Here is a 56,431-nt window from a genome sequence, read left to right as displayed (position 1 = left end):
ACCGATCTTTTCATCGTTTAGATAAACGTAATAATTGGCAACGTCCGCATAATTCTCCGGCTTGTCCCATACCAGAGTAATTGATGTGTCGTCATAGGCCAGTGTGGGAACTCTTAAGTCAGTCACATCACAGCTCCCCTCTGACGAGCTGTAATGTTTTCCATCTGCAGGTATTTCACTGGCGTTAGAAGGCGAGGCTGTTTCCACAGACAGTGAAACTTCCGCATTGGAAGGTGTGGCAGTTAAGTCCTCCCAAACCTTTGTCTCAAAAATATCTGATACAGCTGCCTCTGACGGTGTGGCATAATCCCCTCCACCCAGGTCCTTTAAGAGTTCTGCATGGGCCAGGCCTCCACCCGGTACCCCCCACTGTGAAAGCATGGCTGCTGTTAAAAGCACAGCCAAAGCCTTCCTGCATTGTTTCCGCAAAGCATTCATACTGATTCCCTCCCGTTGTGTAGTGTAAGCGCTTACAGCAAGATTTTACAACTACCTTTAAAATTAATCAAGCATATTTAACCATCTTTGGTAAATTATTACATTATTTTTATAATTTTATTACAATTATGTCTGATGTTTTCTTATATCTTTTGTTATATTTAACCATATTTCAACCAAGATTTTTATTGGTTTTTCAATGTAAAACTATTGGTTAAGCACTTACATTATTCGACATTTATTTAATTCAGGCATGATATTACCTGCCAAGCTAAATAATCTTTAAGGATAAACATAAGTAACAGTTAAGATTAAACCTTTATCATAAATCTGACACCATATAAAAGGAGGCAGATTATGATTGAGGAAATTCTAAGATACAATGATATCTTTGTAAACAGCGGTTTTTATAAACGCTTTAATACGAACAAATATCCCCGAAAAAGGCTTGCCATACTGACCTGTATGGACACCCGGCTGGTAGAGCTTCTTCCCGCAGCTCTCGGCATTCACAATGGAGACGTAAAATTAATTAAAAATGCCGGCGGTCTGATTCTGGACCCGTGCGACAGTACCATCCGAAGCCTGCTGATTGCCATACTGGATTTTGGTGTAGAAGAGATAATGGTAATCGGTCATACTGACTGCGGTGCCGCATCCGTCAGCTCGGAATCCATTATTACCCGTTTAGTACAGCGCGGTATTACAAGAGAGACCATACAGCATCAAAAAGAGATGGGATTTGATTTTGAGAACCTGTTTCAGGGTTTTGATGATTCAAAAGCTTCTGTCAAACGCTCTGTTTCCCTGTTAAAAGAGCACCCGCTCATGCCTTCCGGTGTTACCATAAAAGGCTTTGTTATGGATATTTCCTGCGGCAGGCTGGATCCTGTCAGCGTTTCATAAAATAAAAAATGCGTTCTGACTGCCAAAGCACAGCATCTCAGAACGCATTTTTTAATACAGTAAAATCTAACGGGGCCGCAATATGCAGCCCCGTTATTCTTAGGAGATTAAAATGTAATGACACCAAGTAACAAACCGGCAACCAGGCACACAAGGCTGACGCCCCATACCCATAAGAAAGAATTCTTTATATGGTCTTTAATCTCAACACCAGCAAGACCGACACCAAGGAAAGTGGCCGGAACTACCGGGCTGATAAAGGTTGCACAGTTGCGGCATACTACCATGGCAATTGCCGTATGAACAGGATCTACTCCAAAGCTGTTTCCTACACTGATAAGAACAGGGAGCAGTCCGTAGAAATAAGAATCCGTACAGAACAGCATTGTCAGCGGCACGGATAAAACGCCGATTATGATAGGCATAAAACGACCCATGGACTGCGGAATGAAAGAGGCCAGAATATTTGCCATGTGGTTCATGATTTCACTCTGCTCCAGCACACCTAAAAATACACCGGCGGCAAGAATAGTTGAAGCCATCATAAGAGCAGGACCGGAATGAGATTTAATAATCTTATTCTGCAGTTTGGCTCCCGGATAGTTAACCAGAAGTGCAATTACACAGCCCACCATGAAAGTTAAGTAAGATGGAACCTTTAAAAATACAAGACAATAAATAATAAGCAGGGTAAGACCTATGTTAAACAATAAAAGCTTTGGTCTTGCAAGATCACCCAGTTCACTGGTAGAAGCACTTTCTTCCAGCAAATCTGTATCTTCCATTTCCAGTGTGCTGTCAATTCCTGCACCACGCTTTTTCTCCATCACACCCCAGAAGAATGCGGTAAATAACGCAATTGCAATACCAACTGCCTGCATTGGAAGGATTCTCATCCAAAGCACATTGGCTTCAATTCCAAGAACAGAAGCAGCACGCATGGTAGGTCCGCCCCATGGAAGTAAATTCATAACGCCCATAGCTGTTACGCAGATTAAAAGCAGCGTGGTAGGACGCATTTTCAGCTTTTTGTAAATTGGAAGCATAGCCGGTATGGTGATCAGGAACGTAGAAGCTCCGCCTCCGTCCAGGTGACCAATCATGGCAATAATACAGGTCATAAATGCAACACCAATTACATTATGCCCCACTTTTTTCATTAAAGCATTGATGATGCTGTCAAACATACCCGCATCCGTCATAATTCCGAAAAATAATACGGAAAATATGAACAGTGCAGCAGTGGAATGCACATCAGCAACCCCCGCCTTAATAAAATCCCCAACTTCTTTGACTGTAAAGGTTCCTGTTAATACCAGAATCAGCGCGCTGACGCAGGATACTCCGATGAATGCCAGAGCCGGAACAGTAACATTTCTCAGCAGTAAAACAATGATCATGATAATGGTTGCAAATCCTAATAATGCAAGCATTGTCTCATTCATGTTTTTCTTCCTCCTCTATATTTTGTTTATGAGGATAGTATAAAAGTCCAACCTTACAGCCTCACATCTTCTCTCTTTCATTTCTTTAAGAGAAAAATTAAAAGTTGTTAAGATTAGACTTTTGATTTAATATAAATCCCTGAAATTCTTTACTGCTTTTAAAATAGACGAATCTGAAACCGGCTTATCAATGTATTCGTCAATCATTCTCCGCTTCTTTGCCTCCACTAGCTCTTTTGTCACCCGGTCAGTCATAAGAATGCGGATCACCCCCGGATATGGTCCCTGTAAGGACATACAGAAATCCACCCCGCTTTTTCCCCTTATATACTGCTCTGTTACAACCGCGTCCACTTCCCGCTCTTTTAAAACTCTTCTTGCCTCCTCAAAATCCATACAGGAGATAAGAGGAACATTCAGCCTGCTGAAGTTTTTCTCCAAAAGCTGTAAAACTTTTGGATTATCAGCCACTATCATAATGCGAAGAGCCGGTCCCCCGTCCCCCAGCTGGATCTGTTCCTCCCGCTCCTTCTGCTCATTAACCGGAAGGTACAGATGAAAGATACTGCCTTTTCCCAGAGTACTTTCTGCAAACACATATCCTTTATGGGAGTGAATAATCTGCTCCACTAAAGACAGGCCAAGTCCTGTCCCTTTGCCGTTTTTCTTCGTGGTGAAAAACGGATCAAATATCTGTTTGAGTACCTCGTCGCTCATTCCCTCTCCATCATCTTCCACATCAATCCGGATATAATGATCCCAGCCCTCCGGCAGCGTGGAAAGCTTGTACTGCGCCAGTTCTTCCCGGTCCACCGCCTGACAGGATATGGAAATGGTCCCTTCTTTATGGCCGATCGCATGAATGGCATTGACACAGATATTTAATATCACTTGATTCAGCTGGGTTTCATTGCCCAGAAAACACTCTTCCTGAAGGGTACTCTTTTCCGTCAGATGTATATTGGTCGGACAGACAGAGCTCACCATCTTAATCGCCCGTCTTAGTACTTTTTCCCCGTGAAGATTTTTAAATGCTGTTTCCATGTTTTTTCTGCTTAATGATGAGATCTGCTGGATAATTTCCTTTGCTTTAGCAGAAGCCTCATAAATTTCCGAGGCGTTGTCATAGTTCTCTGACCGCTCAGGCAGATCCATCATCAGAAGCTCTGCATAACCCATAATGGGGGTCAGAAGATTGTTAAATTCATGGGCGATTCCTCCCGTCATGGTACCCATAATCTGAAGCCGCTGCTGGTGGGCAATGGTTTCCTCACTCTGATGGATCTCCTCCAATATCTTATTCAATTCCAGAAGATAAGCGATTTCTTCCGTATCCTTTCGTTTCTGGACCCTTAAATCTCCGATATAAACCACAAGACCCAGAACAATTGCCATGGCACAGAAAAAAACAAGTCCGAGTTTAAAAAATCCCGCTGCCACTGGAATATAGATATCATTGTAATCAATTACTGCACTGACGACCAGGAATCCGTCCCCGATATGTGCCGGTGAATAGGCACTGATTTTTTTTACTTCCGGGACCCCAGGATCCACCCACCAATAAGAATAATACTCAGAAACTCCTTCTTCCCCCCGGTTCTGTTTGTCTATCATCTGCTCCAGGCTGCTTAAATCCACGCCCGGAAACATCTCTTTTCTGCCGGAGATTACATTAATTCCCCACTGCTTCTCCTGGGGATGGGCCAGAATAATGCCCGAAGAATCTTTTATAACAACATATCCATTGGTTCCCAGACGGATATTGGAAACCAGTGACTTATAATAGCTTCTTTCATTAATGACAATGGAAATGGACCCGATGTCAGGTAAGTTGCGCTTTAACACCAGATAAAGATCACCATTTTCCAGTTTACACTGAAGAAACTGCTCCGACTTGCTAATAGCAGTGACCGAGTAGGTTTCCTCCACACCATAGCCTTTCATGCTCTTTATTAAATTCCCCGAAGTATCTTCCACAATCACATCATAGACAAACCGTTTATGATTGGAAACATATTCCCCGATAATACTCCAGTCCCTGGTTCCTGTTTTTTTGTAATTTTCCTCCACAATATCATAAATCGTACTTAAATCTGACTGATAACCTTCAATAAAGACTTTTAGATTCTCCCCCATGCTCTGGGTAGTTAACAGCATCTGCTTCTTCTGATTGTTAATAATAGCATCCTTATATTCCTTCCAGATTCCAAAAACAAGGAAGCAGAAAATAATCAGAACGGCTGCCATCGCGCAGCAGATAAATATTCCGGTATAATTTCTAATTTCCTTTATTTTCTTCATGATTTAAGCTCCTCGTTTTCTTCTTCCTCATTGACTTGTTCAATTATTAATATTATAATAAATTATAACATATTTCGATAAGATTCTACATGATTTTCATTTGGGGGAAGCTATGTCTGATAAAGTATTAATCGTAGATGATGATCCATCTATTTTAAAGCTGTTGGAAAAAGTCATGCACAGCAATGATTTGGAAACTACTCTGGCAGACAGCGGCCTTGCTGCTCTTAACTGTTTAAAAAATCATACCTATGATATGATCCTTATGGATGTCATGCTGGGAGATATGGAAGGCTTTGAAGTGATTAAGAAGCTTCGAAGCCAGGGAATACAGACGCCTGTTATGATTATCAGCGGCCGGAACGAGGACTACGATTCCTTATATGGTCTGTCTCTGGGAGCCGATGATTATATCACCAAGCCTTTCCGCCCTCTTGTATTAGGCGCCAAGGTTAAGGCGCTCATCAGGCGCTACAAGAATCAGGTACTGGACAGTTCCGATATTCTGGAATGCGGTCCCTTTTCCTATAACACTTCCACCATGCGTTTTTACAACAAGGGGGAAGAGATCATTCTCTCTTCAAAGGAAAGCAGTCTTATGCTTTTGTTTTTAAAGCATCCAGGGCAGGTCTACACAAAAGAGATGATCTATGAGCACGTATGGGGCAACAGTGTCGCAGTTGACGATAATGCCATTATGGTTTATATCAATCGTCTTCGGGGTAAAATCGAAGAGGACCGGCAGAAGCCGGCCCATATTGTAACTGTCAGAGGTCTGGGATACCGGTTTATCCCTTAGGCCTCTGGCTTTTTTTATTTATCAGATAGTTAAGAGTGGTTTCAGGCACCACATCCTTAATATGTTTAAAATCACCCTTTTCATACCAGGCTCTCACCAAAGAGGCACTGACTGGAGTTCCTTTGATCTCTTTTCTTCCAAATTCCATAACCTGGATTCCATATTGGGGCAGAATCTGTTTCATTTCTTCATTGTACTGACCTGTTATGGCACAGTTTGGCTCGGTCCCCACAAAACGCTTTGTAATTCCCAGTTCCGGAGCGATGCGGCGTGCAAATAAAGTCAGATCCAGAAGGCAGTTAGCCTTTTGAGCCTGGGCTTTCTCCTTAATGAAATAGGTGGGAAACGTAGCTGCGGAGATAACGAAATCTGATGACCGGTGAACGATAACCCGGGATAAATCCTGAACGCCTTCTTTTACCAGCTGATAACGGTCCTCTGCGTTAAAAAAGCTCCTGTCATCGGATAAAACAAGCACATGAAGATAATCACAGTGGTTCAGTGCCTGCTCCACCAGATACCGGTGTCCATTGGTAAAGGGATTGCAGTTTACTATCATACAGCCGATTACCGGGCCGGGAAACAGTGCTTCTTTCGGAGACTCCTCTTTTAAACGGCGGATAAACTGTAAAAAGCCATCTTTCCGGTTCTCCATAAAAAGAATTTCTCCGGTCTTTAAGACGCCATAGAATCCCAGATTTTCAAACATTTCCTCATTCTCCGGTTTGGTGTAAAGGAGTATATGGGACCTTCCCTTTTCAAATTCATACTGAACCAGTGCGGAAACAATGGTTGCCGCCAGTCCAAAACCTCTTGCAGCCTGATCCACAGCAATGCATTTTAACACATTGTCATGTGCAGAACCTGTTGCCGCAATCTGGTAGTTTTCATCTAAAAGGCATATGGTATACTCAATTTCCTGATCGTAATCCAGATGATTACAGGCAAGAAACTCCTTCAAACGCTCCAGCTCTTTCCCCCGAAAGGGCCTGCCTTCCAGTCTCATGAATTCCATAAAGTCCTCCCCACTCTCCGGTTAACAGTGTGAGAAATATGGTGACAGCAAGAAGATCCGCACTTCCTCCTGCACTGATATTCTTTTTCACAAACCATTTGTCCAGTTCTTTTAATAAATCTATGCTTTCTTTCCGGTAGGCACCGCCGGCTTTTAAAAACTCTGCGGCAATTTTTTTTACCTGGCTTAAAACCCCGGGATTATGCCTGGAAAGAATGTTGGAATCATCCACCTGGCTCATAAGATGGAACAAAGTTTCCAGCTTGATACGGTTCCACTCCTGACCATTATAAAGACCCATGGTCATCACAGGCAGTGAAATTTTAAATACAGAGGAATAGCCGCTTATGGCCTCTCCTCTTGCACCGGTCAGACCATACTTTTGAAGGTTCTTTTCACCTTTTGAAACAAAGGTCTCCATGTTCTGTACTTCTTTTACCAGTACATTTCTGACCATTGCCTGTTCCATCTCCATGAGCTGTTTTAAGGTAACCCTTCCGAAAGAGCGGTGGCAGGCTCCTGCTGCCCCGCATAAAATACCCAGATGAAAGACCAGCCCCTTGTGTGTATTCACTCCTCCAGTCGCCTGATACATGGCCCGTTCCGCCAGAATTCCGATCCTGCGAATGGTTTCAAATAACACAGGGGGCGCTTCCCACAACCTCTCCCCCTCCAGAGCCATTGTGACAAAATAAGGCTTCAGGGCCTTGGCGCTCCGCTCAAAAGAGGCCACATTCATATCCGTATGGGCCCCATTGGAATAAGGATCTACCAGCCCCGGCTTGGGAAGAGTATAGACCTCCTCAAGCAGCGCACGGTACGCCATAGTTCCAATACGATATGCAGCTTCTTCCTCTCTGGACGGCACATTCACACAAGACCTGCTTTGCATTGTCTATTCTCCCGAAAATTCAAATTTTTTAATCTTACGGACAACATCCATCACCGTACCATCACGGCTTTCAATGATACCCACTACTTTATCTTCAAACTGCACCCGTTCCGGCTCTCCCACGATAGAATATGCGATATCCCGCAGTTCTTCAATGGTTTTAAATGGAAGATCCACATTCTTCATGCAGTCAATTAAATCCTGTCTTCTGGGATTAATTGCAATACCGTAATCAGTAATTACCACGTCAATGGATTCTCCCGGAGTAGTGACCGTTGTTACATCGGTACAGATGGCCGGAATTCTTCCCTGAAGAAGAGGTGCAATCACGATGGTACATTTTGCACCGGCCGCTGTATCCGGATGCCCTCCCTGGGCACCGGTAATAATGCCGTCGGATCCAACCACAACGTTACAGTTAAAATTCACATCTACTTCCAATGCTGCCAGTATTACAAAATCCAGCTTATTTACGACTGCTCCTTTGTTAAATGGGTCAGCATATTCACCGGCGCTGATGCGGAAATGTCTGGGATTAATTACAGACTCAACTGCATTCAAATCAAAATCCTGGGTATCTAACAGTGCGTCTACCTGGTTGTTCTCCAAAAGATCACACATGGGCTTTGTTAAGCCTCCCACGCCGAACTTCATTCTTATATTTCTCTCCTTCATGATTCTGGAAAGAGAAATGGTAGAAGCGATGGAAGCGCCGCCAACACCCGTCTGATAAGAAAATCCGTCTTTGAAATAAGGGGTGTTTACCACAAACTGGGTACAGTAATCCGCCATCATCAGCTTTCTCATATCTGTGGTGGGTTTTGCAGCTCCTGTAGCGATTTTATCCGGGTTTCCGATCTGGTCAACCACAACCACATAGTCCACCTTTGTCATGGAAATATGGGCAGGAAAGTTTGGAAATGGAACCAGACAGTCCGTGATGGCAACTACCTTATCCGCATAATCCGCATCAACCATGGAGTAGGAAAGTACGCCGCAGTCAGACTTTCCGCCGATTCCACGGCAGTTGCCGTAATCATCGCAGGTAGGAGACCCGATAAATGCAATATCGATTCTCACTTCCCCTGTCTCTATGGCACGTACTCTTCCGCCGTGGGAACGCATGACAGCCAGTCCTTTCAGTTTTCCTTCTGAAATGGCACGTCCGATTTTTCCTCTCACGCCGGAAGACTGAATGTTTGTAATTGTTCCGTCTTCTATAAATTCCACCAGCTTATCATGGGCTTTTCCCAGAGAGCTGGCACAGATGGTAATGTCCTTAATTCCCATGTTGTGAATCTCTTCCATCACCATGTTAACTACATAATCCCCATCGCGGAAATGGTGGTGAAAGCCCAGTGTCATTCCATCCTGAATGCCACATTTTACCAGCACCTCATGAATGTTCTCCACAAGCTTGCTTCCTTCTGAATTGATGACACATCTGGTAGACGGACCATCCTTTTTATATTCATAGCCGTCAAAATAATGATTTCCCTTAAATGGTTCTTTTCCTGTTATTTTTAAGATTTCTTCCGGAATCTCTCTTCCTACTGCATTGATCATCTTATAAATCTCCTTTATATACGCCGGAAGCCTTAGCCAGTTCAATGGTTCTCCTTGCTCCGTCATAGAATGCAATATCAATCATCTTTCCATCTACTGTAAATACACCGATACCCATTTTCTTCTTCTCTTCGATCTCTTTCACCACTTTTTCCGCAAAGATAATATCCTTTCCGGAAGGAGTAAAGATTTCATGAACAACAGGGATCTGGCGTGGATTGATGATTGACTTGCCGTCAAAGCCCATGAGATGAATTGTTTCCACATCCTTTTGGAAGCCTTCCATATCATCAAGGTCGGTATATACCGTGTCAAAGCACTGTACCTTTGCCGCCCTTGCTGCAATTATTAAATTCTGTCTGGCTCCCATCAGCTCAATTCCGGTTCCCGTAATACGGGTCTGCAGGTCTTTGGTATAATCTCCTCCTGACAAAGCGATTCCAAAGAGACGTTCCGATGCTTCGCAGATATCCAGAGCCTTCATGACACCTCTTGCTGATTCGATGGCTGCCATAATAAGGACTCTGCCTTCCGGCATCCCAAAATCCTTTTCTGCCTTTATAATTTCTTCTTCCACCCTGTGAATATCGTTTGGGCATTCCGTTTTGGGAATACGAATGGCATCACACCCACCGGCTACTGCACAGCGGATATCTTCCTGCCAGTATGGCGTATCCAGTCCGTTAATCCGAACCACACGTTCACACCCTCTGTAATCAATCTCTTTCAGAGCGTGGTACAGGGAAAATCTGGCAGCATCCTTCTGGTTTTCTGCAACTGCATCCTCTAAATCCAGCATGATGCTGTCCGGTCTATAAATATAAGGATCCTTAATAAGTCCCGGTTTCTGGGCATTTAAAAACATCATGGTTCTTCTGAGCCGCTTTTTCACTAAATTGATCATTCTCTGGCACCTCCCCAATGAATATTGACAAAGTGGTCCATGGAGCGGGATACGGCCCCTTCTACTCTGGCTTTGATGGTACAGTCAAGAGCTCCTTTGTCTACTATGGAAATTTTGATATTATCCACTCCCAAATGATTCAGAGTTTCAAAAACCACGTTTCTAATCTGGTTGCCATACTGATTGATCACTGCACTCTCCAGTGTAAAATCGATCCTGCCGTCTCCTGGCTCCACAGTCACCTGACAGTCACTGGATTCCAGCGTTCCGGCCATAGCCGGTCTTTCTATCTCCATTTTGTTTAAAGCCTCCCTTTTATTTTCTATGATTTCAGTTTACACGGCGAATCTTAACTCTGGAAAAAATGTACCTTAAAAAATATTAAGAAAGGGAGACTGCAGCCGATGCAGTACTCCCTCTCTTAACAGATTAAATTATTCAGAAAAATGTTCCTTTATAAACTGGATTGCGTTCTCTCCAGCCATTCTTCCGGAGTTGACGGCAAATCCAAGAGTATTTCCTGGAAGAACGAATACGTAATCCGGGTTGCATATGGAGTTGGCATCCGTTCCTGCCGCATAAAGTCCTGGAATCACCTGATTATCTTTATCTACCACCTCCGTTTTATAATTGATCCGTATTCCGCCAAGGCTTCCGTATGCACTCGGTGCAAACTTCAGTGCATAGTATTTGGACCCATTAATTGACTTTAAGTATTTTGGATTTTTGTTAAACATGGTGTCTCTGGATTTACAACATTCATTATAATCAGCTATGGTTTTTTCAAGCCCTTCTTTATCAATTCCAGTTTTATCCGCCAGTTCCCCAATCGAATCGGCTATGAAAAGGACATCATTTCCATTTTTAACCAGTTCCTGCATTTCCTGTTTAAAATCGTCCATGCTGATATTCGAAGTAACCACATTGATCAAATCCAGTCCGTTTTTCTCATATTGATGTAAAATAGTATCATCTATGATTGAAAATGCCACCCGGTCTTTCTGTCTGGCAATAGCATTTACAGAGAAAACGGGATTTTCCACCACTGCTTCATCATAGAACCGTTCACCATCCAGATTTACAAAGAGGTTTGGCTGACGGAATGGTAATTCAACAGGAGCATAACCTCCTGTATTAGGTGCAAAAAATACTAATTCCATATCCATGCGGTCGCTGGCAGCGCCTGCATCCCATGCCATGCTGATTCCATCTCCTGTCAGTCCCGGTATTCTGTAGGAGAAAAGATCCTTTCCCCATTCATAATCAGTATATTTATTGATGAATTCAGGACTGTCCCCAAATCCTCCGGTAGCAATAATGACTGCGGAACCATAAGCACTGATTTCTCCTTCTGTGTCTTTTGCAACCACACCAATAACTTCACCATCTTCCTTCAAAATACGCTGTATGGGGGATTCCAGACAGATTTTCACGCCCAGTTCCTCTGCCCTGTCTGTCATTGCCTTAATCATGGTTGCTGCTGCTCTCAGCCCCGGAGCCCCCGTTTTTGGCTGAACAATATGCCAGGTTGCTTCTGAACCAGGAAAATATTTAGATGGCAGAGCAAATTTCACCCCCATATCCTGAAGCCAGGCAATAGTGCTTGCAGATTTATCTATATAACCCTTTACCAGTCTTGCATCAGAACGCCAGTGTGTATAATCCATAAATTTCTGAAATGCGCTTTCTCTGGTACAATCAATCAGCCTGTCCTTCTGCAATTTTGTTTCCACACCCAGAAGACCCATTGCCATGTTGGCACAGCCACCTGTTGTATTGGCTTTTTCAAATACAAGGACCTCTGCTCCCTGCTCTGCAGCTGCTATTGCAGCCGCAAGACCTGCTGCTCCTCCCCCTACAACGATTACATCCGCTTCCATCTCTCTCATGATTCCATCCTCCATTTCATTATTTTCATATATTATAATTAAAATTATAATCCTGATTTCGCTTTACCAAAACGCCTTACACTCTCCGCCTTCTGCCAAGTCCTTTTTTCATTCCATTGCTTTCAGCAGAAAAACTTCCCACTTGTGCCGGTTCATCCGGCAGTACAGGTTTCACAGTACCATACCGCTTTACAGCATTTCTTTTGCATACCTCTGTGCATCTTTCACACTTGGTGCAAAGATCCGTATCAATGATGTGAATTAAATTTTCCCCTCCTCTGACGGCATGCCGGGGACACGCCATACAGTCGCCGCATCCGTTGCAGACAGCCGGATCAATATAGAAATTTACATAAGAAATGCAGCTTAGGGACTGGCAGATCTTTCTGTCAATGTGCTTTTCAAATTCTTCTCCGAATTTCTTTATTGCTGTAGTAAGAGGGGCTGCTGCTGTTCTTCCAATATCACATAAAGTTCCGGTCTTTAGTGTGTCACAAATTTCCATCATAACGGAACAATCACCTTCCCTGCCTTTCCCTTCCGTTGCATCCTGTAAAATACGGAAAAGCTGATAAATACCTTCCCTGCAGTAAACACAGGTTCCGCAGGTTTTCCGGCTGTTTAAAAGCATCCTCTTACAAGTCCAGTCCACAATACAGGTATCATTGGAAAAAACCTCTATTTTTGCTGCTTCAAGCATGGTGCCCTCTTTTAAAAGGCTGGAATAGGTAAATGGAGTATCCAGTTCATCCGCTCCAAAAACGGCTCCCATGTTCCCGCCAGCAGATACAAATTTTACCATTTTACCAGCGGTTACTCCTTTGCCGTATTTGGCAATAATCTCTTCCAGTGTGATTCCAAAGGGTATTTCATAAATTCCAGGTTCTGCCACATCGCCTGTTACGGCTACGATTTTGTGAGGTACGTAACTTTCCTCCGTCAAACATTGGTGCAGCGCCAGCATGGTCTCCCCGTGATGTACCAGAACACCCTCTTTGAATGTTTCTTTCTGCGCTCCCTTGATGTCATCTGTCAGTACAGTCTGAATTCCTCTTAGTCTGAATCCCTCTTCATAATCACCGTAATTCTTCGACAATAACGCGCGGATGCTTCTTAATTGAAGCCGGTCTCTTAACGCTTCCATTCCACTTATTACTTCATCCAGATAATGCTCCAGCAGATATGCTGCAATCCCGCTTTCACTCTGATCTTCCAGAAAAAGACAGACAAGCTCCTTCCATTCCCCGCTGCTCCATCTCTCTGCACAGGGTTTTCCTTTGATCCCGTGTCCCAATATTCCAATTTTATCCGTTTCCATCTGTTTTTACCCTCTTTATTTATACTGATACTCTGTCCAGAATCTGGATCTGGTAAGTCTTGGACGCAAATCGCACTGTAAGCATCTTTCTGCCTCGCATTTCGCATCCATTTCCTCAAATCCTTCTGTCATAAGATTAAAGTTATCTTTCCGTTCCTCCAGTGAAATACAGCGGTATGTCCTGCGGCCTAAGTCTGCGAAACCCTCTGCCTTACCAAGAAAGCCGTTTACTTTCTCATCTTCTGACAAGCATTCTTCTATATTTCCATCCCCGCCTAAATAGCGGTCAATTTCAGAGGCAGCCTTTCTGGCTCCTGCGATTGCCTGAATGACTGAAGCTGTTCCTGTTACTGCATCACCTGCTGCAAAAACTCCCTTTATCCCCGCGTTACCGCTGCCATCCGTTTCCACCAGCCCCCTTGGATTTAAAGTCAGCTCCTCAAAGCTCTCCAGATCCGGTTTCTGCCCGGTGGAAAAGATAATCATTTCACCTGAAATCACATGATCAGAATCTTCTTTCACCGTTAAAATAAGCTTTCTGTTTTCATCAAAAGTGAAGCTCTCAACTTCACGGCAGAGAACTCCGGCTGCTTTTCCGTCTTTTTCAATAATTCTTACAAAAGTTCTTCCATTGTAGATCCGGATTCCTTCTTCTCTTGCTTCGGCAATCTCTTCTTCACCGGCAGTCATGCTGCTTTCTTCTTCCAGGCAAACGACAGAGACTTCCCTGCATCCCAGCCGCTTTGCAGTTCTTGCACAGTCGAAGGCGACATTTCCACCGCCCAGTACTACAACAGAATCTTTCAGTTCTATTGGATTACTTAGCAGGTCCCGTCTGAGGAAATCAATATTTACATGGACATTTAAAAGATCGGCTCCGGGTAACGGAATCCGGACTCCCCTGTCGGTTCCGGCAGCTATAAGAATTGCATCATAACCAAGGTCCTTTAATTCTTTTAAGGAACTGATCCTGCGGTTTGTAAAAATTTTAACTCCTGCATCCCTGATCACCGCAATTTCCTCTTCCACAATCTGTGCAGGCAGACGGTAATCCGGAATTCCGGATGAGAGCATTCCTCCTGCAACCGGAAGCTTTTCATAAACATCAACTGCATGTCCGGATTTAACCAGATAGTAAGCTGCCGTAAGTCCTGCCGGACCGGCTCCCACAATTGCTGCCCTTTTTCCGGTTTTTGGTTTGAAAACAGACTTTTCTTTCCACTGATAAGTATCATGCTCTGCTGCAAACCGTTTCAGTTCTCTGATTGAAACAGCCCCATTTATCTCTTTTCTCCTGCAGGCGGATTCACAAAATCTCATGCAGACAAGACCCAGTGACTTGGGAAATGGCGCCTTTTCACGAACAACAGCAGCAGCTTCCCCGTAATTTCCCTCTTTAATGAGACGGACATACCTGGGAATATTGATCCCTGCAGGACATTCCTGCTTACAGGGTATGAGAACCTCTTCTCTGCTTCCCTCTTTAAAAGTCCCTTTCTTGTCCTGAAGGGCTCCAGTCGGGCATACTTCCACACAGGAACCGCAGAACCGGCAATCTGCTTTTGCCAAAGCAAGTCCTCCGTTTACACCGACTGTTATTCTTTCCTCTTCATTCTTATGAAATCCAAGGATTCCAACCCCTCTCACATCACGGCAGACCCGGACACAGCGTCCGCAGGCGACACAGCGGTTGGGATCTCTGATAATTAAAGGATTGCCAGTTTCCACATTTACCGCATTTAAGGTCCTTCTTAACCTGGAAGTGCTGACTCCCAGATACTGGATCAGAGACTGAAGCTCGCATTTTAAATATTTAGGACATGTGGTACAGTCATCTACATGATTGGCCAGCATGAGTTCCATGGAAAGTCTTCTCATCCGGTCAAGGTCCTCTGACTTTGTTTTCACTGACATGCCTTCCTCTGCCAGTGTGGTACAGGCAGTCTGAGGCTCTTTGATACCGTTTATCTCGACCACGCACAGCCTGCAGCCTCCCTCAGCATGCAGATCCGGATGATGACACAGATGAGGAATGTAAATATCCGCATGCTCCGCCGCCTCCATGACCGTCTCTCCTTTTTCCGCATAAACCTCCATGCCGTCGATCTCAAATTTAACCTGATTCATTTCAACCTCCAATTTTCTTGACTCCTTTATTGGAATTCATTTATACTAGTACTATAAACTTTGCCACAGAGGCAAAGTCAATAGCGGAGTGTGAAAAAAATGACAAACTTATATACCATTGGGGAAGTTGCACGGTTTCTTAAAATTTCAACGAAGGCTTTGCGTAATTACGATGACATGGGACTTTTAAAACCCAGTTACATCTCACCGGAAACCAAATACCGCTACTACAGCTACGAGCAGTTTTTTATTATAGACGTGATCCGTTACTTAAATAAAACACTTGGAATTCCCCTTGAGAACGTGAAAAAGATGCTGGAAGAGAACAAAGAACCAGAGCAGCTGTTAGTGCAGCTTAAGTCTCATAAGCAGCAGCTGGAAAGCAGAATGACCGCCCTGGAAAGTTCCAGGCAGCTGACAGAACATCTGATTGAAAAGATAGAAGACCAAAAAAAATATCCCGGTAAAATCGGGATATACGAGAAATACCAGATGAGCCGGAATTTGTATTACCACAAACTGGACATCTCTATTTATGATATAGATAAATATGTAACAAGAAATGGCGCAGATGAGGACCTGCCGGAGACCAACACGATGTGCCTCTTGTTTTCCCGGTCTGATCTTCAGGCAGGAGAAGCTTTGAAAGTCCGGGGATTTGGTGTACTGTCTGAAAAAAAGCTGCCTGAAATGGAGTTAAAAACCATTCGGGAAGGCCGCTATATCACCCGGAGCTTTCTTTATTCTGAGGAAAATACCGTCACTGCATTCAGCGAACTGGCTAAATATGCGCAAGTGAAAGGAATTGTCTTAGACGAAACTGCATACCTGATCTCTCCTATGGTCAAATTTCCTGCGTGCTCCAAATATGAATATCTGATGGAACTTCAGATTATGATTCATTTATAAGAAAGAAAAGCTGACTTTTATACTCCATGATGCATTTTCCAGTCATTTATCTTATGCTCCACCTCACGGATCAATTCTTCAACCGTATGGGTTCTGTTTCTGGCGCATCCCTTGGCATCCTGTCCGCAGATTAAGCATTTGCGGACAGGTGCTAAGAGGGATTCTCTACTTATACTGACACCTTCTTTATCATAAACGTCAATATCCCACAGCCGCCCCAGGGGATGGGTTTCTTCCAGCCTGACAGCCAATTCTTTCACTGCAGCAGGATTCAAACTGTCTAACGCATAAAATTCCATATATCCTGCATTTTCTGACACCCCTGTCCTCTCTTTAATCCTGATACCCGCTTCCGAAACTGCCTGTTCCAGCATTTTCGTTCCTTCCTCAAAAGCAAGCAGAATGTCGGGGGAAGTCTTAACCGGGCCCGGGATGTTCATTGCCAGTGCCATCGTCACCATCCCCTTATGTTTTTTTCTCAGTTCCTCCTGAATTCTGACTTTCATCTCCCGAAACGAAAGCATTTCCTCAAGATCTACATATCTCTCCATGTTTTACCTCTTAACCTGCATTAATCCTTATAGTTTTCTGATCTTTAATGTCAAAGGAATTACCATAAGAATCCAGACGATTGGTTCTGCTATGATAATTCCCATATATTTAAGAACCGGTGCCAGAAATGCTGCAATGGCAACTTTCCCAGCCAGTTCGATAAAGCTGGACACAACCGGCGTTTTATGATCCCCGCATCCCTGAAGTGCATTTCTGAATATGGAAATCGCGGCAGGCACAAAATAAAACAGGGAATTCACTTTTAAGTAAAGGGCTGCAGTTCCAGCTATCCCGTGGCTGACAGAGCCTGTCACCAGATACACCAGATAAGGTGCTGCGGTGTAGCTTAGAAGAATCATTGCCACCGACCAGATGGACGTAATAATAAGTGCCTGGGAAATCCCCTTATGGATCCGGGATATCTTACCCGCTCCCATATTCTGACCGCAAAAATTCGCCATGGTAACGCCCATCACCGAAAATGGAAGCATGTAAAACTCTGTAATCTTGCGTGCTGCAGTATGGGCAACAATGATATCTGTCCCCAGAAGATTAATGGCGCTCTGCAGAGAAAGGGTTCCGAAAAACACCAGCGACATCATAAGTGCCATGGATATTCCCGACGAATAAAGCTGACGGACCTCTCCCCCTGTTATCCAAAAATCCCGGATATGAAAGCGAAAAACCGGATACTGCTTCATCATATAAACCAGGCTTAAGACTGCCGACAGGGACTGGGACAATACAGTTGCAATGGCTGCTCCCTCCACACCCTGATGAAGGACAAGTATGAAGAAAAGGTCCAGAAACACATTGAGAATACTGGACAATATAAGAAATGCCAAAGGTGCTGCCGTATCCCCCACCGCTCTTAAAATGGACGCACAGGCGTTATAAAGCATAGTCATAACCATTCCAAGCAGAATGATCCGGATATATCCTTTCGCAGCAGGCATCAAAGATTCCGGTACATGAAGCGCCTTTAAAAAGAATGGCAGGCATCCCACACACAGCAGTGTGATCAGAACAGAAGTCAGGGTACCAAGAAGCAGGCATCCTGCCGAATACCTCCTGACTCTTGCCTCATCTCCGGCCCCGTAACTTCTTGCCGTAAGCAGTGCAAATCCGCTGGTCAGTCCGGATAAAAAGCCGATAAACAGAGTGCTGATGGAAGTTGTTGCCCCCACAGCAGCCAGTGCACTCTCACCCAGGGTACTTCCCACTACCCGGGTGTCTGCAAGGCTGTAAAATAGCTGAAACAGATTACCAGCTGCAACAGGAAGCGCAAACTGGAGCATAATTTTTCCAGGGCTGCCTTTTGTTAAATCCCTCATTCTTTCTCCTTTGTAACCTCATTATTCCCCCCTTAATCAAATACCTTCAGACAGTAAAATCTTCAAACCCGGAAATCATGGGATATGGTGCAAGGCATTTTACCGAACCGGTTATTGTCCCTTTGACATAAGAGCTGAATGCCGGGCGGCGAAATGGTTCTTTTGTTTTATTTTTAATCAGTCTGTCGTTTCTTCCCAATTCTCCTATGTAATTTCCGTTCCTGTCATACAGCTCTCTACCGTAAAATTTTCCAAGAACCGTTCCGTCACACGCAACTAAATAATCCCGCTGCCTTACCCCTATATAGCTTCCTCCCCAGTTCCAATATTTTTCCATATTTTTAACACCTTTCCATTTTTCATTCGTAAACATCATACAACATTTTCAGAAAAAATGGAACACTTAAGAGGAGGCACTTAGTCAAACTTGACCAAATTTCAAGGAACACTGGATTTTTCCCGTGTTCTGTTATATAATCAACAGCAAAAACAAAAAACCAGCACATACACAGGAGGATATTATGGGATTTCAATATGTCAGCAATCTGCCCAGCCCGGAAGAAATCAAAGATCGTTTTCCCCTTCCGGCCGCTTTAAAAGCCCTTAAGATAGAAAGAGACCAGGCCATCAGTGACGTACTTACAGGAAACAGCGACAAATTTCTGGTTATTATTGGTCCCTGTTCTGCTGATAACGAAGATTCTGTGTGTGATTATGTAAACCGTCTGGTGAAGATTCAGGAAAAAACAAAAGACCGACTGATCCTGATTCCCAGAATTTACACCAACAAACCAAGAACCACAGGTGAAGGCTATAAAGGAATGCTTCACCAGCCTGACCCGGAGAAAAAACCGGACATGCATGAAGGCCTCATCGCCATCCGCCGTATGCACATGAAGGTATTTGAAGAAACCGGGTTATCCACAGCAGACGAGATGCTTTATCCGGAAAATTTAACCTACCTTGACGATATCATGTCCTACATCGCCATTGGAGCGCGTTCCGTGGAAAACCAGCAGCACCGGTTAACTTCCAGCGGCTGCGAAGTGGCCGTTGGTATGAAGAACCCCACCAGCGGAGATATTTCGGTTATGCTTAATTCCGTAGTTGCTGCCCAGCAGGCCCACGACTTCACCTACCGCGGCTGGGAAGTGAAAAGTTCAGGCAATCCCCTTGCCCATACGATTCTGCGCGGAGCAGTCAACAAGCACGGCCAGTGCATCCCCAACTATCATTTTGAAGATCTTTTTCTTCTTCATGAGATGTACAGCAGACGCAGTTTACAAAATCCTGCGTGTATCGTTGATGCAAACCATTCAAATTCCAATAAAAAATACAGGGAACAGATCCGTATCTCCAAAGAAGTCCTTCACAGCAGAAAGCATGCACCGGAGATTCGCGGCCTTGTTAAGGGACTGATGATTGAAAGCTATATTGAGCCAGGCTGCCAGAAGGTGGGAGATGGATGCTATGGAAAATCCATTACCGATCCATGTCTTGGGTGGGAGGAATCTGAGCGTCTGCTTTATGAGATTGCTGAGAACTGCTGATCTTTGATCAAACGTGTAACATGATTTAATCATACCCGTATAAGAAGGTATAGACCAAAACAGTCTGACGTATTTGGCAACAGATTACTTTGATCTATAACCTTCTTTTGATTTACAGACCAATTTTCATCAAATGCAGAATTTTTTCATATTTACTCTTGTAATTTAAAATAGATATGGGTAAAATAAAAATACCAGATATACCCTTATACATAACGTTTCATAAGCCCACACCGGCGGCAGCCGGTGCTAAAGAGAAGGAGGTACGGATATGCGGACGATGAATGTCGATATCCAGCTGCGTACCATTCCCATACCGCTGGCACTCCTTATCAATACGGCTAATGCATTTATGTGCGATATCTATATTGATTACGGTCTGACCAGGGTTAATGTAAAAGACTATGATGAAATGAAGATGGGACTGGTTACACAGAATCGGAATTTATTATTTAACTTTGACGGCGAAGATGAACTCGCTGCTGAAGGACGGATCGGAATGCTGTTTAAACCGTAGACGTCGGAAAGGAACCCATATGACCCACCATACAAAAGAGAGTTGACCGCGGCGGATGGCCGGCGGACAACTCTCTTTTTCACGGTTCCCTTAACCAAGGAAAGCGGTTATACCAAAATACACAAGCACTATTACACCAAGAACAATTCTGTAATACCCAAAAAATTTAAAGTCATGCTGTCTGATATATCCCATAAGAAATTTAATGGCATACACAGAAACGGCAAATGCCACTACCATTCCCAGAATGAGATAAAATACCTGGGCTCCGGTAAAATTAAATCCAAATTTAACAATCTTTAAAAGACTTGCTCCAAACATAACCGGTATCCCGAGAAAGAACGAAAACTCTGCAGATGCCGCCCTGGAGCAGCCGAGAATCATGGCTCCCAGTATGGTGGAGCCGGAACGGGAGGTTCCCGGAATTAAGGAAAGCAGCTGAAACAGACCAATATAAAGAGCTGTCTGGTAGGATATCTCTCCCACCTTCTGAATCTCAAAGTTCCGGTACTGGTTCCGGTTCTCAATCACAAGAAAGAGTACACCGTATATAATTAAAGTCGCCGCTACCACATAGCCGTTCATTAAATATTTATCCAGGATGTCATCCACTAATATTCCAATCACAGCCGCAGGTAAACAGGCCAGTATGATCTTACTCCATAAAATGAATGTTGCCTTCTTCTGAGCTGCCTTTTTCCTTGGAGAAAATGGGTTTAGCCTGTCAAAATATAACACCACTACTGCAAGAATTGCCCCCAGCTGAATTACAACCAGAAACATGTTTTTATAACTGTCCGGCTGGTTTAAATGAATGATCTCATCTACCAGAATCATATGACCGGTGCTGCTGATAGGCAGCCATTCTGTAAATCCTTCCACAATTCCCAGTACGATAACTTTTAATATCTCAATAATATTCATCTTAATTCCTCTGTTTTAAATATTTTCTATCTGCCAGTCTATTGGAGTCATTCCATTGGCTTCCAGATAAGCGTTTGTTTTGCTGAAATGTCTGCATCCAAAGAATCCTCTGTAAGCGGAAAGAGGACTGGGGTGAGGCGCTTCCAGTATTAAGTGTTTTGGATTTGTGAGCATTGCCTTCTTATTCTGTGCGGGCCGTCCCCAAAGAAGAAAGACCATGGGACGGTCCTGCTCATTTAAGATCTTAATCGCCGAATCCGTAAAGGTCTCCCAGCCGATTCCCTGATGGGAATTGGCTGCATGGGCTCTCACAGTCAGTACTGTGTTTAAAAGCATGATTCCCTGATCCGCCCATTTTTTCAGATAACCGTTGTTTGGAATCTCACAGCCAAGATCTTCTTTCAGTTCCTGGTAGATATTCACCAGAGACGGGGGAATATCCACATCGGGTTTTACGGAAAAGCACAGACCATGGGCCTGACCAACATTGTGATAAGGATCCTGCCCCAGTATTACCGCCTTAACTTTGGAAAGGGGGGTGAACTGAAACGCATTAAATACGTCATTGGGGTCCGGAAAGACTTGTGCTGACTCATACTCTTTCTTCACCTTCTGATAAAGCTCCCTGTAATATGGCTTTTTAAACTCCCCGCTTAGGGGTTCCAGCCAGTCGTTGTCAATTGCTCCCATTTTTTCTCCTTTGCATCTCACCGGAAAAACCCGGTTTTAAATCCGTACCGGTACTCCTTTTTCCTGCAAGTACCTTTTTAACTCCATAATCTCCAGTTCTTTGTAATGAAACAGGGAAGCCGCCAAAACCGCGTCTGCCTTTCCATTTGTAAGAGCGCTGTGAAAATGCTCCATGGTCCCTGCACCGCCAGATGCAATGACCGGAACCGATACCGACTCTGCTATAATCCGGTTTAATTCATCATCATAACCCGCCTTCGTACCGTCGCAATCCATGCTGGTAAGCAGGATCTCTCCTGCGCCCAGGCGGTCTACCTCCATGGCCCACTCTACAGCATCAAGTCCTGTATCAATTCTTCCTCCGTTCTTGAAAACATTCCAGCCGGTTCCATCTGCCCGCCTTCTGGCATCGATGGCCACCACCACGCACTGGCGTCCAAACTTATCCGCTGCATCAGAAATCAGCCCTGGGGTATTGATTGCGGAAGAATTAATGGAAATCTTATCCGCGCCTTCCCGCAAAAGCATCTTAAAATCTTCTACAGTCCGTATACCGCCGCCTACTGTAAATGGAATAAAAACTTTTTCTGCAACCCGGCGTACCATGTCAACCACTGTATTCCGGTTATCGGAGGAAGCCGTAATATCAAGGAATACCAGTTCATCAGCTCCTGCTTTATCATAGGCTGCAGCAATCTCCACCGGATCTCCGGCATCCTGTAAATTGACGAAATTAACACCCTTTACCACTCTTGCGTTATGTACATCCAGACATGGAATGATTCGTTTCGTTAGCATGCGGCTCCTCCTTTAAGTCAGTTCAATAAAGTTTTTCAGTATCTTAAGACCGGTATCCCCGCTCTTTTCCGGGTGGAACTGGCAGGCAAATATGTTATCTCTTTCCACCGATGCACCAAAAACCACACCGTATTCGCAGGAAGCCGCAACATCAGATTCCCTGTCTGCTTCTAAATAATATGAATGGACAAAATAAACATATGCACCGGAATCCAGTCCTTTAAAAAGTCTTGCTCCCGGCCTGATCGTCAGGCTGTTCCAGCCCATATGGGGAACCTTAAGTCCCGGCGTGTCGGGAAATTTAACAATTTTACCAGGAAGAATGGAAAGCCCTTTGACGCCTTCGCCTTCCTCACTGCTTTCAAATAAAAGCTGCAGTCCCAGACAGATCCCCAAAAATGGAGTCCCTTTTTCTGTGACCTGGCGGATTACCCCCGGCAGGTCATACTGGCAAAGCTTATCCATGGCATCTTTAAATGCTCCCACTCCGGGTAGAATTACTTTGTCTGCAGACAGAATGGTTTCCTTATCCCTGGTTACCACCGGCTTCTCCCCTAACGAAGCAAGGGCTTTTTCCACACTTTTTAAGTTTCCGGCATCATAGTCAATAATCGCAATCATGGCAGCCACCTCTTTTTCGCCTTTTTCCAATATTTTAACACAGTCCCTGATCCTGCACAACGCAAAACGTGACTAAATGCTTCGTATGAAGTCCACGGAATTTACAGAAATCGATTCTGCCTTTTCCCGCAGCCCTTCGGAAAGCTGTGCAAAACTTCCATGAATCCGGTACAGAAATGCCTTATTATTTACAGAAGTCGTTTTCTCAAAAGGCCACCGGATTACCGTCGGTGTCTGAAATCCTACTCCAAGTTCCAGAATCAGAAGCTTTTTATTCAGCGTACCTGCCAACCATCTGGTATAGGCATTCCACTGGGGAAGATACCCCTCCTCAATATAATTCTCTGCCTTGATGGTATTGCCGGTCAGCGGCTCTTTGCAATGGGGGCAGATGTCATCGGGAATCTCTCCCGGCTCCCAGATGTCCTTTGTGCAGGACTTGGAACACTGCCTCCAGGTTACATTGCCGCAGGGGGCCACCATACGTTTTGTATCCAGACGGGACTTCATCAGTTCTCCATCCGTAAGTGTGGTGACTATAAAATAATCCTTATCCTTTATAAGTCCGCCCAGTTTTTCATAAAGGCTGTCTTGCCCACCTGCTTTCAGACCGTTCCATTCCTCTCCAATTCCGATCAACAGCCTCTCACATTCCTTTATTTCGTTTAATATCCGCTCATTCAAAGCCATTCGTTATCCACCTTCTTTTCTACAATCCTTATCCATTATACATCAATGGAGTTTTTAAGAAAAGATGGAAATTCTCACCTTGCGGCAGTCCTCTCTTCTATGCTATACTAATCTGTGCTATTTGAATAATGAAAAAGGAAGTCAGCATAACATGAATCGATTCAAAAGGCTCTCTCCCTTTTTGGGAGGCTGTGCAGCCATAGCGGTCCTGGCACTGCTGTTAGTCATCTACACTCTGACAAGACCGGTCCCCATGGCGGGAACCAAGAACATTACCGTAGACGTAGTATATGAAGACGGGGTAACGGACCACTATCAGTTAACGACAGAGGCGCAGTACTTATTGGAAGCCCTGAAAACCATACCGGATCTGACTATTGAAGGAACCACAACCGAAGAACTGGGCTTAATGGTAACTAAAGTTAACGGCAGACAGGCAGATTATGAAAAAGACGGGGCCTACTGGGCTCTCCTGTGCGACGGGGAGCCATGCAGCTACGGTGTAAGCCAGCAGGCCATTAAGGACGGGGAACGATACACCTTCCAGTACACCCCAGCTGACACTGCAGGCGGCGGATCATGATTCCTGATCGCCCCCTATCCACAAAGAAGCTGGTGACTGATGCGTTTTTATGTGCACTTTTGTTTATCAGTCAGGTAAGCTTATCCTGGCTGCCCAATGTGGAGCTGGTTTCTTTATTTTTAATTTTATACACGCTGGTATTTGGCAGACACGTATGGATGATCCTGTACGTGTTTGTTCTGTTGGAAGGATTTTTCTGGGGCATTGGCATCTGGTGGTTTTCCTACTTATATGTGTGGGCTGTGATTCCGGCCGCCATTTTTCTCCTTTACAAAAAGAACTGCCCTTCCCCCTTCTCGGCCGCACTTCTGTCAGGAACCTTTGGCATGCTGTTTGGTCTGTTATCCTCTCTGCCCACAATTCTGACCGGAGGCCTGGCTGCCGCCTTTGTCTGGTGGACTGCCGGAATACCATTTGACATTCTGCACGGAATGGGGAACTTTACTGTTACACTTATTTTATTTAAACCCTTATATCAGCTGCTTACCCGGCTGAGGCAGCACCAATCATAAAACAAAGGAGTAACTGACTATGGAAACAGCTATCGTAAGAATTAAAAAGGGGGAAGGCCGGTCTTTAAAAGCCGGTGGGATGTGGGTTTACGACAACGAAATTGATACCATTACGGGAGAATATACAAACGGAGATATCATCACTGTCCAGGATTTTGACGGCTACTGCATGGGGCGGGGATTCATAAATACCAATTCAAAAATCACAGTCCGCATGATGACCCGGAAAAAAGATGTGAAAATCGATGAGGATTTCATTGAAATGCGGGTGCGAAACGCATGGGAGTACCGAAAAACTACCGTCGACACCAGCAGCTGCCGGATCATCTTCGGAGAGGCCGATTTTCTTCCTGGAATCGTCGTGGACAAGTTCTCTGACGTCCTGGTAGTGGAGTCCCTGGCACTTGGAATCGACCGCTTAAAGCCAGTGATTCTGGAAAAGCTGAAATCCATTCTGGCAGAAGACGGAATCGAAATCCGTGGTATCTATGAGCGCAGTGATGCCAAGGTCCGGCTTCAGGAAGGGATGGAACGCTTCAAGGGATTCATCGGTGAACCCTTTGATACCAAGGTTGAGATTACGGAAAATGATGTGAGATATCTGGTGGATGTGGAAGATGGACAGAAGACAGGCTTCTTTCTGGACCAGAAATACAACCGCCTTGCCATAAAACGCTTATGCAGAGAAAAACGGGTTTTAGACTGTTTCACCCACACCGGTTCTTTTGCATTAAATGCAGGTATCGCCGGAGCAAAAGAAGTGCTTGGTGTGGATGCCTCCGAGCTGGGCGTTGCCCAGGCAAGGGAGAATGCTGAGTTAAATGGTCTCTCAGACCGGGTATCCTTCCGCTGCGCCGATGTCTTTGAACTTCTCCCTGAGCTTGAGAAGACCGGGGAAAAGTTCGATGTGATTATACTCGACCCTCCGGCATTTACCAAATCCAGAAACTCTGTAAAAAACGCAGTAAAGGGTTATCGGGAAATCAATCTTCGGGGCTTAAAGCTTGTTAAGGATGGCGGCTATCTGGCAACCTGCTCCTGTTCTCATTTCATGACCCCTGAACTGTTTACAAAAACCATAAGAGAAGCGGCTGTAAGCGCCCATAAGCGCCTGCGCCAGGTAGAATACCGCACCCAGTCTGCAGACCACCCCATCCTTTGGAGCGGAGACGAAAACTCTTACTATCTGAAGTTTTATATTTTTCAGGTTTGTGATGAGAAATAGGTAAGAAAAAAGAAGAGACCGCAATCTCTTCTTTTTTCTTACCTGTAGAACTGTGAATAAACCCCGCCGGAAACCATTCCTCCCCGATAGCTTGCCAGCTCGCTGACGGTAACCAGCTGATATCCCTGCTCTGACAATCTCCGGATAATCTCAGCCGCTGCAGCCCCGCTCTGGGGATAAAGCTCATGCATCAGCACGATATCTCCATCTCTCACCCGGCTCATCACTTTCTCTACAGTCTTAGCCGTATTCCGCGTCTTCCAGTCCAGAGTGTCAATGCTCCACATAATCATGGGTGCGTGAACATTCTGAAGAACTGTGCTGTTCTTATTCCCTCCCGGAAGCCTGACAAGTGCAGGTCTTACACCGCAGACAGCCTGTACCGCATCATTGCAGCGGTTAATCTGGCTTTGAATCTGCTGCGAATTTAATTTGTTTAAATACTTATGTTCATATGTATGATTTCCGATCTCCTGTCCCTCTGCCGCCATGCGCTTTAACTCATCGGGATAATAGGCCGCCCTGTTTCCCACTACGAAAAAAGTTGCTTTTCCGCCGTACTGTGCCAGGCTGTCCATGATCTGATTTCCTACCGGGGCGTAAGGACCGTCGTCAAATGTCAGGGCTACCATTGGTCTTGATGGGTCGATCACTCTTCCAGCCGGCTGTCCGCCACTATCAGATGTCTCCTGCTGCCCTGATGTCTCTTCTGCAGCCTGACCTTGCGTCTCCGCCTGAGACTGCGTCGCTTTTTCCGTCTGGGTCTCTTCCTGCTTTCCCGGCTGGGAAGAGACATTTCCGTTTTCATCCACCCATCTGGCCACTCCCGGCCCCAGGTTTTCATCTATCCAGCTTCCCCGTACCTGCGCGGTTTCTTCTGCAGCCGCCGCCGTCTCATATGCCATGGACGGAAACGGAGAAGCCGGCACGAAGGCTGTAATAAGGGCAAGGGCTGTGATACCCAGACCCAGTTGTAGAAATTTCTTCATAAAACATCATTCCTTTCCCTGTAGCTAACTAATACTATACAGGAAATATGGAAAAATGGAAAGCAAAAAGCGAAAAAAGGCCTGAAGTACAAGTCTGCTGCCTGTACTTCAGAGCCCCTTCCCTTTTAAAAGGGAAGCAATTACTCCTTCCACGCTTTTTTCTTCCGCTTCAAGGGTTACCCCCTGCTCTTTGATATCTCCCAGCTGATGGGCATCAGAATTTTGTAAAATCAGGCATTTCTCAAGATAGGGATTTTGTCTGACCAGTTCAGGCAGACGGTTCAAATTCCTCATTTCTGCGGCTGTAAAACGGCTGTCAGGAGGAACGAAACCCAGGTTTGACAGCAGGCTGTTGGCGTTTTTGTCCAAATGAGCCGGAAACATGACTCCGCCGAAAGAACGGACCAGATCCCAAAGCCCGTCAAATGATATCTCCGTGGAATTAATCAAAAGATTCTCCACCATTCCTGTGGCTTCATCTTCATTATTATATATCAGCTGCTTTCCGAAGATTTCCACATTGTTGGGAAAAGGGATCAGTTTTTTCTCCACATATGCGTCAAACTCCATAGCCTCTGAAAGAGTGGGAAAGAGGCAGACCGCATGAACCTCCTCCGACGTACACAGCTCCATTCCGGGAATTGCAAGAATCCCAAACTCCTCTGCAAAATGAAGAACTGCCGGACAGTTTTTGCAGGTATTGTGATCTGTTACTGCAATTACATCAAGTCCTTTTAATGCAGCCATTCCTGCGATATTGCCGGGAGTCATATCGTCATCGCCGCAGGGGGATAAGCAGGAATGAATATGGAGATCATACTCAAGCCTCTTCATGGGAAAGCCTTTTTTCAATCAGCAGAGCTGCTTCAAAAATGGGAAGCCCGGTCTTCATTACTGTAATATTCTGTTCCTTCGCCTTTTGCTTTGCTGCCTCATCAGGCGCCACGCCCTCTGCCAGAATCACACAGGCTGCGTCCGTTAAGGAGGCAACAGCAAGAGTATTCATGTTTCCCATAACAGTCACCCATGCACATCCCTCTGGCGCTTTGCCCATGGCAATGCTTAATAAATCACAGCAAAATGGTTTTGTAATGCTTCTGTCCGTTCTCTCTCCCACATGGATGATCTCAAATTCTCCAGTATCAATCAGTTCCCTTATCGTCATTTTGATTTCTCCCCTCTTTCCTGTCAAGCTGGTTCATTTCATCAGAAATCCTTACTATATATGAAGTCATGGCTCTAAATTTACTGTAGCTGTCTCCATCTCCCTCCTCTATATCAGCTGCCAGTCTGGCAACCTCCTTTGTCAGCTTGTGGACATTGTCCCTGAGGAAATAAATGCAGTCCGATTCGGCGGCTTCCCCGCGGACAATATCCTCTGCCAGTGCCTTACAGGTGGGAGCACCGCAGGAGCCGCAGTCTAACCCCGGAAATTTTTTCAGCAGCCGTTCCACCTGATTCATCCTTGCAAAGCTTTCCATCATGGTATCTCCTAAATGAAATACCGGCTCATACTGGACCATGCTGTTCCATTTTACAAGTTCCTCTCCCTCTGATTCCATATGGCTCCTGGCCACAGGCATATATTTGCGCAGGCGCTTTAATTTCACCTCTGCGACATAGGGATTCTCTACAGTGAGAACACCGCCAACGCATCCTCCGTTGCAGGCATTTAACTCCACGAATTTTAAATTGGTAAATTTCTGGTCTTCCATATCCTCAAGAACCCGGATGACATTCTCGATCCCATCCGCAGCTAAATAATCCTCAGTAAACAAACCGCTTGCTTCTCCTCCGCTTCTTCCCCAGCTGACCCCGATTTTCCCGGAAGTTCCGATCTCGGGAGGTTCCTCTCCCACCGCCTTCATGCAGGAAAGAAGCCGTGGATAGACATCCTTGATGGCCAGGACCTTATCCACTTCACTATGATCTGTTCCCAGGGGAGATCTGGCATAAGTCACCTTGGACGGGCAGGGAGAAATAAATATAATTCCTATCTTTTCCCTTGGAAGTCCGGTCTTTTCCATCGCCCTTTTGACTGCAAGTATGGCAGCCACTTCAACCGGCGGATTAAGCGGCAGAAGGTTTGGTATTAAATTAGGAAAACGGACCCGTATGAGCCGCACCACGGAAGGACAGGCTGTGCTGATAACCGGAAGCTTATCCGGATTTTTGCTTAAATACTCTCTGGTAGCCTCACTCACCAGCTCCGCTGCTGCGCTCACTTCAAAAACATCATCAAATCCCATGAGCAGCAGGGCATTGAGTACAATGTTCACATCATCTAAGTTATTGAACTGGCTGTAGAGGGAGGGAGCCGGCAGGGCTACCGTATATTCAAACTCCTTTAGATCCTCCATGGTATCGTAAATGGCATGTTTGGCATGATGAGGGCATACACGGATGCACTCACCGCAGTCAATGCAGAATTTACTGTTAATCTGTGCCTTTTTATTTCTGACTCTGATCGCCTGGGTGGGACAGCGCTTAATGCAGTTAATGCATCCCATACAGAGATCCTCGTCAAGTCTTACAGAATGATAAAATTTATCCAATGGCTCACCCCTTTTGCAATCCATTATTTTTTAACGGCTATAGATTTACCACCATTCGAATGGTAGTTCCTTCTCCAATTACCGTATTTATCTCCATCACATCGGAATACTTTTTCATATTGGGCAGCCCCATGCCTGCCCCGAATCCCAGCGAACGCACCGCATCCGGAGCAGTGGAATATCCGGCCTGCATCGCAAGTTCAATATCCGGAATTCCGGGACCTACATCCTCTAAAATCATCTCAATGCTCTCTGTGGTAATACGAACCGTGATCTCTCCGCCCTTTGCGTGTATTACCATATTGATTTCTCCTTCATACATGGCAATGGCAACCTTTCGCACTGCTTCCGGTGTGACGCCCATTTTTTTTAATTTGCTCTTCACATCGCTGCTGGCCTCCCCTGCTCTTGTAAAATCATCCGGAGAAATGGTATAATGAAACGTAATCACATCCATCATTAAATCGCACCTCCGTGAAGTCCTGCCTCATAGAGCATTCCACAGGCAGAAAACATGCGGTGCCCGGTGGACAGAAGAATAATCCCCCTCTCGGCCGCCATCGAAAGCATGGCTTCGTCCGGCTTTTTCCCTCTTACAAACACGATGCATACGATATCCAGCATTTCAGCAGTACGGACCACCTGGGGATTACACAGGCCTGTGAGCAGAACGGAATGATCCTTTGAATAAGCAAGCACATCGCTCATCATATCAGAGCCGCACGCGCTTCTCACCTCCTCAGACAGATGATCCTCTCCAACCAGCACTTTTGCACCCAGTATTTTCCTGATATCTTCGACAGTCATACGGTCCTTTTCCTCCATTCATTCACTCTATTCGCACAATTCCAGTCATTATTGATAATTATACCATAAATAGTCCCTCAAGTGTATAAAATTACCACGAAATCATCGTTATTTTTTTGTCGAATTTTGATTAAAACTATAGATTTTTTCTCAATAACATGATAAAATATCAGTTACATTGCATAAGCAACATTGAAGGAGGTTATCAAATGACTTGTAAAAAACAAGGCGTCCAGTTTAACGGGACAAAAGAGCAGGAAGCTGCTTTGAAAGAAGTGATTTCCCAGCTCAAAGATACAAAAGGATCTCTTATGCCGATCATGCAGAAGGCTCAGGAGATCTATGGCTATCTTCCAATTGAAGTTCAGACCATAATTTCTGATGAAGCGGGTATTCCCCTTGAGAAGATTTATGGTGTTGCCACTTTTTATTCCCAGTTTGCGCTTCAGCCTAAGGGCAAATATCAGGTTTCTGTCTGTCTTGGAACCGCATGCTATGTAAAAGGTTCCGGAGACATTTTCCATAAAATCGAGGAAATTCTCGGTATCACCAACGGAGAATGCACTCCGGATGGAAAGTTTTCTTTGGATTCCTGCCGCTGTGTAGGTGCCTGCGGTCTGGCTCCTGTCATGATGGTGAACGGAGAAGTTTATGGAAGACTGACAGTCGATGATGTTCCTGGTATTTTAGCCAAATACGAATAATTCCATACGCTTATGATGACAGAGATTTCATTAAATATTTTGGATGTGGCAGAGAACTCCACACGGGCAGGTGCCAGCCTCGTTACCATTCTTGTATCTGTGAATACCTTAACAGATGAACTGACCGTCGAACTTTCAGATAACGGCTGCGGAATGACAAAAGAACAGCTGGAACATGTAACAGACCCGTTTTTTACCACCCGCCGGACCAGAAAAGTGGGTCTTGGCATTCCGTTTTTCAAATATGCAGCGGAATCCACGGGAGGGAGCTTCTCCATTGAATCGGAACAGGGAACCGGTACGAAGACAACAGCTGTTTTCGGACTCTCCCACATAGACCGAATGCCCTTAGGTGATATAAACAGTACGATTCAGACACTGATCACCTGCCATCCGGATACAGATTTTCTCTATATCTATCGTTATAACGAAGCGACCTTTGAGCTGGATACACGTCTCTTTCGGGAGATTCTCGGTGAGATTCCATTTGACTCGCCGGAGGTAGCCGCTTACATAAAGGATTATTTATTTGAAAACAAATTGGAGACTGATGGAGGCGCGGTCATCTAGACCCGTCAGAATTGGAGGATAAACATGAAGACTCTTGAAGAATTAAAAGCAATTCGTGAGAAGATGCAGAGTCAGGTCAGCATGCGCGGAGAAGATCACGCCCGTACCCGTATTTTAGTAGGTATGGCAACATGCGGAATTGCAAGCGGAGCAAGACCTGTTCTTAATAAATTGTCAGATCTGGTTCAGGAGAACCATATGACAGACCGTTTTACTGTTACCCAGACAGGCTGTATCGGTTTATGCCAGTACGAGCCTATCGTAGAAGTTTTGGAACCGGGAAAAGAAAAAGTAACCTACATAAAGATGACAGCTGAGAAGGCAGAAGAAGTTTATAAAGAGCATCTTCTGGGCGGACACGTTGTTCAAAACTACACATTATCATCTGCTGATATCAAATAAGGAGGAATCAGGATGTATCGTTCACATGTATTGGTTTGCGGCGGCACCGGATGTACTTCCTCCGGAAGCCAGCAGATTATGGTTAAATTAAGAGATGAATTAGGAAAGCAGGGTCTTTCTGAAGATGTATCGGTCGTACAGACAGGCTGTCATGGTCTCTGTGCTCTGGGTCCCATTATGATTATTTACCCGGATGCCACTTTTTATGCAATGGTAAAAGAAGAAGATATTCCGGAGATTGTAAGTGAACACTTATTAAAAGGACGTCCGGTTGAACGCCTTCTTTATGACGAGACCGTAACTCCGTCAGGAATCAAAGCCTTAAGTGATACGGATTTCTACAAAAAACAGCACAGAATCGCTTTAAGAAACTGCGGTGTTATTAATCCCGAGGAAATCGAAGAATACATCGGTACCGGCGGATATCAGGCACTTGGTAAGGTTCTTACCGAGATGACACCAGATGAAGTAATCCAGGTTCTTTTAGACAGCGGATTAAGAGGACGTGGCGGCGCTGGCTTCCCTACTGGAATGAAGTGGAAACTGGCAAAGCAGAATGATGCGGATCAGAAATACGTATGCTGTAATGCAGACGAAGGTGATCCAGGCGCATTCATGGACCGTTCCGTATTAGAGGGAGATCCTCATGCATTACTGGAAGCCATGACGATCGCAGGTTATGCCATCGGCGCATCTCAGGGTTATATCTATGTTCGTGCTGAGTACCCAATCGCTGTTGACCGTCTTAAAATTGCCATTGCACAGGCAAGAGAGATGGAACTTTTAGGCGATGATATCTTCGGAACAGGATTTTCCTTTAACATTGATCTCCGTCTGGGCGCTGGTGCATTCGTATGCGGCGAGGAAACTGCACTGATGGTATCCATTGAAGGAAACCGCGGTGAACCAAGACCAAGACCTCCGTTCCCTGCCCAGAAAGGTTTGTTCGGCAAACCAACCATCTTAAACAATGTTGAAACTTATGCAAATATCCCACAGATTATCTTAAACGGTCCGGAATGGTTTGCTTCCATGGGTACCGAGAAGTCCAAGGGAACAAAAGTATTCGCTTTAGGCGGCAAGATTCATAACACCGGTCTGGTAGAAGTTCCTATGGGTACCACTCTGCGTGAAATCATCGAGGAGATCGGCGGCGGCATTCCTAACGGAAAGAAATTCAAAGCTGCCCAGACCGGCGGACCTTCCGGCGGCTGTATTCCTACCGAGCACTATGATATCCCCATCGATTACGACAACCTTCTGGCTATTGGCTCCATGATGGGCTCCGGCGGTTTAATCGTAATGGATGAGACCGACTGTATGGTCGATATCGCTAAATTCTTCTTAGAGTTTACAGTTGAGGAATCCTGCGGTAAATGTACCCCATGCCGTATCGGTACCAAGCGTATGCTTGAAATACTTGACAAAATCACAAAGGGACAGGCAAAACCGGAAGATTTAGACCGTCTGGAAGAACTGTGCTATTACGTTAAGGCCAACTCTGCCTGCGGACTTGGACAGACAGCTCCAAACCCGGTACTTTCAACCTTAAAGTACTTCCGTGACGAATACAATGCCCATATTTATGACAAGAAATGTCCGGCCGGTGTATGTAAGGCTCTTCTTTCCTACTACATCGATGCAGACAAGTGCAAGGGCTGTACGCTTTGTGCCAGAAACTGTCCGGCTAACGCCATTACCGGATCTGTTAAGAATTTACATGTCATTGATCCTGAGAAATGTATCAAGTGCGGCGTTTGTATGGAGAAATGTAAATTCGGCGCTGTCTATAAAAAATAATGGAGGGAGATTGTATCATGGAGAATATCACTATAAAAATCAATGGCATGGACGTAAGCGCTCCGGCAGGCTCCACCATTCTGGAAGCTGCCAGACTTGCCCATGTTGAGATACCGACTTTATGCTTTTTAAAAGATACCAATGAAATCGCAGCATGCCGGATCTGTACCGTTGAGATCAACGGAGGCAGACTTGCCGCTTCCTGCGTATACCCAATCAATCCAGGCTTAGAAGTAAAGACCAACACTCCAAGCCTTCGTGAATACAGAAAGAAAACACTTCAGCTGATTCTTTCCAACCATGACCGTTCCTGCTTATCCTGTGTACGCAGCGGAAACTGCGAACTGCAGACCTTATGTAAGGAACTGGGTGTGGATGCAGATAACTACTTTGACGGTGACAAGACTCCCTCCCTTCTGGACGAGAGTGCTGCTCACATGGTCAGAGACAACAGCAAATGTATCCTCTGCCGCCGCTGTACCGCAGTCTGTGAGAAAGTACAGGGAATCGGCGTAATCGGACCAAATGAGCGTGGATTTGCCACATTTATCGGTTCTGCCTTTGATATGGGCCTTGGAGAAACCAGCTGTGTTTCCTGCGGACAGTGTATCGCAGTCTGCCCGACAGGCGCCCTTTACGAAAAATCCAGTATTGACGAAGTAACTGCTGCCATTGCAGACCCCACAAAGCATGTCATCGTTCAGACTGCACCTTCTGTACGTGCTGCTCTGGGTGAAGAATTCGATAATCCGATCGGAACCAATGTGGAAGGCAAGATGGCTGCTGCTCTCAGAAGACTGGGCTTTGATAAAGTATTTGATACCAACTTCACTGCAGATTTAACCATTATGGAAGAAGCTCACGAATTCATCCACCGTGTACAGCACGGAGGCGTACTTCCACTGATTACCTCCTGCTCCCCTGGCTGGGTTAAATACTGCGAGCACTACTTCCCGGATATGACAGAGAATTTATCTTCCTGTAAATCCCCGCAGCAGATGTTTGGTGCCATCGCAAAATCCTACTATGCAGAAAAGATGGGCTTAAAGCCGGAAGATATCGTATCTGTCAGCATTATGCCATGTACTGCCAAGAAATTTGAGATCGGCAGAGATGATCAGGATGCCAACGGCGTTGCTGATGTGGATTATGCCATGACAACCAGAGAATTAGCCAGAATGATCAAACAGGCTGGTATCCGTTTTAACAATCTTCCTGACGAAGAATTTGATGCACCTCTCGGAATCTATTCCGGTGCAGGCGTTATCTTCGGTGCTACCGGCGGTGTTATGGAGGCAGCTCTTCGTACTGCAGTGGAAACCTTAACAGGCGAAGAACTTAAGAAGCTGGACTTCACTGATGTCCGCGGTACAGAAGGCATCAAGGAAGCTACCTACCATGTAGGCGATATGGATGTAAAAGTTGCCGTTGCTTCCGGTCTTGGCAATGCAAGAGACCTGTTAAACAAAGTTAAATCCGGCGAAGCTGATTACCACTTCATTGAAATCATGGGTTGTCCAGGCGGTTGTGTAAACGGCGGCGGTCAGCCACAGCAGCCAGGATATGTGCGCAACACCACAGATATCCGCACTCTGCGTGCAAAAGTTCTCTACGATACAGATGCAGCTGCATCCATCCGTAAATCCCATGAGAACCCTGCTGTCAAGGAACTTTATGATACATTCCTTGGGGCTCCTGGAAGTGAGAAGGCACATCACCTTCTTCACACCAGCTATGTAAAAAGATCAATTAATGAAAATTAATATTTTAAACTCCTTCTGCCTGGTCGGAAGGAGTTTTTTTTGACATAAAAAGGAAATGTAATGAAAAATGCATGGTTCGTCATAAATTCTCCATACTATGACTGGAGGTGATGAGACATGAGCCCAAAGGAATTAAATTATATTGAAGATGCTCTCGGACATGAAAACTTTTTAAAAACCCAGTGCCAGGATGCCGCACAGAATTTACAGGATCCTGAATTAAAGGCCTGTGTACAGCAGCTGCAGCAAAAGCACCAGCAAATTTTTGATAACTTTTTTAACTTAGTGTAAGGAGGAAGCACGATGGACGATAAGTGTATTATGGAAAACTTGCTCAATACCACAAAAGGTGCCTGCGATTTGTATCTGCATGGAACACTTGAATCCCCTACCATGAATGTACACCAGGCATTTGACACTGCGTTAAATGACAGCCTGTGCATACAAAGCGATATCTATAAAAGAATGACCGCTAAGGGATGGTATACCACAGAGCAGGCTGAACAGCAAAAGATTTCCAAGGTAAAGAACCAGTTTGCAGGCATGTAAACAAAATTTATTCAAAAAAGCGTCCCATACCGGAATCCGGCTGGGACGTTTTTCTGTTTCATTGATTTAACTTTTTTACTCGTGTCTGTGCATCTTAACTGCCTCAAGACCCATATTTTTCAGATTTTCGTGTACCATTCTGGAATCTGCCTTGCCTAAGAGCAAGTCTCTGGCCTTTTTCGCTTCTCCCTCACTCTTATGCTTGCTTGGGCCTCCTACACAGCCTCCCACACATGCCATTCCCTCTACAAAATCAGCAGGCAGCTTTCCAACCTTTAACAGCATCAAAGCTTTCTTGCATTCCGCAGCGCCGTTACATTTCATGACTTCAATGTCTGTATTCTCTCCTGATTCTTTCAGACATTCTAAAACTGCAGCAGTAACTCCTCCGCCATTTCCAAACCGCTTTCCAAAGACAGAACCTGCCTGATATGTATTCTCCTCCGGTTCCAGCTCCACACCCTTTGCCACCATCATGGCATGAGCCTCTCCAAGTGTCAGGACGTAATCTGCATTTCCCTTAACATTCAAATCCAGTGCCTCACTTTTTTTAGCAATACAGGGGCCGATGAAAACGGCGATAGTTTCCGGATCTTTTTCCTTTAACATTCGGGAAACTGCGCACATGGGAGACACGGTAGTGGACATATTATCCAACAGCATGGGATAATGCTGCTTAATCATGTTTACAAATGCCGGACAGCAGGAGGTGGTCATCTTCTTCCCTTCCTTATAGGCCTCTGCCCATTCTTCTGCTTCTGCAGCAGCAGTTAAGTCGCCTCCCAGGGCAACCTCAACCATATCCTCAAATCCAATTTTCTTAAGTGCCGTTCTCCAGCTCGCCATGGTGATCTCCGGACCATACTGGCCTTCTGTCGCCGGTGCAACCATAGCCACTACCTTTTTTCCCGCCTTAATCAGATTGATTACGTCAACCATGAAGGTCTTGGATCCAATTGCACCAAATGGGCAGCTGTGAATGCATGCTCCGCACTGAATGCATTTGCTTTCATCGATCACAACAATGCCATTGTCATCCATTGTGATCGCGTCTACCGGGCAGCTTCTTTTACAGGGGCGGGTTAAGTCTGCAATCGCATTATAGGGACATGCCTGGGAACATTTTCCGCATTCCTTGCATTTGTCAGGATCGATATGGGCCCGGTCATGCCCCATGGTAATGGCTCCGAAATTACAGGAATTCTGGCAGGCCTTGCCCATGCAGAGCTGGCAGTTATCCGTTACTACATATCTGGCGATGGGACACCCCTCACAGGCAGAATTGATTACCTGAACTACATTTTTTGTATCTCTGCCGCTGGGACAAAACCCTTCTGCCAGCCGGACTCTCTCTCTGATAATTTCCCTCTCCCTGTAAATACAGCACCGAAACTGCGCCTTAGGCCCCTGAATCATATGATAGGGAATCTCATCCCTTTTCTGTTCCAATGTACCTTCCCAGGCAAGCCTGGCCACTTCATTTAAAACCTGATGCTTGATGCGAAGTAATGTTGCATCATTCGTTACCATATCGTTCCTCCTTGAAGCTTCCACAAAACGTGGCTGTGTGAATATTCTCTATTAATAATAAGCAACTGTAACCGTCTTCCCCATCTCTTCCACCGCATGCTTTAGCTGCTCCACCAGATTCTGCCGGATTCCCAAATCAAAGGGAAGTCCCGGATTCTGGTATGCGCTGTTAATAGCCTTCCCCACATACAGCTTTAATTCCGTACAGTCCTCAATAATCATCTTCGCTACCATGGACGCCCCGTTTGGTTTATCCAGTTCCAGGAAAAACTCCTCCGTCACCGATTCATTCTTAACATACCGCTTTAAGAGTTTTAAAACCCGGTTCAGAGTTAATACCCCTTCTGTAACCAGTTCAATGCCATCAATGTAGGCCACAGGCGGCAGATCCGGATCATAATAATCAAGTGATACCGTCAGTTTCTTATCCATTGTTCTGGAAACAATATTGGCGCTGGTTCCTCCGCAGACAATTCTCTTTGTGGTATCATCTCCGGATAAAAAATCCTTTACCATACATACATCATCTTCCGGATCCTTTGGCGGTCCTGTCATTAAATGAACCGGTTTACTGTCAATAACCCGCATAACAGCCACCGTGGTATCATCTCCGGGCCTGTACTGGTAAAGTTCATCGCATGCCCTGCATAAGGAATTAGCCAGACGGACCGCAGATATGGTAAGACGATACTGCTTTACCGCATAAGCAGCCACATCTTCCCAGAGCCAGCCAAAATTTAAAAGCTGCCCCACACCGGCGTGTATGGTTCCGTCACTGAGCAGGATCAAAGCATCTCCCTTTTTCACACGAAACCGGTATTCATTGATCTTCTTGTCACGAATGACCCGCATGCTGTGAGGAATGGGAACCAGGCTCCCGTCCCTTATAAAGATACATCCCGGATTATCAAACTCCACAAGATAGGCATCTCCGTTGTGAAATACCTGAAGAATACTGAATGTAGAATATGCAACCTGCCGCACCTGGCAGACAGGCAGGGTTTCCACAATCGTTTCCACACATTCCTCGAGAGTGGCACCGTTTAAAAACATGGTGCCCAGAATCTTGGATGTCATCGTAGCCAGTATGTTCGCCTTGACCCCGCTTCCCATACCGTCTGCCAGAATCATAATGTTGGAATCTTCCGTATGGAGCAGCTCCACCTTGTCCCCGCAAAGCACCTCATTGAATTTATTTAAGCTTTTATAAGCAACGTCAACGGTAACTCCCATCATTTAACCTCGCTTTCGCCGCCCTCATCTAACAGAGACTTGCACAGTTTAGTCAGTGTGGTCTTCGTTTCCGCCGTAGTCTCTCCAAGAAGTCCCGCGATTTCCTGAGCCACCATCATCTGCTTATGAATAACCTTCTGAGCCAGATCAATGGTCTCAAGCTTCTTTTCGTATTCCTGTCTGGCCTGTTCTTCTTCTTTTGTGATATCGATAAAAGTAGCCAGCACTACATCTTCCTTGTTTACATAAACAATGTTCTGCAGGGTGGAAATTCTGTATTCCCCGTATGTGACTTTCTTTCCGTGAATCTTCTGATGGGTATCGTAAACCCACTGAAAATCCGAGGTGTCAATCAGTTCATACAGATACATATTTAAAGCTTCCTGTCTGGTCTTTCCGAAATATTTTTCCCCTACTGCAGAATATTCCAGAATCTTCATCTCCTTATCAACAATGAGTACAATATTGGGTGATGTCTCCATAACAAGATTGGATAAGGATTCCGCCTTTTCGTGCATAAATGGAATGCACATATTTAATTCGGCTTTTTTCTGAATTACAGCCACAGCCTTTTCCCTGCATGTGGAATAACCGCATGCTCCGCAGTTTAGTTCATCTTCCGGTCTTGTCTTTCCTGTCTTCTTTAAAATCTCCTGAATCTGAAGTTCTGTCGGTATGACGTCTCTGGGAGCACGGTTTAAGAAATGCTTTCCAAAAGTAAGTGACTGAAAAATCTCCCGGGTCTCCTCATCAGGAACCGCTTCTTTCTCAATGTTTTCTTCCATGTCCAGCTTTATCTTGAATCTGGATACGTGCTCATGATCCGCTGCCGGTCCCTTAATGCAGCCCCCGGAGCACATATTCATCTCTATAAAACACCCTGTAATATCTCCCCGAAGCATACTTTCACAAAGATCAATGCAGTTACGGCATCCATGAACATAAAATTTCCGGTATCCATCCCGCTCTGCCTCCGTTGCCAGCACAGAACTGACAATTCCACTGGTAACAGGATACAGCCGGTTCACTCTTGGGTTCATATGAACAAAAGGAATATCCTCACAGTCCTCTATGGTTATTTCCTCCTGTGCAAACCACCGTTCTATATCATTAAAATTCAAGACAGCATCAATATAATCTCCGTGTCTTAAATCCTCAGCTTCTTTCTTCTTCGCAATACAGGGCCCTACAAATACCACTTTCGTATCCCTGCCGAATTCTTCCTTTAACATCTTCCCATGGGCGATCATTGGCGAAACCACCGGCGCCAGATAAGGGATCAGAGCCGGGTAATAGATTTCTATTAAATCATTTACACTGGGACAGCAGGTTGTAATTATATTCTCCATCCTGCCCTCTTTTAAAAGTCTGGTATACTCTGCAGTCACCACAGCTGCTCCTTCGGAGGTCTCCCGTACTTCAGAAAATCCCAGCTTTTTAAGTGCACCGTTCACCTGGCCTGCAGTTCTGTATTTTAACAGCCCCATATAAGATGGAGCCAGAGATATAACCGTTTTATATCCGATATTAAGAAATCCTTTAACCAGATCCAGATCACTGATAAGCGTTTTGGCAGACTGGGGGCAGACCTGCATGCATTTTCCGCATAAAATGCACTTATCCGACATGATCTCTGCCCGTTCATCTTTAATCATGACAGCTTTGACTTCACAGTTACGAACACATTTATAGCAGTGCTTGCACTTGGTTGCCTTGAAATCAATGATTCCCATGATTAAAGCCTCCCCAGAATTTCTTTGTCAAAAAACTCCTTCGTATCTTCCGGCTTTAATGAATAAATCTGACCGTCAACCGTTACGCATACTCCATTGACGCAGTTGCCGCTGCAGAAAGAACCGTTTAAATCCACCTGGTCCTCTATATGCTTCTCTCTGACAAGATTCTGAAGCTGGGCAATGATCTCTCTGGAACCCTTTAAATGGCATGCACTTCCTATGCATATTGTTACTCTCATGAATATTCTCCCTCCGAATAAAATCCCCTGTTTGAACTTCCTTTTCGACCATTATGGCATATTGTTATATTTTTATCAATACTTTTTTACTTATTAAATGTATTTTTTGAAGTACTGAGAAAAATAGATTCCACAACCTCCTGTCTTTGTACATCAATCAGACCGCAGGTATTTAACCGCAGCATCGGAATCACTGGAAGACTGGCAAAGGCAAGAGTCATAAATGGATCGATTTCCGTTCCGGTCCCAAGCTGTTTTACCTGTTTTTTTAACTCTTCCAGCCGCTCATCAACCCACCTGGCAGACTCTGTACTCATCAGTCCTGCAATGGGCAGGGCAAGCGCTCCAAGAACTTCACCGTCAGCCACAACTGCAATGCCTCCCCGGTTCATTCTCACAGTATTCCCCGCAAGCGCCATATCCCGGTCATTTGTCCCTGCTATAATCAGATTGTGGGAATCATGGGCAATACTGGTCGCTACTGCTCCCCGCTTCAGTCCGTATCCGGAAAGAAACCCAAGGCCTGTATGACCGGTATTTTTGTGGCGCTCAATCACCGCCATTTTCACAATGTCCATGGCAGCAAGAGCCTCAGGATCTCTTTTCATTTTTTCAGTCCAGGGAACGAGCATCTCCTTTGTCGTCAGTTCTCCGGGAGTGAGACATAAAACCCTTATGGTATCTCCCTCTTCTTTCATAGCAAAGTCTTCCGGTTCAATTTCTCTTAACCGGAAAGAATCCCCTACTTTGTCTGGTATCCGTTTGTCTTCTTTCGTTCCGGTTCCGAAGTTATCAATAAGCTTTCCGTCTTCTGCTATCAGAATCCCTTTCCGGTAGACCTTACTGACTTCAAACTCTGCCAGATCTGAAACAACAATCAGATTCGCCTGATATCCGGGCGCAATGGCACCAACATGATCCAGTCTGAAATACCGAGCAGCATGATAAGAGGCCATGATCACTGCACGCACCGGATCAGCCCCAAGCTTTATTGCCCTTCTGACAATATAATCCATATGACCAAGACGTGACAATTCTCCCGGATGCCTGTCATCGGTTACCAGCATGCAGCGATGATAATAGGGCTCTTGAAACAGGGGCAGCAGAGCCTTTAAATTCCTGGCTGCTGTACCTTCCCGTATCATAACCCACTGTCCCCGTTTCATCTTCTCTACTGCTTCCTCCATACAGGAGCACTCGTGATCAGACCGGACACCGGCTGTTATATATGCATTCAGCTGCTTTCCGGATAGAAATGGTGCGTGTCCGTCAATCAGCCGCCCGTGGTCTGTGGCACTGGTTATTTTTTCCATTATACCGGGATCTGCCTGTATTGTTCCATGGAAATCCATTAGTTCTGCCAGTCCCAGCACCCGTTTCTCACTATAAAATGGAGCAAGATCATCCGCTGTCAAAACGGCTCCTGACTCATCAAGCTTTGCTGCAGGAACACAGGAAGGGAGCATGAAGTATACGTCTAAATCCAGGTTCCCGGAATGTTCCATCATAAACTGAATTCCCTCTGTTCCTGCCACATTGGCAATCTCATGAGGATCTGTAATCACTGCTAAAGTCCCATGGGGTATGACGGTCTTGGCAAACTCCTCCGGGGAGAGCATGGAGCTCTCCAGATGAATATGTCCGTCAATCAGCCCCGGGCAAACCACTTTACCGCCCAAATCCACCTCAGTCTCCCCCTCATAGGAACCGATTCCCACAATATATCCGCCCTCAATGGCGATATCACCGTCTTCCAGCTCTGAAGTAAATACATTCACCACTCTGGCATTCTTTAATACCAGAGAAGGCTTCTTTCTCCCTGACGCAGCAAAAATCCGTTCCGCCAGCATCCGATCCATAGGCCCCTTCCTCCTTATTTGCCGGCAAGCTTCGTAATGGATGCCGTAATCAGTTTCTTAAACAGCGGTGCTACCCGGTCTGCCGTCTCCTGCACTTCCACGTGGCTTAGCGGCTGGTCGATGATACCGCAGGCCATATTGGTAATACAGGAAATACCGCACACCTTCATGCCCATATGGTTTGCAGCCAAAGCCTCACAGGCAGTGCTCATTCCAACCGCATCCGCTCCCAGGATCCGGCACATCTGCACTTCGGCAGGAGATTCATAGGCAGGACCTGTGAGCTGTAAATAAACGCCCTCCTGCAGCTCAATTCCCTCTTCCTTCGCCGCTTCCTTAATTACCGTTCTCAGTTCTTTGCGGTAAATATCACTCATATCCGGGAATCTGGTCCCCAGTTCCCCGATATTGGCTCCGATTAACGGTGAGGGGACAAATGTTGCGATGTGATCCTTAAGGAGCATAAAATCACCCGGCTTAAACTCCTTGTTTACGCCTCCGCTGGCATTGGTTAAAAACAGAATCTTTGCACCCATAAGTCCCATAAGCCGTGCAGGGAGCACCACATCCGTCATGGGATAGCCTTCATAATAATGAACCCGGCCCTGCATGATTACAACAGGAACTTTATTTACATAACCAAAGATAAATCTTCCTTTATGACCGGCTACAGTTGATACCGGAAATCCCTCAATGTCTTTATAATCTATCGTGGCAGCCACTTCGATCTCCTCTGCATATTCCCCAAGTCCGGAACCAAGAATAAGGGCCACTTCGGGAACAAAATCAGTTTTCTCCCGTACACTTTTTAAACAGCTTAACAGCTTCTCATATACATCGTTCATATTGTTTTTTCTCCTTTCAAAATCCTGACATAGTCACTTCCTGCAGGTGTTACAAGTATAACACATTTCCACGAAATTCTGCATAATATTTTGACAAACAAGGCTGAAAAATGGTATACTTTACCTGTTCGTACTAACCCGAAAGGAACACCTGACGGAGAAGGCGAGGAGAATACGTCAAACCGGAAATCCATGCCTGTCGGCGTGGTTTTTTTTCATCTGTTTGCATGGAAAACCAATATAAATGGTACGGACAGAAAGCGAGGATCATTATGAAAAAAGTTTTATCAGCACTTGCAGCACTTGCAATGACAGCCGCCCTTTTAACCGGCTGTGCAAAAAACAGTCCCCAGACATCCGCACCTGCACAGGAAAGCACATCTGCGGCCCAGACATCAGCAGCTCCGGAAACAACAAAAGCACCGGAAACAACGAAGAAAGCTGAAGACTCCGCAGACACTTACACCTTAAGAATCGGCTCCCTGAAAGGCCCTACTTCCATGGGACTGGTTCAGCTGATGGACAAGGCAAAGAAAGGCGAAACCGGAAATTCCTATGAATTTACCATGGTAACCGCAGCCGATGAACTCCTTGGCAAAATTGTAAGCGGAGAGCTGGATGTGGCTCTCATTCCAGCCAATATGGCATCCATTCTTTACACCAAAACCAATCATAATGTAACCGTTCTTAATATCAATACCATGGGCGTGCTTTATGCAGTCTCTGCTGATAATTCCATTCATACTACAGCTGACTTAAAGGGAAAGACCGTCTATTTAACAGGAAAAGGAACAACCCCTGATTACGCCCTGGCCCACGTTCTTAAGGCAAACGGACTGTCCTCTGATGACGTGAAGCTGGAATATAAATCAGAGGCCGCTGAAGTAGCCGCTGTTTTAAAAGAGAAGCCCGATGCCATAGGTCTTCTCCCCCAGCCCTTTGTTACAGCTGCCATGGCCCAGAACGATCAGTTAAAAATGGTGCTTGATTTAACAAAAGAGTGGGATGCTTCTGCCAAAGAAGGCAGCGGAAGTCTGGTAACCGGAGTTACGGTCTGCAGAAATGAAGTTTTAAAGGATCATAAAGACGCAATTGACCAGTTTCTTGCCGAACACAAAGAATCTGCAGAATTTGCCAATACTAACGTAAGTGAGGCTGCTGCTTTAGTGGCTGCTGCAGGAATCATCGAAAAGGCTCCTGTTGCGGAAAAAGCCATTCCTTACTGCAGCATTACCTATGTTGACGGTGAAAAAATGAAATCCCTTTTAAGCGGATATTTAAATGTGATTTTTGAAATGGACCCCCAGACAGTAGGAGGATCACTGCCTGGTGACGACTTCTACTACATGCAGTAATGAAACCCTCTAAGGAGATCCGATTATGAAAGCAGGCATACTCCGGTTTAAAAAAGCCGGAATCATCTTATTCTGGCTTTTGGTATGGCAGGCGGCCAGTATGGCAGTGCACAACAGCATAATACTGGTTGGTCCGCCTGAGGTCTTATATGCTTTAATCCGGCAGGCCGGACTGGCGGATTTCTGGAAAACCATCGGCTTTTCCTTCGGAAAAATCAGTCTTGGATTTCTCATGGCTTTTGCAGCCGGGATTCTCGCCGGCGGAGCCGCCTGCCGCTTTCCTCTCATCGATGATTTTTTATCGCCTGTTATGTCACTGATCAAATCGGTTCCAGTCGCCTCGTTTGTCATACTGGCGTTAATCTGGGCGGGATCTGAAAATCTCTCCGTGATAATCGCATTTCTTGTTGTATTCCCCATAATCTATATACAGACCATGGCCGGAATCCAAAGCGCGGACCTACAGCTTCTTGAGATGGCAGAAGTTTTCCAGATGCCCGGACTAAAAAAGCTTTTCTACCTTTACCGCCCCGCACTGCTCCCCTACCTGGCAAGCGGCTGCAGGGTGGCACTGGGAATGAGCTGGAAATCCGGAATTGCTGCAGAAGTCATCGGTGTTCCTCTTCACTCCATTGGTGAAAAGCTTTATCTTGCCAAGATTTATTTAAGCACTGCGGATTTATTTGCCTGGACACTGGTGATTATCCTGTTAAGCATGATGTTTGAAACCTTCTTCCTATGGCTTTTAAGCCTGGCATCTCCCGGTTTCAGACATAAAAAACGAGAGGGGCGATCCAAATGGAACTCATAATCAGCAAGCTGTCCAAGTCCTTTCATGAACTCCCCGTACTTGACGATGTCAGTCTCCATCTGGTCTCAGGCAATATTTACTGCCTTATGGGACCATCCGGATCGGGAAAAACAACACTGTTTCGTATTCTGCTGGGACTCTTAGATGCAGATTCAGGGGAGATAAACGGTCTGAAGAAAAAAAGAATTTCCGCTGTATTTCAGGAAAACCGTCTGTGTGAAGCATTCACTCCGGCAGAGAATGTGACAATGGTGATGCCTCCTTCTGCCGGGAATCATAAAAAGGCTGTGGAAGCGCTGGGACGGCTGCTTCCTGCAGAATCTCTGAACAGGCCGGTATCAACCCTGAGCGGAGGAATGAAGCGCCGTGTGGCCATTATACGCGCTCTCTCAGTACCTTTTGATATGGTAATCATGGATGAACCTTTTACGGGTCTTGACGAGGATACAAAACAGCTGGTAATTTCCTATATAAAGGAAATATGCAAGAATAAACTCGTTCTGATCAGCACTCATCAGGAAGAGGATGTACAGCTGTTAAACGGAATAAAGATTCACTTATAAAAACATGGGGCGATAACCACACTTACCGGTTACCGCCCCATACTCTTTTCTATTAAATGATTAAAATGTTATTTCAGCTTCAGGGAATCCAAAGCTGCTTCGATCTGCTCTTCTACGCCGCTGTCGGTTGATGCGATGGTTCCTGCTGCACTGATATAGGTTTTAGTCGCTGCGTTGTAAGAACCGGAAATGGCATAATAGCGGACCCCATCCTGCGGTGTCTTATACCGGAGTGCATACCGGAAGGTCTGACTGCCGTCACTGCTGTTTTTCACATCATAACGGACAAACTCCATATCCTCACCACGGCTGATTAACTTCTTATATTCATCCATGGTAGCCGGATAAACTTCACGGGCTCCGTCTGCATCATCTCCCTGTACATAAGTAACTTCCAGGTAATCTTCGCCGTTAGGTGAAGTAATTGCTACCACACTCTCGTCTCCGTCTTCATCAAGAGACCATCCCTTTGGAGGCATGATTTCGTATTTGCCGGATTTTGAAGTAAATAAGCCTTCCTTAATATCTCCCGCATCATTGGCTGTGATCGGCTGGGTTTCTTTTGTTTCCTCTTCCTCCGATGTTTCCTCACCCACCTGGGTTTCCTGACCGGAACCTGTCACATCAGCATTTACCGCTGTGGTCTCTTCTGAGCCTGCTTCTGCCTGTGTCTCCTGTTTTGTCTCCTGCTTTGTATCCGCTTTCGTATTATTCTTTCCGCAGGCTGTAGCTGACATCATTACTGCCATCGCAATCACGATTCCTGCAAAGATCTTATTTTTTCTCATAGAATCACTCCTCATCATAAAATTCTTTTCTGGTGACGTGGAGGATTATAACATGATCAGCCCGGAAAGTATAGCATTTTAAACGAACCGAAAGAAACACAATGAATTCTTAATAATTTTTCCAGGTGACACCCGGACACTCCAGATGTAACAATTTTATCTTTATATTCAGTCCGCCTCCATATCCCACCAGGCTTTTGTCTGCACCGACTACACGGTGACAGGGGATAATTATGGAGATGGGGTTGCGGTTATTGGCCATACCTACCGCGCGGCAGGCTTTTTCATTTCCAATCTGTACAGCAATCTCTTTGTAGCTTCTTGTCTGTCCATAGGGTATCGTTAAAAGCGCCTCCCATACCTTTTTCTGGAACTCTGTTCCCTGAGGTTTTAACGGAAGATCAAACTCCGTTCGTTCACCACTTAAATACTCTTTCAGCTGAAGAGCTGTTTTCTTAGTCAGCTCTGTGGTTTTCTGCTGTCCCTCCTTAAGCCCTTCTCTGTTAAACTCCACGCCTAAGACCCCTTCGTCATCACATACAACTTTAATTGGTCCCAGTTCACTTTCAAAAATATCCCAGTATCTCATAAGTACTCCTCCGGCTGTATTTTCCCGTTTCCCTGTCTCCTGTAATTATATCATAGGAAAGGATACATGGAACAGGGATTTCTTCAAAACTCTCTCATTTGGAAAAACTTTCATTTTTTTCAAACATTACTTAGAATTCTTTTAGTTTTTTTATGAAATCTTTATCGACTGGTCAAACTTATGTCATAATTCCGGGGTATACTGATATTTGTAAAGGAACCCCACCCTTTTAACATTGACTTTTTATTTTTCATACTCAGACCGGCAGGAACATTTATGTACCTGCCGGTTCCTCCCATATCAGGAATATTATTTCTTCTTCTCACACTCTTCCGAAATCCCGCAAATATCAGCTTTTTTTGAATTTTATTTTTTTTCCAAAATATTGTTGACAAATCTATATCCATCATATATAATAACTCTTGCGTTGCGGAAAAGAAGTAAAAATAAAGACGCAAAAACCTTCGGGGTGTGGCTCAGCTTGGCTAGAGCGCCTGGTTTGGGACCAGGAAGTCGCAGGTTCGAATCCTGTCACCCCGACTTGAGATATCAAGTCAGTTATCTCTCAAAACCTTTGCGGGTGTAGTTCAATGGTAGAACACCAGCCTTCCAAGCTGGATACGTGGGTTCGATTCCCATCACCCGCTCTTGAGTCTGTAGCTCAGTTGGATAGAGCAACGGCCTTCTAAGCCGTGGGTCGGGGGTTCAAATCCCTTCAGGCTCGTTTCACACTGTTAACCAGCAGTGTGAAGCTTTTTATGGTGGGTATGGCGAAGTTGGTTATCGCGCCAGATTGTGGCTCTGGAGGCCCAGGGTTCGAATCCCTGTACTCACCTTTCCCTTAAAGGGAATTTTTTTTTATCAGGAGATGTTATTGGGCTATCGCCAAGCGGTAAGGCACAGGACTTTGACTCCTGCATTCGTTGGTTCAAATCCAACTAGCCCAGTATGGGATACTAGCTCAGGTGGTAGAGCACTTGACTTTTAATCAAGTTGTCCGGGGTTCGAATCCCCGGTGTCTCATTTAAATATGTTCTGTTTGCTGTCAGCGGGTATGGCGGAATTGGCAGACGCGCCAGATTTAGGTTCTGGTGGGAGACCGTGCAGGTTCAAGTCCTGTTACCCGCATGAATCATGAAATGATGGAAACACCGGAATTCCTTGTTAATGCGAGGTATTCCGGTGTTTTTGTATTTCAGGCAGAATTTTTTCATAACTCCCCCCCCAAAGCATAAAATATATTACAAATCTGTCAAATCAGAAGGGGAATAATCTTGTTAAAAATATTAGATGATGACTATTATGACTTAATCGTAAATAATGCTACCATCTCTTCCTATGACAGAGATGATATAACATTATTAAACAGTCTTCACTCATTACGGCATGTTATGAAATATGAAAAAGAAGCCTGCAGTCTGGAGCAAAGCCCTTATGAAACTCTTCCTGCACTGTTTACACTGATATCACCCCTGAGCATGGAAAAGCCTGATCTTCATCCAGCTTTGGTCTACTCAGATTTCAATTTGACCGGGCGTGGAATTATCGTTGGTATCATAGATACCGGTATTGATTATCAACACCCCGCATTTTTAAACAACGACAGATCCACCCGCATCCTGTCAATATGGGATCAGACAATACAGGAAGACTTACCGCCTTCTAACTTTACGTTTGGTACGGAATACAGTAAAAGTCGCATTAATAACGCATTAATGTCGAGAGATCCCTTCGAAGTTGTTCCCTCAACGGACACAAATGGGCATGGAACAGCGATTGCCAGCATTATTGCAGGAAATCCCAATTCCTATCAATCCTTTTCAGGAATTGTTCCGGAATCGGATCTGGTAGTGGTAAAGTTAAAGGAAGCAAAGCAGAATCTTAAAAATATCTTTTTTGCTCCGCCAGATTCATTATGCTTCCAGGAATCTGATATCATGCTTGGCATACGTTACCTTATTACGGTATCGCAAAACTTAAACCGCCCTCTTGTCATATGCATCGCTCTTGGGAGCAGCCATGGAGGGCACGATGGTTATGATCCCTTGAGTACTTATCTGGACATGATTGCACGTTATCCCGGAATCGGAATTTCTGTTGCTGCCGGAGACGAAGGCGGCAATAACAGGCATTATTACAACAATACTGTTTCTGAACCCTACTACAGTGACTTCGAATTAAATATAGGGAACAGTGACAGACGGTTTTCTATGGAAATCTGGCCATATGCACCTCAGAGATTCTCCATAGAGATTACTCCCCCAAATCTGGTACCCACGCAGATCGTATATCCATCACTCAGTGATTGTCAGGGATTTATTTTTGAAGATAACCAGAGTTTTATATGGGTTAACAATATCGCCTTCGAGAGTATTTCCGGAGATCCTGTAATTTTAATACGGTTTGAAAATCCTATTCCAGGAACCTGGAAGCTCCGGGTTCGTAATAATGAAAATGAACCCTATTCGTTTCACTCTTGGCTTCCATCTGGTAATCTGATTTCCGATGAAACATTTTTTTTGATGGGGGATCCTAATACAACAATAACCACACCGGGAAATGCTATGAGCGTTCTGACTGTTACTGCCTATAATCAGTACAATAATACCATATTGGCTGAATCTGGAAGAGGTTATACAAGAAGCGGTCTCATTAAACCAGATATTGCAGCTCCCGGATTCCAGCTTTCCTGTGCAATACCACAGGATCAGTACAGCACGCTTACAGGAACAGGCGCTGCCGCAGCGCATACTGCCGGAATAATTGCCATGATCATGGAATGGGCTTATACCAAAGGGAACTTTACCGCTGTCACCGGTATTCAAATCAATCGAATGATTATACGGGAAGCCCAGCGCAGCAATCTATACGTTTATCCAAATAATATTTGGGGATATGGTCAAATAAATATATACAATATATTAAATCGGTTTACTGGCATTTTGCATTCCTGATATTTATAGTTCCTTTGTTATCCATTGGCGGGACCGAATACCGGATACCCGCCATTATCCTTTGTCAATTGTCCCTAATACTGGAGTAACTTAATATTTTCTATATTGTTTAATATATAATTCATTTATAATTCACCTGGAGGTGATAATTATGAATTTCAAAAAAGAAAAAAAACTGGCTGAAGAATTTGACCGTTTGGAAGCAGCAAGCAAAGATATGGAAACTCCAGCTGCTCCGCCGGACGAATTTGAGAACATCTTAAGTGAGATGAAACGCAGGGGAATCAACCCCAGAGTCAGAAAAGAATTAAGCGACGGGAAGTAGGCGGGCCGGGTTACCGATAACCCGCCAATAAGAATCAGGAAATAGCAAAATATTAAAAGATTAATATTTCTTTAAAGATATTCTCAGCATTGAGCTTCCCATAACCCCATATTCGATTGGGATAAACATAACTGGGATCCCTGTCTGCTGTTCTCATCATCAAACGGCTGATCTGATTGCCTGTAACTGTCGTATAATTACCTTTGAAGTATGCCCATTCTATAATCATGGCGGCTATCCCCGCTGCATAAGCGGCTGCCACTCCGGTTCCAGTTACCGTTCCGTACTGAAAATCCGGTATGGCACATGGAAGTCTGTATCCTGGTGCTGCCAGATCCGGTTTTATCTGCTCAAGTCTCGTATATCCTCTGCTGGATTCTGCCAGAATCGTTCCATCATTTTGATTGTATGCCGTAACAGTCAGTACACTGGCTGTATCTCCCTGCATGGTAATCGTTGTATTAGGGTCTGAATTGACAAAATAGGTTTCATTTGAAATCAAATTACCCGAAGGAAGCCAGCAGTGGAACGAAAAAGGCGCCAGATCTTCACTAAACAGTCTGATGTACCAAATCCCTGATATCATATTCCGGAAACGGAGAAGTATGAACTGATTTCCCGTCCCTTCTTCAAAAAGAATATTGTTCACCCAGATATTCGTCTTTATGGATTGAAAAGATAGTTTGCGGCAATCTCCTTTCCAGGGATTTATAACCTCAGAGGTCTCAAAGGTTGGAGCCGTTAGCTGCACAGAGAGTCCAGAAGGTATATAAGGCCAGATCTCCATGAAATATTCACTGTCAATCCCACCGGAATTCAGCTGAATGGTTTCAGCATACGGTTCTTTTGCAATTTCTCCAAAATAATGTCTGCGGCTGTTTCCCTCATTTCCAGCCGATGTTATAATGCTTATCTTTGGCAGCTGCACCAGACTCTCTAAGTACGTGCTTAAAGCCCCACGTCCATCATGTCCCCCCTGACTTGTTCCCAGGGCAAGACAGATAACCAGCGGCCGGTTCAGCCTGTTTGCCACGTTTATTAAATACCTGATTCCCATAATAATATCAGATTCCTGATAACACAGTGCATCTGTTCCAACGCAAAAAAGTCTTTTTAAATTTTCTTTTGCCTCCTTCAGTTTTACCACCACGATATCCGCCTGAGGCACTACACCGGAAAAGCCTTCCTTCTCATTGGGACGCCCTGCAATAATGCTGGCAATGGCGGTCCCATGCCGATAGGTATCCTTACTCGGAACGATGGTATAAGGATATTGAGATAAAAGAGCAAAATTAATCAGTTCCTTTGTGTATTCTGAGCCGAAAGCGAACCCCCTGGGCGGCGTGCCCTCAACTGTCTGATCCCAGATTGAAAGAATACGGGTAGTTTTATCATTGTTCATAAAACAGGGATGGCGGTAATCAATTCCTGTATCAACAATCCCTACTATGACTCCTCTTCCAAAAAGTCCCGCTGCAGGGTTTATCTCTTCCTGCTCTTCACCGGGATTTTCCGTGCTGACTAAAGATTCCAGAGTATACAGCTTTGGAAAGCTGTGATAAGGATTCACTCCCAGATCACAAGGATCCATACGATCCTTTGGTATGTGGAGCAGAGAAAACAGATCGTTCATTATCGTAATGTTATCACCGGTATTATATGAAGTAACCAATGCATTACTGATGATTAGATCATAATATCGATTGTCCAGAATTTTATCCATTCCTACCTCCGGTTATTTCGGGTGGAGCATATGGTATAATCTATGCAACTCCATTTCTGATATGAAATAAATTTTCAACTGCAAAATAACATTGCTGTTCTCACTTATATAATCGCAATTACACATTGTTTTTATAAAGTTTTCACTAATTAATAAAAAAATTTATATATTTATCTTTACTTAAACGATTTCATGCGTTATACTTTATGTAACTCTTCTTAGGAGTACCGTATTTCCCCAATCCTGCGGTGCTCCATTTTTTATTCTTTATTAAATAAGGTAAGTATCAATCATTCCTGTTCACCCCCAAAAAAGAACCGCAATTATTACGAACTTTAAAAAGCAACTTGGCAACATCTGCATTGTCCCTGTCCTATTCCCATGATACAATAAAAGCGGCAAAGAACTGGAACCGCAGACTGCGGAGAATGGAGTTTCTATGAAAAAACATTACGAAAGAATCATTATATACAGTGACCGGAAAACAGAAGAAATAATGAATCAGCAGGTCATGGATCAGACTTCGGAGTTCTACGGAGGTTTTCGGGACCATGACGGGCTGGTGGAACCAAAGCTTGCCATATTTTTAGTAACCACCATGACCGCATGCTTATTTAACCATAAGAGCAGATTTTACGGCAGCGAAACGGTTTACGAAAGAATTACCATCGCTCTTTCCTACATCGCCAGAGGGCAGCGGGAAAACGGCTTTTTTGATCTTATAAACTGTAATTTTTATTCCGGTGCAGATACCGCATTCTGCCTTGACGGTCTTCTTCCTGCATATATCTACTTAAACCGGCTGTCCCAGAAAGACGAATGCCCCGCTTTAGAAAAAAACATGCTTTCCACTCTTCTTCCAGTTATGGAGTCCATACTGGTGAAAGGAGGAAAAGCGATGATAAACGGAGGATTCCACACTCCCAATCACCGCTGGGCCATTGCTTCCGTCTTAATGATGCTTTACCGTCTCACATCAGACGATTCCATGAAAAAGGGAGCCGAAAAATTCTTAATTGAAGGTTGTGACTGCAACGAAGACGGAGAATATGCAGAACGTTCTGCAGGAGGCTATAACCTGGTGAATAACAACGCCATGATGCTGCTGGCCGCTGCAACCGATGACGATTCCTGGTATGAACCTGTAAAAAGAAACTTAACCATGATGCTTCATTATATTGAACCCGATGGAAGTATCTTTACTAATAACTCCACAAGACAGGACCGGGGGACTAAGATCTATCCAACCGGTTATTATCTGGAATATTTATATATGGGGATTAAATTCCACAATGAAACCTTTTTGCAGGCTGCCTGCTTTATCATGGACCAGGCCGTTGCGAAGGGAATCGGACCTCTGGACTGGCTGATCCATTTCATGCTTTATCCGGAACTGGAAGAATTTGAATATGAGGAAAGTAAGATTCTTACAAACTACTGCCGCCACTATACCGATTCCGGAATTGTACGTCTTCGGAGAGAAGCTTATTCCTGCTCCATATTAAAAAGCAGTCCCTCCTTTCTCTATTTTCTCCATGGGGATTTATGCGTCAGCATGAAAATCGGGGCCAGCTTCTGTGAGCACAGATATTTTGTTCCTGAAAACCTGGTACAGCTTCCAGAAGAAGAGGGGTTCGTTCTGAATCAGAAGATGGCTGGCTGGTATTATCTGCCTTTTAAGGAACCACAGGATACTTCAGACTGGTGGAAAATGGATCATTCGAAAAGAGAAAAGTTAAACGGACCTGATATGAATTTTGTAATTACCGTTGCAGAGGCAGAGGATGGCGTTGATATCACCATAGAAACTGCCGGAATTGACCGCGCTCCTCTTCGTGTGGAACTTGCATTTGATGCAGGATGCCGCGTGGAATCCCCGTATTTTATTGCCGAGGGCAATGCCGGCGGTGGAATCGTAGCAAAAGAAGGAACAGTGACTGCCTCAAAGGGCAAATACGCCATAACAGCCGGCCCCGGCTTTGGCTCCCATAACTATGTAGCAGGCAAGTTCGGAAGCCAGGGACGCTCACAGGACTGCTATACAGTCTATTTTACTGACTTCACCTGCTTTAAGCATACCATTTCACTTCGGGCGGTTCCTGCAGCCTATTAGTCCAAAAGAGGTGGTGCCCCACTTGCTGTTTTGTGCGGTACCACCTCTTTTTAATTATTAAAGTGAGCTCTAATGATATCAATCTGCCTGTTAACCCGTTCAGGAATGGATTTTTTCAGATCATCCCAGGTCATCAGCTTCTCATCTTCTAAAATAAATGGTTCAAATTCCATGGAGGGACAAAAACCAAATACTTCCTTAATATATGTTTCCGTCATTTTCTGCAGGTCATCATCTGTATGAATCTGATCCTCGAACATATCCTGAACAAGAACGCCGTCCATTCCAGCCTTTTCCTGACAGCTTTCCAGCCAGTCGGGAATGATGCGGATTACCCGGGGATCAGGCACAAGCGCATGCTTGCCTGGCTGTGCATAGACCACCGGATGGGTACCGTCTTTCAGTATCAGCTCTCCATGATCCAGATCCACCATATTTAAAAATTTGCCGTGGAAGCTGGCTTCTACCTTTTTTACAGTTCCGTCCTGTTTTACGTAAACCCAGACATGCTCCAGCTCATATAAATGCTGAATATCAAAATCATACCAGATCGCATACTCAATGGCAAAATCCACTTCTTCCCTGTTAATCACGATTTCACGTTTGGGAAAGGAACTGCTTCTCTTTGTTTCCCGAAAAATGGTACAGCCCATGGCAGTAATGGAAAATGGCTCCTTTTTATCCTGCATAACAACAGGTTTATAGGCTGCCAGTATCTCAAAGTCTTTGTTCATTTTTTATCCTCCAAAGCAAAAGAGCGGATTGCCGTAAATGGATCCGCCCTTTATTTTATATTATTTTGATGCTTCTAACAGGAACAGCATAGCCATTGCCTGTCCGTATGGCATTGGGCGAAGTTCAATATCTTTATAGAACTGTACACTTTCTCTTCCCATGGGAGTACCATAGGATACCTGATGCACCACACCTTCTGCGTCGATACACTGAAGAACGGGCAAAAGTGCTTTTCTGGCACTGGCTTCAAAAGAGGGATCCACAAGTCCCAGATGTACTGCTTTCAATATTCCATATCCGAAACCGCAGGTTGCACTTGCCTCAACGTAAGAGGTATTATCATCGATTACCGTATGCCACATGCCGTTTTCGTTCTGATAGGAAACCAA

The 56,431-nt window shown here is 44.9% G+C and carries 57 protein-coding genes and 7 tRNA genes (1 of these 64 cut by a window edge); 28 read left to right on the top strand and 36 right to left on the bottom strand.

What is annotated here, in order from left to right:
- Positions 1–438: the 5' portion of a fibronectin type III domain-containing protein gene (locus V7D18_RS17590; protein ID WP_426156046.1), read on the bottom strand. It extends 5,511 nt beyond the left edge of the window; only the first 438 of its 5,949 coding nucleotides appear in the window; the start codon lies at positions 436–438; the stop codon falls past the left edge of the window.
- A 357-nt stretch (positions 439–795) separates the two neighbouring features.
- Between V7D18_RS17590 and V7D18_RS17585 the strand changes: the two genes are divergently transcribed.
- A complete protein-coding gene (locus V7D18_RS17585) occupies positions 796–1,344 on the top strand; it encodes a beta-class carbonic anhydrase (RefSeq protein WP_426156044.1) in 549 nt (182 codons plus the stop codon).
- Between the two features lie 107 nt (positions 1,345–1,451).
- On the opposite strand, the gene V7D18_RS17580 is transcribed toward V7D18_RS17585, so the two are convergent.
- Positions 1,452–2,789, bottom strand: coding sequence for a CitMHS family transporter (locus V7D18_RS17580; RefSeq protein WP_426156042.1), 1,338 nt, complete (start codon positions 2,787–2,789; stop codon positions 1,452–1,454).
- Positions 2,790–2,915: 126 nt separating this feature from the next.
- Positions 2,916–5,090 carry an ATP-binding protein gene (locus tag V7D18_RS17575; protein ID WP_426156040.1) on the bottom strand — a complete coding sequence of 725 codons (2,175 nt, stop codon included), beginning with the start codon at positions 5,088–5,090 and terminating at the stop codon, positions 2,916–2,918.
- Between the two features lie 112 nt (positions 5,091–5,202).
- Between V7D18_RS17575 and V7D18_RS17570 the strand changes: the two genes are divergently transcribed.
- Positions 5,203–5,889, top strand: a complete 687-nt coding sequence (locus V7D18_RS17570) for a response regulator transcription factor (protein WP_426156039.1) — start codon at positions 5,203–5,205, stop codon at positions 5,887–5,889.
- On the opposite strand, the gene citC is transcribed toward V7D18_RS17570, so the two are convergent.
- The 8 genes from citC to V7D18_RS17530 form a co-directional block, all read right to left on the bottom strand.
- A complete protein-coding gene (gene citC / locus V7D18_RS17565; RefSeq protein ID WP_426156038.1) occupies positions 5,879–6,904 on the bottom strand; it encodes a [citrate (pro-3S)-lyase] ligase in 1,026 nt (341 codons plus the stop codon). The two genes, V7D18_RS17570 and citC, sit on opposite strands and share 11 nt — an antisense overlap.
- Positions 6,828–7,796, bottom strand: coding sequence for a triphosphoribosyl-dephospho-CoA synthase CitG (gene citG, locus V7D18_RS17560; protein ID WP_426156036.1), 969 nt, complete (start codon positions 7,794–7,796; stop codon positions 6,828–6,830). The genes citC and citG overlap by 77 nt, the downstream gene beginning before the upstream one ends.
- 3 nt (positions 7,797–7,799) lie before the next feature.
- Positions 7,800–9,362, bottom strand: coding sequence for a citrate lyase subunit alpha (gene citF / locus V7D18_RS17555; protein WP_426156033.1), 1,563 nt, complete (start codon positions 9,360–9,362; stop codon positions 7,800–7,802).
- A gap of 1 nt (position 9,363) precedes the next feature.
- Entirely contained in the window at positions 9,364–10,266 is a 903-nt protein-coding gene (locus V7D18_RS17550) for an aldolase/citrate lyase family protein (RefSeq protein WP_426156031.1), read from the bottom strand.
- Positions 10,263–10,562 carry a citrate lyase acyl carrier protein gene (gene citD, locus V7D18_RS17545; RefSeq protein WP_117416693.1) on the bottom strand — a complete coding sequence of 100 codons (300 nt, stop codon included), beginning with the start codon at positions 10,560–10,562 and terminating at the stop codon, positions 10,263–10,265. The genes V7D18_RS17550 and citD overlap by 4 nt, the downstream gene beginning before the upstream one ends.
- Positions 10,563–10,700: 138 nt before the next feature.
- A complete protein-coding gene (locus V7D18_RS17540) occupies positions 10,701–12,155 on the bottom strand; it encodes an FAD-dependent oxidoreductase (protein ID WP_426156030.1) in 1,455 nt (484 codons plus the stop codon).
- A 76-nt stretch (positions 12,156–12,231) separates the two neighbouring features.
- Positions 12,232–13,473 carry an NADH-ubiquinone oxidoreductase-F iron-sulfur binding region domain-containing protein gene (locus tag V7D18_RS17535; protein ID WP_426156028.1) on the bottom strand — a complete coding sequence of 414 codons (1,242 nt, stop codon included), beginning with the start codon at positions 13,471–13,473 and terminating at the stop codon, positions 12,232–12,234.
- Positions 13,474–13,488: 15 nt separating this feature from the next.
- A complete protein-coding gene (locus V7D18_RS17530; RefSeq protein WP_426156027.1) occupies positions 13,489–15,600 on the bottom strand; it encodes an FAD-dependent oxidoreductase in 2,112 nt (703 codons plus the stop codon).
- 99 nt (positions 15,601–15,699) lie between these two features.
- Between V7D18_RS17530 and V7D18_RS17525 the strand changes: the two genes are divergently transcribed.
- Positions 15,700–16,509 carry a MerR family transcriptional regulator gene (locus V7D18_RS17525; RefSeq protein WP_426156026.1) on the top strand — a complete coding sequence of 270 codons (810 nt, stop codon included), beginning with the start codon at positions 15,700–15,702 and terminating at the stop codon, positions 16,507–16,509.
- A 17-nt stretch (positions 16,510–16,526) separates the two neighbouring features.
- On the opposite strand, the gene citX is transcribed toward V7D18_RS17525, so the two are convergent.
- The 3 genes from citX to V7D18_RS17510 are packed head-to-tail and all read right to left on the bottom strand — an operon-like array spanning position 16,527 to position 18,732.
- Positions 16,527–17,060, bottom strand: coding sequence for a citrate lyase holo-[acyl-carrier protein] synthase (gene citX, locus V7D18_RS17520; protein ID WP_426156024.1), 534 nt, complete (start codon positions 17,058–17,060; stop codon positions 16,527–16,529).
- 27 nt (positions 17,061–17,087) lie between these two features.
- Entirely contained in the window at positions 17,088–18,395 is a 1,308-nt protein-coding gene (locus V7D18_RS17515) for an MATE family efflux transporter (protein ID WP_426156022.1), read from the bottom strand.
- A 46-nt stretch (positions 18,396–18,441) separates the two neighbouring features.
- Complete coding sequence (locus tag V7D18_RS17510; protein WP_288825069.1) at positions 18,442–18,732, bottom strand: hypothetical protein; 291 nt, start codon at positions 18,730–18,732, stop codon at positions 18,442–18,444.
- Positions 18,733–18,916: 184 nt separating this feature from the next.
- Here V7D18_RS17510 and V7D18_RS17505 point away from each other — a divergent pair, with 184 nt between their 5' ends.
- Both V7D18_RS17505 and V7D18_RS17500 read left to right on the top strand, forming a co-directional pair.
- Positions 18,917–19,945, top strand: coding sequence for a 3-deoxy-7-phosphoheptulonate synthase (locus V7D18_RS17505; RefSeq protein WP_426156020.1), 1,029 nt, complete (start codon positions 18,917–18,919; stop codon positions 19,943–19,945).
- 271 nt (positions 19,946–20,216) lie between these two features.
- Entirely contained in the window at positions 20,217–20,462 is a 246-nt protein-coding gene (locus tag V7D18_RS17500; protein WP_288825087.1) for an HPr family phosphocarrier protein, read from the top strand.
- 90 nt (positions 20,463–20,552) lie between these two features.
- Here V7D18_RS17500 and V7D18_RS17495 read toward each other — a convergent pair whose 3' ends face one another.
- From V7D18_RS17495 to V7D18_RS17475, 5 genes are all read right to left on the bottom strand, one after another.
- Positions 20,553–21,386, bottom strand: a complete 834-nt coding sequence (locus V7D18_RS17495; protein ID WP_426156017.1) for an undecaprenyl-diphosphate phosphatase — start codon at positions 21,384–21,386, stop codon at positions 20,553–20,555.
- 15 nt (positions 21,387–21,401) lie between these two features.
- The gene (ung, locus tag V7D18_RS17490) at positions 21,402–22,076 is read right to left on the bottom strand and encodes a uracil-DNA glycosylase (RefSeq protein ID WP_426156016.1); all 675 of its coding nucleotides are present in this window, start codon (positions 22,074–22,076) and stop codon (positions 21,402–21,404) included.
- A 36-nt stretch (positions 22,077–22,112) separates the two neighbouring features.
- Positions 22,113–22,874: an imidazole glycerol phosphate synthase subunit HisF gene (hisF, locus tag V7D18_RS17485; protein WP_426156014.1), complete on the bottom strand. Its 762-nt coding sequence runs from the start codon at positions 22,872–22,874 to the stop codon at positions 22,113–22,115.
- Positions 22,875–22,886: 12 nt separating this feature from the next.
- Entirely contained in the window at positions 22,887–23,495 is a 609-nt protein-coding gene (gene hisH, locus V7D18_RS17480) for an imidazole glycerol phosphate synthase subunit HisH (RefSeq protein ID WP_426156012.1), read from the bottom strand.
- A 72-nt stretch (positions 23,496–23,567) separates the two neighbouring features.
- Complete coding sequence (locus V7D18_RS17475; RefSeq protein WP_426156010.1) at positions 23,568–24,185, bottom strand: hypothetical protein; 618 nt, start codon at positions 24,183–24,185, stop codon at positions 23,568–23,570.
- 151 nt (positions 24,186–24,336) lie between these two features.
- Here V7D18_RS17475 and V7D18_RS17470 point away from each other — a divergent pair, with 151 nt between their 5' ends.
- From V7D18_RS17470 to V7D18_RS17460, 3 genes are read left to right on the top strand one after another with little or no spacing between them, the layout of a single operon-like run.
- Positions 24,337–24,768: a DUF4430 domain-containing protein gene (locus V7D18_RS17470; RefSeq protein WP_426156009.1), complete on the top strand. Its 432-nt coding sequence runs from the start codon at positions 24,337–24,339 to the stop codon at positions 24,766–24,768.
- Positions 24,765–25,280 (top strand): hypothetical protein, encoded by a 516-nt coding sequence (locus tag V7D18_RS17465; RefSeq protein WP_426156007.1) that lies wholly within the window; start codon positions 24,765–24,767, stop codon positions 25,278–25,280. The genes V7D18_RS17470 and V7D18_RS17465 overlap by 4 nt, the downstream gene beginning before the upstream one ends.
- Positions 25,281–25,299: 19 nt before the next feature.
- Positions 25,300–26,505: a class I SAM-dependent rRNA methyltransferase gene (locus V7D18_RS17460; protein WP_426156006.1), complete on the top strand. Its 1,206-nt coding sequence runs from the start codon at positions 25,300–25,302 to the stop codon at positions 26,503–26,505.
- A 38-nt stretch (positions 26,506–26,543) separates the two neighbouring features.
- Here the strand turns inward: V7D18_RS17460 and V7D18_RS17455 are convergent, their stop codons facing one another.
- From V7D18_RS17455 to V7D18_RS17430, 6 genes are all read right to left on the bottom strand, one after another.
- Entirely contained in the window at positions 26,544–27,494 is a 951-nt protein-coding gene (locus V7D18_RS17455; protein ID WP_426156005.1) for a polysaccharide deacetylase family protein, read from the bottom strand.
- A 108-nt stretch (positions 27,495–27,602) separates the two neighbouring features.
- Complete coding sequence (locus V7D18_RS17450) at positions 27,603–28,328, bottom strand: PHP domain-containing protein (RefSeq protein ID WP_426156004.1); 726 nt, start codon at positions 28,326–28,328, stop codon at positions 27,603–27,605.
- On the bottom strand, positions 28,315–28,659 hold the full coding sequence (locus tag V7D18_RS17445) for a hypothetical protein (RefSeq protein WP_426156002.1): 345 nt from the start codon (positions 28,657–28,659) through the stop codon (positions 28,315–28,317). Before V7D18_RS17445 ends, V7D18_RS17450 begins: the two co-directional genes overlap by 14 nt.
- Positions 28,637–30,049 carry a [Fe-Fe] hydrogenase large subunit C-terminal domain-containing protein gene (locus V7D18_RS17440; protein WP_426156000.1) on the bottom strand — a complete coding sequence of 471 codons (1,413 nt, stop codon included), beginning with the start codon at positions 30,047–30,049 and terminating at the stop codon, positions 28,637–28,639. Before V7D18_RS17440 ends, V7D18_RS17445 begins: the two co-directional genes overlap by 23 nt.
- 37 nt (positions 30,050–30,086) lie before the next feature.
- Positions 30,087–30,509 carry an ATP-binding protein gene (locus V7D18_RS17435; RefSeq protein WP_426155998.1) on the bottom strand — a complete coding sequence of 141 codons (423 nt, stop codon included), beginning with the start codon at positions 30,507–30,509 and terminating at the stop codon, positions 30,087–30,089.
- Entirely contained in the window at positions 30,509–30,856 is a 348-nt protein-coding gene (locus tag V7D18_RS17430; protein WP_426155997.1) for a DRTGG domain-containing protein, read from the bottom strand. The genes V7D18_RS17435 and V7D18_RS17430 overlap by 1 nt, the downstream gene beginning before the upstream one ends.
- Before the next feature lie 209 nt (positions 30,857–31,065).
- Here V7D18_RS17430 and V7D18_RS17425 point away from each other — a divergent pair, with 209 nt between their 5' ends.
- The 7 genes from V7D18_RS17425 (at position 31,066) to V7D18_RS17395 (ending at position 36,644) form a co-directional block, all read left to right on the top strand.
- The gene (locus V7D18_RS17425) at positions 31,066–31,560 is read left to right on the top strand and encodes a complex I 24 kDa subunit family protein (RefSeq protein ID WP_117415919.1); all 495 of its coding nucleotides are present in this window, start codon (positions 31,066–31,068) and stop codon (positions 31,558–31,560) included.
- A gap of 12 nt (positions 31,561–31,572) precedes the next feature.
- On the top strand, positions 31,573–32,130 hold the full coding sequence (locus V7D18_RS17420; protein ID WP_426155995.1) for an ATP-binding protein: 558 nt from the start codon (positions 31,573–31,575) through the stop codon (positions 32,128–32,130).
- A 24-nt stretch (positions 32,131–32,154) separates the two neighbouring features.
- Positions 32,155–32,532 carry a (2Fe-2S) ferredoxin domain-containing protein gene (locus V7D18_RS17415; RefSeq protein WP_097002401.1) on the top strand — a complete coding sequence of 126 codons (378 nt, stop codon included), beginning with the start codon at positions 32,155–32,157 and terminating at the stop codon, positions 32,530–32,532.
- Positions 32,533–32,544: 12 nt separating this feature from the next.
- A complete protein-coding gene (nuoF, locus tag V7D18_RS17410; RefSeq protein ID WP_426155994.1) occupies positions 32,545–34,332 on the top strand; it encodes an NADH-quinone oxidoreductase subunit NuoF in 1,788 nt (595 codons plus the stop codon).
- Positions 34,333–34,349: 17 nt separating this feature from the next.
- Positions 34,350–36,095: an NADH-dependent [FeFe] hydrogenase, group A6 gene (locus tag V7D18_RS17405; RefSeq protein ID WP_426155992.1), complete on the top strand. Its 1,746-nt coding sequence runs from the start codon at positions 34,350–34,352 to the stop codon at positions 36,093–36,095.
- 117 nt (positions 36,096–36,212) lie between these two features.
- Entirely contained in the window at positions 36,213–36,386 is a 174-nt protein-coding gene (locus V7D18_RS17400; protein WP_426155991.1) for a hypothetical protein, read from the top strand.
- Between the two features lie 12 nt (positions 36,387–36,398).
- The gene (locus tag V7D18_RS17395; protein WP_426155989.1) at positions 36,399–36,644 is read left to right on the top strand and encodes a spore coat protein; all 246 of its coding nucleotides are present in this window, start codon (positions 36,399–36,401) and stop codon (positions 36,642–36,644) included.
- Between the two features lie 75 nt (positions 36,645–36,719).
- On the opposite strand, the gene V7D18_RS17390 is transcribed toward V7D18_RS17395, so the two are convergent.
- The 6 genes from V7D18_RS17390 to V7D18_RS17365 form a co-directional block, all read right to left on the bottom strand.
- Complete coding sequence (locus V7D18_RS17390; protein ID WP_426155988.1) at positions 36,720–38,174, bottom strand: 4Fe-4S dicluster domain-containing protein; 1,455 nt, start codon at positions 38,172–38,174, stop codon at positions 36,720–36,722.
- Between the two features lie 51 nt (positions 38,175–38,225).
- Complete coding sequence (locus tag V7D18_RS17385; RefSeq protein WP_426156143.1) at positions 38,226–39,407, bottom strand: SpoIIE family protein phosphatase; 1,182 nt, start codon at positions 39,405–39,407, stop codon at positions 38,226–38,228.
- Entirely contained in the window at positions 39,407–41,140 is a 1,734-nt protein-coding gene (locus V7D18_RS17380; RefSeq protein ID WP_426155986.1) for a [Fe-Fe] hydrogenase large subunit C-terminal domain-containing protein, read from the bottom strand. The genes V7D18_RS17385 and V7D18_RS17380 overlap by 1 nt, the downstream gene beginning before the upstream one ends.
- A gap of 2 nt (positions 41,141–41,142) precedes the next feature.
- Complete coding sequence (locus tag V7D18_RS17375) at positions 41,143–41,382, bottom strand: (2Fe-2S) ferredoxin domain-containing protein (protein ID WP_117415910.1); 240 nt, start codon at positions 41,380–41,382, stop codon at positions 41,143–41,145.
- A gap of 86 nt (positions 41,383–41,468) precedes the next feature.
- Positions 41,469–43,241, bottom strand: coding sequence for an adenine deaminase (gene ade, locus V7D18_RS17370; protein ID WP_426155984.1), 1,773 nt, complete (start codon positions 43,239–43,241; stop codon positions 41,469–41,471).
- 14 nt (positions 43,242–43,255) lie between these two features.
- Positions 43,256–44,086: a purine-nucleoside phosphorylase gene (locus V7D18_RS17365; RefSeq protein ID WP_426155982.1), complete on the bottom strand. Its 831-nt coding sequence runs from the start codon at positions 44,084–44,086 to the stop codon at positions 43,256–43,258.
- A gap of 272 nt (positions 44,087–44,358) precedes the next feature.
- On the opposite strand from V7D18_RS17365, the gene V7D18_RS17360 reads away from it, so the two are divergent.
- The 3 genes from V7D18_RS17360 to V7D18_RS17350 are packed head-to-tail and all read left to right on the top strand — an operon-like array spanning position 44,359 to position 46,815.
- Positions 44,359–45,441 carry an ABC transporter substrate-binding protein gene (locus tag V7D18_RS17360; protein WP_426155980.1) on the top strand — a complete coding sequence of 361 codons (1,083 nt, stop codon included), beginning with the start codon at positions 44,359–44,361 and terminating at the stop codon, positions 45,439–45,441.
- A 25-nt stretch (positions 45,442–45,466) separates the two neighbouring features.
- Positions 45,467–46,252, top strand: a complete 786-nt coding sequence (locus V7D18_RS17355) for an ABC transporter permease (protein ID WP_426155978.1) — start codon at positions 45,467–45,469, stop codon at positions 46,250–46,252.
- Positions 46,240–46,815 (top strand): ATP-binding cassette domain-containing protein, encoded by a 576-nt coding sequence (locus V7D18_RS17350; protein ID WP_426155976.1) that lies wholly within the window; start codon positions 46,240–46,242, stop codon positions 46,813–46,815. The genes V7D18_RS17355 and V7D18_RS17350 overlap by 13 nt, the downstream gene beginning before the upstream one ends.
- A 68-nt stretch (positions 46,816–46,883) precedes the next feature.
- On the opposite strand, the gene V7D18_RS17345 is transcribed toward V7D18_RS17350, so the two are convergent.
- Both V7D18_RS17345 and V7D18_RS17340 read right to left on the bottom strand, forming a co-directional pair.
- Positions 46,884–47,603: a hypothetical protein gene (locus tag V7D18_RS17345; RefSeq protein WP_426155974.1), complete on the bottom strand. Its 720-nt coding sequence runs from the start codon at positions 47,601–47,603 to the stop codon at positions 46,884–46,886.
- Between the two features lie 109 nt (positions 47,604–47,712).
- Positions 47,713–48,192, bottom strand: a complete 480-nt coding sequence (locus tag V7D18_RS17340; protein ID WP_426155972.1) for a methylated-DNA--[protein]-cysteine S-methyltransferase — start codon at positions 48,190–48,192, stop codon at positions 47,713–47,715.
- Positions 48,193–48,657: 465 nt separating this feature from the next.
- Here V7D18_RS17340 and V7D18_RS17335 point away from each other — a divergent pair.
- The 9 genes from V7D18_RS17335 (at position 48,658) to V7D18_RS17295 (ending at position 51,471) form a co-directional block, all read left to right on the top strand.
- Positions 48,658–48,732, top strand: a tRNA-Pro gene (locus V7D18_RS17335).
- Between the two features lie 36 nt (positions 48,733–48,768).
- Positions 48,769–48,839 (top strand) — tRNA-Gly (locus V7D18_RS17330).
- Positions 48,840–48,842: 3 nt separating this feature from the next.
- Positions 48,843–48,916 (top strand) — tRNA-Arg (locus V7D18_RS17325).
- A 36-nt stretch (positions 48,917–48,952) separates the two neighbouring features.
- Positions 48,953–49,028 (top strand) — tRNA-His (locus tag V7D18_RS17320).
- 39 nt (positions 49,029–49,067) lie between these two features.
- Positions 49,068–49,139, top strand: a tRNA-Gln gene (locus V7D18_RS17315).
- 3 nt (positions 49,140–49,142) lie between these two features.
- A tRNA-Lys gene (locus V7D18_RS17310) sits at positions 49,143–49,215 on the top strand.
- A 25-nt stretch (positions 49,216–49,240) separates the two neighbouring features.
- Positions 49,241–49,320 (top strand) — tRNA-Leu (locus V7D18_RS17305).
- 146 nt (positions 49,321–49,466) lie between these two features.
- On the top strand, positions 49,467–51,146 hold the full coding sequence (locus V7D18_RS17300) for a S8 family peptidase (RefSeq protein ID WP_426155970.1): 1,680 nt from the start codon (positions 49,467–49,469) through the stop codon (positions 51,144–51,146).
- Between the two features lie 151 nt (positions 51,147–51,297).
- Positions 51,298–51,471 (top strand): hypothetical protein, encoded by a 174-nt coding sequence (locus V7D18_RS17295; protein WP_170313581.1) that lies wholly within the window; start codon positions 51,298–51,300, stop codon positions 51,469–51,471.
- A gap of 52 nt (positions 51,472–51,523) precedes the next feature.
- Here V7D18_RS17295 and V7D18_RS17290 read toward each other — a convergent pair whose 3' ends face one another.
- Positions 51,524–53,194, bottom strand: a complete 1,671-nt coding sequence (locus V7D18_RS17290) for a S8 family peptidase (RefSeq protein ID WP_426155968.1) — start codon at positions 53,192–53,194, stop codon at positions 51,524–51,526.
- Between the two features lie 439 nt (positions 53,195–53,633).
- On the opposite strand from V7D18_RS17290, the gene V7D18_RS17285 reads away from it, so the two are divergent.
- Positions 53,634–55,307, top strand: a complete 1,674-nt coding sequence (locus V7D18_RS17285) for a hypothetical protein (RefSeq protein ID WP_426155967.1) — start codon at positions 53,634–53,636, stop codon at positions 55,305–55,307.
- Positions 55,308–55,357: 50 nt separating this feature from the next.
- On the opposite strand, the gene V7D18_RS17280 is transcribed toward V7D18_RS17285, so the two are convergent.
- Entirely contained in the window at positions 55,358–56,041 is a 684-nt protein-coding gene (locus V7D18_RS17280) for a hypothetical protein (protein WP_426155966.1), read from the bottom strand.
- A 60-nt stretch (positions 56,042–56,101) separates the two neighbouring features.
- A partial coding sequence (locus V7D18_RS17275; protein ID WP_426155965.1) for a glycoside hydrolase family 88 protein occupies positions 56,102–56,431 on the bottom strand: 330 nt, incomplete at its 5' end.

Source organism: Lacrimispora sp. 38-1 (assembly GCF_049890855.1).
GTDB lineage: Bacteria > Bacillota > Clostridia > Lachnospirales > Lachnospiraceae > Lacrimispora.
This window is presented reverse-complemented; position numbering and strand designations above follow the sequence as displayed.

What these genes read in the sequence shown, in the direction of transcription:
- V7D18_RS17585 (WP_426156044.1), top strand. Translation starts at nt 796, where the DNA reads ATGATTGAGGAAATTCTAAGATACAATGATATCTTTGTAAACAGCGGT.
- V7D18_RS17580 (WP_426156042.1), bottom strand. Translation starts at nt 2,789, where the DNA reads ATGAATGAGACAATGCTTGCATTATTAGGATTTGCAACCATTATCATG.
- V7D18_RS17575 (WP_426156040.1), bottom strand. Translation starts at nt 5,090, where the DNA reads ATGAAGAAAATAAAGGAAATTAGAAATTATACCGGAATATTTATCTGC.
- V7D18_RS17570 (WP_426156039.1), top strand. Translation starts at nt 5,203, where the DNA reads ATGTCTGATAAAGTATTAATCGTAGATGATGATCCATCTATTTTAAAG.
- citC (WP_426156038.1), bottom strand. Translation starts at nt 6,904, where the DNA reads ATGGAATTCATGAGACTGGAAGGCAGGCCCTTTCGGGGGAAAGAGCTG.
- citG (WP_426156036.1), bottom strand. Translation starts at nt 7,796, where the DNA reads ATGCAAAGCAGGTCTTGTGTGAATGTGCCGTCCAGAGAGGAAGAAGCT.
- citF (WP_426156033.1), bottom strand. Translation starts at nt 9,362, where the DNA reads ATGATCAATGCAGTAGGAAGAGAGATTCCGGAAGAAATCTTAAAAATA.
- V7D18_RS17550 (WP_426156031.1), bottom strand. Translation starts at nt 10,266, where the DNA reads ATGATCAATTTAGTGAAAAAGCGGCTCAGAAGAACCATGATGTTTTTA.
- citD (WP_117416693.1), bottom strand. Translation starts at nt 10,562, where the DNA reads ATGGAGATAGAAAGACCGGCTATGGCCGGAACGCTGGAATCCAGTGAC.
- V7D18_RS17540 (WP_426156030.1), bottom strand. Translation starts at nt 12,155, where the DNA reads ATGAGAGAGATGGAAGCGGATGTAATCGTTGTAGGGGGAGGAGCAGCA.
- V7D18_RS17535 (WP_426156028.1), bottom strand. Translation starts at nt 13,473, where the DNA reads ATGGAAACGGATAAAATTGGAATATTGGGACACGGGATCAAAGGAAAA.
- V7D18_RS17530 (WP_426156027.1), bottom strand. Translation starts at nt 15,600, where the DNA reads ATGAATCAGGTTAAATTTGAGATCGACGGCATGGAGGTTTATGCGGAA.
- V7D18_RS17525 (WP_426156026.1), top strand. Translation starts at nt 15,700, where the DNA reads ATGACAAACTTATATACCATTGGGGAAGTTGCACGGTTTCTTAAAATT.
- citX (WP_426156024.1), bottom strand. Translation starts at nt 17,060, where the DNA reads ATGGAGAGATATGTAGATCTTGAGGAAATGCTTTCGTTTCGGGAGATG.
- V7D18_RS17515 (WP_426156022.1), bottom strand. Translation starts at nt 18,395, where the DNA reads ATGAGGGATTTAACAAAAGGCAGCCCTGGAAAAATTATGCTCCAGTTT.
- V7D18_RS17510 (WP_288825069.1), bottom strand. Translation starts at nt 18,732, where the DNA reads ATGGAAAAATATTGGAACTGGGGAGGAAGCTATATAGGGGTAAGGCAG.
- V7D18_RS17505 (WP_426156020.1), top strand. Translation starts at nt 18,917, where the DNA reads ATGGGATTTCAATATGTCAGCAATCTGCCCAGCCCGGAAGAAATCAAA.
- V7D18_RS17500 (WP_288825087.1), top strand. Translation starts at nt 20,217, where the DNA reads ATGCGGACGATGAATGTCGATATCCAGCTGCGTACCATTCCCATACCG.
- V7D18_RS17495 (WP_426156017.1), bottom strand. Translation starts at nt 21,386, where the DNA reads ATGAATATTATTGAGATATTAAAAGTTATCGTACTGGGAATTGTGGAA.
- ung (WP_426156016.1), bottom strand. Translation starts at nt 22,076, where the DNA reads ATGGGAGCAATTGACAACGACTGGCTGGAACCCCTAAGCGGGGAGTTT.
- hisF (WP_426156014.1), bottom strand. Translation starts at nt 22,874, where the DNA reads ATGCTAACGAAACGAATCATTCCATGTCTGGATGTACATAACGCAAGA.
- hisH (WP_426156012.1), bottom strand. Translation starts at nt 23,495, where the DNA reads ATGATTGCGATTATTGACTATGATGCCGGAAACTTAAAAAGTGTGGAA.
- V7D18_RS17475 (WP_426156010.1), bottom strand. Translation starts at nt 24,185, where the DNA reads ATGGCTTTGAATGAGCGGATATTAAACGAAATAAAGGAATGTGAGAGG.
- V7D18_RS17470 (WP_426156009.1), top strand. Translation starts at nt 24,337, where the DNA reads ATGAATCGATTCAAAAGGCTCTCTCCCTTTTTGGGAGGCTGTGCAGCC.
- V7D18_RS17465 (WP_426156007.1), top strand. Translation starts at nt 24,765, where the DNA reads ATGATTCCTGATCGCCCCCTATCCACAAAGAAGCTGGTGACTGATGCG.
- V7D18_RS17460 (WP_426156006.1), top strand. Translation starts at nt 25,300, where the DNA reads ATGGAAACAGCTATCGTAAGAATTAAAAAGGGGGAAGGCCGGTCTTTA.
- V7D18_RS17455 (WP_426156005.1), bottom strand. Translation starts at nt 27,494, where the DNA reads ATGAAGAAATTTCTACAACTGGGTCTGGGTATCACAGCCCTTGCCCTT.
- V7D18_RS17450 (WP_426156004.1), bottom strand. Translation starts at nt 28,328, where the DNA reads ATGAAGAGGCTTGAGTATGATCTCCATATTCATTCCTGCTTATCCCCC.
- V7D18_RS17445 (WP_426156002.1), bottom strand. Translation starts at nt 28,659, where the DNA reads ATGACGATAAGGGAACTGATTGATACTGGAGAATTTGAGATCATCCAT.
- V7D18_RS17435 (WP_426155998.1), bottom strand. Translation starts at nt 30,509, where the DNA reads ATGATGGATGTGATTACGTTTCATTATACCATTTCTCCGGATGATTTT.
- V7D18_RS17430 (WP_426155997.1), bottom strand. Translation starts at nt 30,856, where the DNA reads ATGACTGTCGAAGATATCAGGAAAATACTGGGTGCAAAAGTGCTGGTT.
- V7D18_RS17425 (WP_117415919.1), top strand. Translation starts at nt 31,066, where the DNA reads ATGACTTGTAAAAAACAAGGCGTCCAGTTTAACGGGACAAAAGAGCAG.
- V7D18_RS17420 (WP_426155995.1), top strand. Translation starts at nt 31,573, where the DNA reads ATGATGACAGAGATTTCATTAAATATTTTGGATGTGGCAGAGAACTCC.
- V7D18_RS17415 (WP_097002401.1), top strand. Translation starts at nt 32,155, where the DNA reads ATGAAGACTCTTGAAGAATTAAAAGCAATTCGTGAGAAGATGCAGAGT.
- nuoF (WP_426155994.1), top strand. Translation starts at nt 32,545, where the DNA reads ATGTATCGTTCACATGTATTGGTTTGCGGCGGCACCGGATGTACTTCC.
- V7D18_RS17405 (WP_426155992.1), top strand. Translation starts at nt 34,350, where the DNA reads ATGGAGAATATCACTATAAAAATCAATGGCATGGACGTAAGCGCTCCG.
- V7D18_RS17400 (WP_426155991.1), top strand. Translation starts at nt 36,213, where the DNA reads ATGAGCCCAAAGGAATTAAATTATATTGAAGATGCTCTCGGACATGAA.
- V7D18_RS17395 (WP_426155989.1), top strand. Translation starts at nt 36,399, where the DNA reads ATGGACGATAAGTGTATTATGGAAAACTTGCTCAATACCACAAAAGGT.
- V7D18_RS17390 (WP_426155988.1), bottom strand. Translation starts at nt 38,174, where the DNA reads ATGGTAACGAATGATGCAACATTACTTCGCATCAAGCATCAGGTTTTA.
- V7D18_RS17385 (WP_426156143.1), bottom strand. Translation starts at nt 39,407, where the DNA reads ATGGGAGTTACCGTTGACGTTGCTTATAAAAGCTTAAATAAATTCAAT.
- V7D18_RS17380 (WP_426155986.1), bottom strand. Translation starts at nt 41,140, where the DNA reads ATGGGAATCATTGATTTCAAGGCAACCAAGTGCAAGCACTGCTATAAA.
- V7D18_RS17375 (WP_117415910.1), bottom strand. Translation starts at nt 41,382, where the DNA reads ATGAGAGTAACAATATGCATAGGAAGTGCATGCCATTTAAAGGGTTCC.
- ade (WP_426155984.1), bottom strand. Translation starts at nt 43,241, where the DNA reads ATGGATCGGATGCTGGCGGAACGGATTTTTGCTGCGTCAGGGAGAAAG.
- V7D18_RS17365 (WP_426155982.1), bottom strand. Translation starts at nt 44,086, where the DNA reads ATGAACGATGTATATGAGAAGCTGTTAAGCTGTTTAAAAAGTGTACGG.
- V7D18_RS17360 (WP_426155980.1), top strand. Translation starts at nt 44,359, where the DNA reads ATGAAAAAAGTTTTATCAGCACTTGCAGCACTTGCAATGACAGCCGCC.
- V7D18_RS17355 (WP_426155978.1), top strand. Translation starts at nt 45,467, where the DNA reads ATGAAAGCAGGCATACTCCGGTTTAAAAAAGCCGGAATCATCTTATTC.
- V7D18_RS17350 (WP_426155976.1), top strand. Translation starts at nt 46,240, where the DNA reads ATGGAACTCATAATCAGCAAGCTGTCCAAGTCCTTTCATGAACTCCCC.
- V7D18_RS17345 (WP_426155974.1), bottom strand. Translation starts at nt 47,603, where the DNA reads ATGAGAAAAAATAAGATCTTTGCAGGAATCGTGATTGCGATGGCAGTA.
- V7D18_RS17340 (WP_426155972.1), bottom strand. Translation starts at nt 48,192, where the DNA reads ATGAGATACTGGGATATTTTTGAAAGTGAACTGGGACCAATTAAAGTT.
- V7D18_RS17295 (WP_170313581.1), top strand. Translation starts at nt 51,298, where the DNA reads ATGAATTTCAAAAAAGAAAAAAAACTGGCTGAAGAATTTGACCGTTTG.
- V7D18_RS17290 (WP_426155968.1), bottom strand. Translation starts at nt 53,194, where the DNA reads ATGGATAAAATTCTGGACAATCGATATTATGATCTAATCATCAGTAAT.
- V7D18_RS17285 (WP_426155967.1), top strand. Translation starts at nt 53,634, where the DNA reads ATGAAAAAACATTACGAAAGAATCATTATATACAGTGACCGGAAAACA.
- V7D18_RS17280 (WP_426155966.1), bottom strand. Translation starts at nt 56,041, where the DNA reads ATGAACAAAGACTTTGAGATACTGGCAGCCTATAAACCTGTTGTTATG.